Here is a 57671-nt window from a genome sequence, read left to right on the forward strand (position 1 = left end):
AACTTCAACCACTTGCGCTTCCGATCTCTCGTTAGCGGGAGGCGAATTCTACAGCGTTACACGCTGCTGTCAACACCTCTTTTTCTCCGCTTTCGACCGAGAAGATCGAACCGTTGATAGAGCCAAACAACACCGCCCTACCAACTCCTTCTGGGCTTCGATGAACTGAAGCCATTCGCTGCCTAAATCTTCGTAACCTCTTGTTTACCAAGGAGTTTTAAGTTTCGACTGCACCGGAAGTGGGGCGAATTATAGACAGATATAATTCGCCGTCAACCATTAATTCTTCTTTCCTATCAAACAGTTGCCTTTGTTCAAAAAACAACCAAGCCGCTCCAGCGCCTTCTATATAGAAGACCGCTTTCAGATTACTCCTGCCTCTCTTAAAGCAGCGACACTGGCCGGCATCAATCCCAGAACGTCTTGCAGCACCTTGACGGTATGCTCACCTAATAGAGGAGGCGCACTCCGATACTCCACTGGAGTCTTGGACAACCTGATCGGGCTGGCAACCTGAGGTACCACCCCCGCCAAGCCATGGGGTAGCGTCATCGCCAAGCCACGCGCCCTGACCTGAGGGTCGGCGAACACCTGTGCCAAATCATTGATCGGCCCACACGGCACGCCCACTTGCTCCAACTGTGACACCCACTCAGCCGTCGTCTTGAAGACCGTAGCCTGGCGAATTAACGGAATCAGCTCCGCACGGTTGGCCACTCGCGCCTTATTGGTTGCAAAGCGCGGGTCATCTGCCCACATCGGCCGGCCGGCCACTTCAGCGAACTTACGAAATTGACCGTCGTTACCCACCGTCAATATGAAGTCACCATCAGCCGTGGGGAAATCCTGATAGGGCACGATATTCGGATGCGCATTACCAAGACGCTTTGGCGGCACTCCCGTCGTCAGGTAATTCATGGCTTGGTTAGCCAGGCATGCCACCTGCACATCCAACAGAGCCATATCGATATGCTGGCCGCCACCGTCATGATCCCGATGAGCCAGCGCGGCGAGGATCGCTACGGTCGAGTAAAGCCCCGTCAGGATGTCGGTCAAAGCCACGCCAACCTTCACCGGCCCAGCCCCATCATCACCCTCGGGTCGACCGGTCAGACTCATGAGTCCGCCCAGCCCCTGAATCATAAAGTCGTAACCGGGACGCGTCGCGTAAGGCCCCGTCTGACCGAAGCCCGTTATCGAGCAATAGATCAGCTCCGGATTGAGCTCCTTGAGCGACTCATAATCCAGCCCATAGGTTGCCAGCCCACCTACCTTGAAGTTTTCGATCAGTATGTCGGACTTGGCCGCCAGGTCGCGTACCAGTTTCTGCCCCTCTGGCCGCGTGAAATCGATGGTCACCGACTCCTTGTTACGATTCGCCGACAGATAATACGCCGCCTCGCTGGTGCTCTCGCCATCAGCATCCTTGAGGAACGGCGGACCCCATGCTCGCGTATCGTCGCCCACACCTGGCCGCTCGACCTTGATGACTTCCGCCCCAAGGTCCGCGAGAATCTGCCCGGACCATGGCCCCGCCAACACTCGCGATAAATCCAGCACCCTCAGGTGCGAAAGCGCGCCCATGCCGTGCTCCTATTTAGTAGAAGGCCTGAAGACCGGTTTGTGCACGCCCCAGGATCAGGGCATGCACGTCATGAGTACCTTCGTAGGTATTCACCACCTCCAGGTTGACCAAGTGACGTGCGACGCCGAACTCATCGGAGATACCGTTCCCCCCCAGCATGTCCCGCGCCATACGCGCGATATCCAGGGACTTGCCACACGAGTTTCGCTTCATGATCGAGGTAATCTCAACCGCGGCCGTACCCTCATCCTTCATACGCCCCAGACGCAGGCAGCCTTGCAGAGCAAGAGTGATCTCGGTTTGCATGTCGGCCAGCTTCTTCTGGATCAGCTGGGTCGCCGCCAAAGGACGGCCGAACTGCTGACGATCGAGGGTGTATTGACGGGCGGTATGCCAGCAAAACTCAGCCGCACCCAGCGCCCCCCAGGAAATACCGTAACGCGCAGAGTTGAGGCAGGTGAACGGCCCTTTCAAACCTCGCACATCCGGGAAGATATTCTCTTGCGGCACAAACACGTTATCCATGACGATCTCGCCAGTGATGGAAGCACGCAACCCAACCTTGCCATGAATCGCCGGAGCGCTCAGACCTTTCCAGCCTTTCTCCAAGACAAAACCACGGATATCGCCGGCATCGTCCTTGCCCCACACCACAAACACATCGGCGATGGGACTATTGGTGATCCACATTTTGGCGCCCGTCAGGCTGTAGCCACCCTCCACCTTGCGCGCGCGGGTAATCATTGCGCCCGGGTCAGACCCATGATTGGGTTCGGTCAGACCAAAACAGCCAATCCATTCGCCAGAGGCCAATTTCGGCAGGTACTTCTGCTTCTGTGCCTCAGTACCAAATTCATTGATCGGCACCATGACCAGTGACGACTGCACACTCATCATCGAACGATAGCCGGAATCTACGCGCTCCACTTCACGCGCAATCAGCCCATAGCTGACGTAGTTCAAACCACTGCCACCGTACTGTTCGGGAATCATCGCCCCCAGCAGGCCGGTTTCCCCCATTTCGCGGAAGATCGCAGGGTCGGTTTTTTCATGGCGGAAAGCTTCGAGGACACGCGGCGCCAGCTTGTCCTGGGCAAATTGCTCAGCACTGTCACGCACCATGCGCTCTTCTTCGGTGAGCTGTTGATCCAACAACAGCGGATCGATCCAGTTGAAGCTTGCCTTGCCAGCCATGAATAAGTCCTCGCGCAAAGAATCAGAAGTCGTGGATGGAGCCTAGGCCGAGCAAACGCAGAGGGCAAACGAGGTTTCCTCATAGGGTTGTGCTAATTTCTCACTTCGAAATCGCCAAGAACCACACACACGCGCTTTAGTAAGTGAGTACACCGTACATGCGCAGAAAAATCCCCAGTACCACCGCCCTCGTCAGTTTCGAAGCGGCGGCCCGCCACGAGAGCTTTACCAAGGCGGCGCATGAGCTTTCCATTACCCAGGGCGCCATCTGTCGACAGATCGCCAGTCTTGAAGAGTTTTTAAGTGTCGAGCTGTTTCGGCGCTCGCGGCGCGGGGTAAAGCTGACGGAAGCAGGGCTGTCCTATAGCCGTCGCGTCGCCATGCAATTGGATGCCGTGGAACGCGACACCTTGTCGGTCATGGGGCAGCAGGGCACTAATGTCATCGAACTGGCCGTAGTCCCTACTTTCGGCACTCAATGGCTGATCCCACGGCTCAAGGATTTTCAACGCCAGCACCCGGAAGTCACGGTCAACCTGACCAACCGCACGCGCCCCTTTCTGTTCGCCGACACCGAGTTCGATGCCGCAATCTACTTTGGCGATGCCGACTGGTCCGGCACCGAATCCCATCGACTGATGGGTGAAAACCCGGTTCCCGTGTGCAGCCCGCGCTTACTGGGTACCCACACTCACTTCAGCCCTCAGCAGATCGCAGAACTGCCGCTGCTGCAGCAAACCACTCGACCCTATGCCTGGCGCCAATGGTTCAACGCGCAACACTTGAACATACCCCGCGACATGACAGGCCCCCGTTACGAGCTATTCTCGATGTTGTCCCAGGCAGCCATGCATGACATGGGCATCGCCCTGATTCCACCCTTTCTCATCCAACGCGAGCTGGATGAGAGGCAGTTGGTGATTGCCAACGCCAAGGCACTGAGCAGCTCGAAGGCTTACTACCTGATGATTCCCGAGCGAAAAGTCGAATCAGCGTCATTGCACGCATTCAGGGATTGGCTGATCGATCAATCACAACGCTACATCCCAAGCATTTAAAGGGGAAATCCCGGATTATTGACCGTGTAGTCAAAAAAATTTCAATCCTACAGATATACGTATATGTCGCATTTAAGCAGACTGTACTGATTGATAAAAAATGAGGCCAAAAGCCACAATCTACATGGCCTGTAGCGACTTAAAACGGCCAATACGCGACCATTCACAGCAACGATGCAAAAAAACCAAAAAAACACCTGAATACCTTTAAACACCTGTATTTAAAGAGGTTATTCCAGGGCATTGCGACAATCAGTCACAGGGTGACTTGTAGTTAATTTTTCGTCACCCGTCATAATCTCTTGAAGGCCGTAAAGTTCGCCTGCAAAATGCCGCGCCCCGCTGTCATTTCAGCGGGATCGTGCTGATCGGCCGCCCCAGATGCGCCACTCGCGGTGCACTGGCCTTTTTACAAAAAGATCAAAAGCAAAAAGATCATGCAGGAGATTTGACGTGCACATTGGTGTTCCTCTCGAAACCCAGACCGGTGAAACGCGGGTGGCTGCCACCCCGGAAACCATCAAGAAGCTGATCGGCCAGGGCCATAAGGTCACTGTGCAAAGCGGAGCGGGCGTCAAAGCCAGCATCGTCGACAGTGCCTATGAAACGGCAGGCGCAACCATTGGCAGTGCCAACGATGCATTGGGTGCCGAGCTAATTCTCAAGGTGGTTGCCCCCAGCGACAGCGAACTGGCGCTGATCAAAAGCGGTACCGTATTGGTGGGCATGCTCAATCCGTTCAGCAACGAAACCATCGCCAAGCTGGCCGAGCACGGCATCACTGCATTCGCACTCGAAGCCGCTCCACGCACGTCGCGGGCCCAGAGCCTGGATGTACTTTCCTCCCAGGCCAACATTGCCGGCTATAAAGCCGTGTTGCTCGCCGCTCACCACTACCCACGCTTCATGCCGATGCTGATGACCGCCGCAGGCACCGTTAAGGCTGCCCGTGTACTGATCCTGGGTGCCGGGGTTGCCGGTCTCCAGGCTATCGCGACAGCGAAACGTCTGGGTGCAGTGATCGAAGCTTCCGACGTGCGCCCGGCCGTCAAAGAGCAGATCGAATCCCTCGGCGCCAAGTTCGTCGACGTTCCGTACGAAACCGATGAAGAGCGCGAATGCGCCGTCGGTGTCGGTGGTTACGCACGCCCGATGCCGAGCAGCTGGATGCAGCGCCAGGCCCTGGCGGTGCACGAACGCGCCAAGCAGGCTGACATCATCATCACCACCGCGTTGATTCCAGGCCGCAAGGCACCGACTCTGCTGAGCGCGGAAACAGTTGCACAAATGAAGCCGGGGTCAGTGGTCATCGACCTCGCGGCCGCCCAAGGCGGCAACTGCCCGCTGACCGTGGCTGACCAGGTGGTGGTGGAAAACGGCGTCATCATTTGCGGCCCAACCAACCTGGCCGGTGCCGTCGCCGCGGACGCGTCTGCCTTGTATGCGCGCAACCTGCTGGACTTCCTGAAGCTGGTCTTCACCAAGGAAGGGCAGTTTGAAATCAACCTCGAAGACGACATCGTCGCCGCGTGCCTGATGTGCCGCGACGGCCAAGTCATCCGCAAAAACGCCTAAGCAGGGATTCAGACGATGGAAGAGCTTATCTCCCCCGGTATCTACAACCTGATCATCTTTGTGCTGGCCATTTATGTCGGTTATCACGTGGTCTGGAACGTTACCCCCGCACTGCACACGCCTTTGATGGCCGTGACCAACGCTATTTCCGCAATTGTCATCGTCGGCGCCATGCTGGCCGCGGCACTCACCGTGACGCCACTGGGCAAGACCATGGGCACCTTGGCTGTCGCCCTGGCGGCGGTCAACGTATTCGGCGGCTTCCTGGTCACTCGCAGGATGCTGGAGATGTTCAAGAAGAAAGCGCCCAAAGTTAAAGAAGAGGTGCAGAAGTAATGAGTATGAACCTGGTAACGACGCTCTACCTGATCGCGTCGATCTGCTTCATCCAGGCCCTCAAAGGCCTGTCGCACCCTACCACTTCGCGACGCGGCAACCTGTTCGGCATGCTCGGCATGGCGCTGGCTGTACTCACCACCGTAGGCCTCATCTATAAGCTCGGCGCGGAGCTGGCCACCGCCGGTATCGGCTACGTGATTGTCGGCCTGCTGATCGGCGGCACCGCCGGCTCGATCATGGCCAAGCGCGTAGAAATGACCAAGATGCCGGAGCTGGTAGCCTTCATGCACAGCATGATCGGCCTGGCAGCCGTGTTCATCGCGATTGCCGCCGTGGTCGAGCCGCAATCCCTGGGTATCGTCAAACACCTGGGCGACTCGATCCCTGCCGGCAACCGCCTGGAGCTGTTCCTCGGTGCCGCCATCGGTGCGATTACCTTCTCAGGCTCAGTGATCGCGTTCGGCAAACTGTCGGGCAAGTACAAGTTCCGCCTGTTCCAGGGCGCACCCGTACAGTTCGGCGGCCAGCACAAGCTGAACTTGGTGCTCGGCCTCGCAACATTGGGCCTGGGCCTGGCGTTCATGTTCACGGGCAACCTCACAGCGTTCGCGCTGATGCTGGCCCTGGCCTTCGTGCTCGGCGTGCTGATCATCATCCCGATTGGCGGCGCCGACATGCCCGTCGTCGTATCGATGCTCAACAGCTACTCCGGCTGGGCAGCGGCGGGTATCGGCTTCTCGCTGAACAACTCGATGCTGATCATCGCCGGCTCCCTGGTAGGCTCCAGCGGCGCGATCCTCTCGTACATCATGTGCAAGGCAATGAACCGCTCCTTCTTTAATGTATTGCTGGGGGGTTTCGGCAATACCTCGGACGCCGGCGCGGCGACCGGTTCCAAGGAAGCGCGCCCAGTGAAGTCGGGCTCGGCCGACGACGCGACGTTCCTGCTGACCAACGCCGACACCGTGATCATCGTGCCGGGCTATGGCCTCGCGGTGGCTCGGGCGCAACACGCGCTCAAGGAGCTGACCGAGAAGCTGACCCACCACGGCGTCACCGTGAAGTACGCGATCCACCCGGTGGCCGGTCGGATGCCAGGGCACATGAACGTGCTGCTCGCCGAGGCCGAAGTGCCTTACGACCAAGTGTTCGAGATGGAAGACATCAACTCTGAATTCGGCCAGGCCGATGTGGTGCTGGTGTTGGGCGCCAACGACGTGGTCAACCCAGCCGCCAAGAACGACCCGAACTCACCGATCGCCGGCATGCCGATCCTCGAAGCGTTCAAGGCCAAGACGATCATCGTCAACAAACGTTCGATGGCCAGCGGTTATGCCGGCCTGGATAACGAGTTGTTCTACCTGGACAAGACCATGATGGTCTTCGGCGACGCCAAGAAGGTCATCGAAGATATGGTCAAGGCCGTCGAATAACACTGCGCCAGCGCAATACCCAGAACCCTGGCCTCCGGTAGGCTGGGGTTTTTTATTGGCCTGATGAAACCCGACCAAAGGCTCTAAATCGCTGCCCGGCATTCGACCATGGTAGCGGGCCGAATTTTTTTGAAATCACTAAACTGCGCACCTTGCTTCCGTAGCCTGAGATAACCATTCATGTACCGTGATCGTATCCGCTTGCCTTCGCTGTTGAATAAGGTCATGAGCCCGGCCGACGCCGCCGCACTGATCGAGGACGGCATGACCGTCGGCATGAGCGGCTTCACCCGTGCCGGTGAAGCCAAGGCCGTTCCGCATGCACTGGCGGAACGCGCCAAGACCTCTCCACTGAAAATCACCCTGATGACCGGCGCCAGCCTGGGCAACGACCTGGACAAACAGCTGACCGAAGCCGGCGTGCTGTCCCGCCGCATGCCATTCCAGGTCGACAGCACCCTACGCAAGGCGATTAACGCCGGCGAAGTGATGTTTATCGACCAGCATTTGTCGGAAACGGTCGAGCAACTGCGCAACAACCAACTCAAGTTGCCGGACATCGCGGTGATCGAAGCCGTGGCGATTACCGAACAAGGGCACATCGTACCGACCACCTCCGTGGGCAACTCAGCCAGCTTTGCGATATTCGCCAAGCAGGTCATCGTCGAGATCAACCTGGCGCACAACCCGAACCTGGAAGGGCTGCACGACATCTATATCCCGACTTACCGGCCGACGCGCACACCGATTCCGCTGGTCAAAGTCGACGACCGCATCGGCAGCACTGCAATTCCGATCCCACCGGAGAAAATCGTCGCCATTGTGATCACCAACCAGGCCGACTCAGCCTCAACCGTGACGCCGCCCGACAGCGACACGCAGGGCATCGCCAATCACCTGATCAACTTCCTCAAGCAAGAAGTGGACGCTGGGCGCATGACCAACAAACTGGGTCCGCTGCAGGCCGGTATCGGCAATATCGCCAACGCAGTGATGTGCGGCCTGATCGAATCGCCGTTCGAAGAACTGACCATGTACTCGGAAGTGTTGCAGGATTCGACGTTCGACCTGATCGACGCCGGCAAGCTGAGTTTTGCATCCGGCAGCTCGATCACGCTGTCGGAACGGCGCAATGCCGATGTATTCGGCAACCTGGAACACTATAAAGACAAGCTGGTACTGCGCCCGCAGGAGATCTCCAACCATCCGGAAGTGGTGCGTCGCCTGGGCATTATCGGTATCAATACCGCGCTGGAATTCGACATCTACGGCAACGTCAACTCCACCCACGTCTGCGGTACGCGGATGATGAACGGCATTGGCGGCTCCGGGGACTTCGCCCGCAACGCACACCTGGCGATCTTTGTGACCAAGTCGATAGCCAAGGGCGGCGCGATTTCCAGCGTGGTACCGATGGTCAGCCATGTGGACCACACCGAACATGATGTCGACATCCTGGTAACCGAAGTCGGCCTGGCCGACCTGCGCGGCCTCGCGCCGCGGGAACGGGCCCGCGTGATCATCGACAATTGCGTGCACCCGGCCTACCGCGATGCGCTCAACCGCTACTTCGACGCGGCCTGTGCAATCGGTGGGCATACCCCGCACATCCTGCGCGAAGCACTGAGTTGGCACATCAACTTGGAAGAAACCGGGCATATGCTCAAGGCTTGATTGGTACAGATCCGGGCTGATGCAAACACAGTTTCATCAGCTCGGCAGGTCAAACCACACATCCGTAAAAAACTGTACTGCTGTACCGGTCTTTTCCTACCGAATTATCCTACTCCCTTCACCGAAAATGCCTATTTCGCACTGTTTCAGTGCAGACAGGTACAGTTGCCCCATTTCCGTACAGTACAGCACCTATAAACAGTTAACTGGCCTCTCACAATACAGGTGAACTGTATCTAGAGAGTCTTGCGCGAGAGGAGGATCATTGGCATCAGTTAAACCACTACCTAATCCCGCCACAAGCGGAAGGATGTCATCATGGAACGTACACTCAGTTCCGAACTGTTCTTCGAAGAAAAAGCTGTAAACTCCCAGGCTTCCCTGCCTTTGCGCGTTCTCGCCAACCTGATGTTGTGGCAGCGCCGCATCTCCAGCCGCCACCAACTGGCTCGCCTGGATTCGCGTCTGCTGGCTGACGCCGGTATCAGCGAAGCTCAACGCTACGAAGAGCTGAGCAAGCCGTTCTGGCGCTAATTGGCGCTCGCTGGCCCTGACCCGCCGGGTCCACCGCCAGCACCCTGATTTGTCAAAGCAAAGCCCGCCCCGGGAAACCGGAGGCGGGCTTTGCTGTTTATGGGCGCCGAATCAGCGGCCTGGTTTACGTGGACTAGTACAGTTTTATAAATCCCAAAAAACACCAGTACAATTAAATTGCAGGCTTCCGAACGGACAGATGACGGCTTAATATCCACCACCACGTGGCGAACTTTGTAGAACAGACGTCTGATGCCCAATAGCACCCATGTCCGTTTCACAGTGGCCGCTCTGCGCCGCATTATTTGTCTATCTACAGGAGTTAACCCATGTCCCGTCTCCGCCTGCTGAGTGCTGCTGCCCTGTTGGCCATCACTGCCAACGCCAACGCGAGCAGCCTCATCGTGACCACTGACTCGATCGTCGGTGCGCTCAAAGCCACTTCCGATGCCAGCTCCGATGCAACCTCCTCCTTGCGTGACCACAAGGTGGTACAAGCCGCCCGTGACGACGCCGCCAGCTTCGTCGCCAGCGAAGGCGCCATCCGTGGCGTGAAACTGGAAAGCGCCCTGGCTCACATCCGCCAACAAGCGCCACAGTTGAATACCGCGACTGATGCGCAGTTGGCCCAGGCAATCCTGGCAATCTGATCGCAGATGAAATTCCGGGAGCGCCGCCGCTCCCGGACGCATCGCCGCTGGCTCTCGCCCGGGCATTGCGCTAGCCTTGGCGCTCGCTTTCAGTTGTCGAGACCCATGGCATTTTCATACCGCCTGTTGTTTGTTCCTGTATTGATTTGCGCCTGCTGGTCACCACTGGCATCAGCCTTTGATGTGTCCACCCAGAGCACCGTCATCAGTGCCTATGCCACCAGCAAGGTGACATCAGCGCCCTTTGACAGAAAAAGAATACTGGCCGCCCGGGATGACGCTGCCGCGTATATAGCCACAGACGGCCAATGGCGGGGCGCCCGACTGGAATCCGCACTGGATTACCTGCGCCGTACCCAGCCAAAACTTAACGCCAGCGACCTTGAACTGGCGCAAGCAATTCTCGTCCAATAGTCATCTTTGTATTCTGGAGTTAGTCCATGCGTAGCCCGCTGATCGCCGCCGCTCTCGGCCTGCTGTTGTTGGCCGATGTCGCCCACGCGCAAACCCTGAAAGCCACCAGTAACATCATCGTACGTGCTTCGGCCCGCACGATTGATTTCACTTCGGACACCACCACCTCCATCCGCGATTCCAAAATCGTGCGTGAAGCCCACGATGACGCAGCCAGTTTCGTCGCCTCCAATGGCGAGATCCGCGGCGCCCAACTGGAAGCTGCTTTCGACACCCTGCGAACTCGCGTACCTGAAGCCCGCGATGCCAGTGACCAGACTCTCGCTGAAGCCATCCTCGCACTGTGAGGCGCGTCGCCGCCTGGCTACTGGCCTGGGCTGTGCTGTTGTGTGCAGGTACCGCCCAGGCCAGCCTGCAACTGAGGCTCATAACCGAGGGTTTGAGCCCGGCCGAACAGCAGGCCAGCCAGGCGTTGCTCGATGAAGCGATGCGCTCCTTGCCGCCGCGCTTTATCGAGCAGTTGGACCGGCGCATCGATGTCGGCTGGACCGACAAGATGCCGAAAAACGCCTACGGCCAGGCTTCTCTGGTGTCCGAGTTGGACCTCAACCGGAACCTGCTCGCCAGCCTGACCGATGGCAGCGCCGCCACCCAGAAAACCAATCGCCCCCACGGCACCGTGCGCCGGGAAATGCTCGCCACTGTGCTGCATGAACTGACCCATATCTACGACCGTGCACGCCTGTGGTCCAAAGACGACCGCGCTCTGATCAATCGCTGCAGCCGCCAGAACAACATCACCGGCCTGATCGGCCTGCCCGATCAATGCCGGGGTCAGAATGACCGCCGCTTTACCCTCAGCGACGACCCCCGCCTGCTCGACCTTGCCGGCTGGCCGCAATACGTCGGCCGTCGCGGTGAGCGTGAGCAACACAACCATCAAGTTGCGCGCAGCCCGGATCTCTACGAAACCACCAGCCCACTGGAGTTCGTAGCGGTCAACATGGAGTATTTTCTCCTCGACCCCAGCTACGCCTGCCGCCGCCCTGCGCTGTTCCGCTACTACAAGGAACACTTCGGCTGGGCACCACCTGAGCAGGACACCTGCGCCAAGACCTACGCGTTCCTGAACGCCGGCAACGACTTTGCCAAGACGCCGCTGGGTCAGGTCGACCCCGAGCGCGTCTACGAAATCGACTACCTGTTGGCCGAAGCCAACCAGAACCTGGTGAGCCGCTGGGGCCACAGCATGTTGCGCCTGGTGATCTGCGCACCGGGCCGCCCGCGCGGCCCGGACTGTCGCATGGACCTCGACCAGCACCTGGTGCTGTCGTACCGCGCTTTCGTGGGTGACGTGCAACTGTCGAGCTGGGATGGCCTGGTCGGCAAATACCCGTCGCGATTGTTCGTACTGCCGCTGGCCCAAGTGATTGATGAGTACACCAAGACGGAACTGCGCGGCCTGGCCTCGGTGCCACTGAAGCTCAACCGCCAGGAGATCACCGACACCGTCGAGCACGCCGCCGAAATGCACTGGAGCTACGACGGCAACTACTTCTTCATTTCCAACAACTGCGCGGTGGAAAGCCTGAAACTGTTGCGCAGCGGCAGCGCCAATCCACAACTGACCGGCCTGGATAACATCACCCCCAACGGCTTGCTGGAAGTACTCAGCGCCCGCGGCCTGGCCGACACCAGCGTACTTGACGACAAGCGCGAGGCATTGCGCCTGGGCTATCACTTCGACTCGTTCCGCGAACGCTATCAGGCGATGTTTGATGTGCTGCGCAAACGCCTGCCAATCCAGCAGACCCAGGTTGAAGATTGGCTGTCCCTGAGTGCGGCCGAGCGACGACAGTGGTTCAGCCAGGCCGACTTACGCACCAGCGCTGCCCTGCTACTGCTGGAACAAGCCAGCTATCGCAGGCAACTGATGCTGGCCCAGGACGAAGTCAAGCAACGCTACCTCAGCGCCCGCGAGCTGAAAAACGGTGGCATGGAACAAGCCAACAACACCCTGCAGCAAATCCTCGCCAACAGTGGCTTCCTCAGCCGTCCGGCTGAACTGCTGGGCAGCGGTGGCTACGGCTTGCCGCAACCGTCGGAGTCCAAACGCCTGGAATCGGAAAGCGCCGAGCGCCAAAAGCAATTGCAGTCGTTGACCGGCGATCTGGATAAAGAGGTCAGGGCGCTGCTGGACCCTTCCCGTGCCGACGAGATTGCCGCCTGCGAAGCCAACCTCAAGCAAATGGGCGAGCATCTGCGCCAACTGCACAAGGCCGCCGGCGGCCTCGAACTGCCCTGAAAAATCACTGCCAAACACCGTCCAAATGTGGGATCTACATAAATTCATAGACCGCGTATCTGCCCACCACCACCTGTTTACTCAGCGAAAGCTGGTTGAAAGGTTTCAAGTCTAGGATCGCCCCACTGTCGGCAACAGACCGACTGTTAACAACAACAATGGTGATTCCCGATGTCCGTCCGTACCCGCCTGTTCAGCCCTACTCCCCCCGTACGCCTCGTGCTTTTCGTTCTGCGCTGACCCCACCCGGTTCGCCATTCCCTAGCCGCGCTACGCCTGGAGTTTCCCTATGCTGACTTTCCTTGGCTTTGCCATGGTCATTACGTTCATGTTCCTGATCATGACCAAGCGCCTGTCCGCGCTGATCGCCTTGATCATCGTACCGATCCTGTTCGCCTTGTTTGGTGGCTTTGCACCGGAGATAGGCCCGATGATGCTCGCGGGCATTACCAAGCTTGCGCCGACCGGCGTGATGCTGATGTTCGCCATTCTCTATTTTGCCCTGATGATCGACTCCGGCCTGTTCGACCCGGCCGTGCGCAAGATCCTCAAGATGGTCAAGGGCGACCCACTGAAAGTCTCGGTCGGCACCGCCGTCCTGGCCCTGGTGGTGTCCCTCGATGGTGACGGCGCCACCACTTACATGATTTGCGTGGCCGCCATGCTGCCGTTGTACCAGCGCATCGGCATGAGCCCGCGAATCATGGCCGGCTTGATCATCCTCGCCGGTGGCGTGATGAACATGACGCCTTGGGGCGGCCCGACCGCACGCGCCGCCAGCGCACTGCATGTGGACCCCTCGGACATCTTCGTGCCGATGATCCCGGCCATGGCCGCTGGTGTGGTTGCCATCCTGGTGATTGCCTACCTGTACGGCAAGCGTGAGCGTGCCCGCTTGGGTGAGCTGCATCTGCAGGGCGACGAGATCGACCACAGCGAGATCAGCGTCTCGCAATACCCGGACGCCCGCCGTCCGAAGTTGATCTGGTTCAACGGCGCGCTGACCTTCGCCCTGATGTGCACCCTGATCGCCGGCCTGCTGCCGCTGCCGGTGCTGTTCATGGTGGCGTTCAGTATCGCCATGATCGTCAACTACCCGTGCCTGCAACAGCAAAAGGATCGCGTAGCGGCCCACGCAGGAAGTGTGCTGGCGGTCGTCGGGCTGATCTTCGCCGCCGGTATCTTCACCGGCATCCTGTCCGGCACCGGCATGGTCGACGCCATGTCCAAGAGCCTGCTGGCGGTCATCCCGGATGCGCTGGGCCCTTACCTGGCGGTGATCACCGCTTTGGTGAGCATGCCGTTCACCTTCTTCATGTCCAACGATGCGTTCTACTACGGCGTACTGCCAGTACTCGCCGAAGCCGCCAGCCACTACGGCATCACCGCCGTGGAAATGGCCCGCGCCTCCATCGTTGGCCAGCCCGTGCACTTGCTGAGTCCGTTGGTACCCTCGACCTACCTGCTGGTGGCCCTGGCCGGCATCGAGTTTGGCGATCACCAGCGCTTCACCCTCAAGTGGGCAGTGCTGGTGTGCCTGTGCATAATGTTCGCCGCGTTGCTGATGGGGATTTTTCCGCTGTTCAGCACTCTATAACCGTAACAACCCCACCGCGCGGCGCGACAGCCGCGCGGTTTAACACTCGCTCAAAGGAATACACATGGAATGGCTGACCAATCCGGAAATCTGGATTGCCTTCTTCACCCTGACGGCCCTCGAGATCGTCCTGGGTATCGATAACATCATCATGATTTCGATCTTGGTCAGCCGCATGCCCAAGCATATGCAGGCCCGCACCCGGATCTTCGGCCTGGCTCTGGCCATGGTCACGCGAATCCTGTTGCTGCTGTCGATCACCTGGGTGATGCAACTCACCGCCGATCTGTTCGTGGTGTTTGGCCAAGGCATTTCCGGGCGCGACCTGATCCTGTTCTTCGGTGGCTTGTTCCTGTTGTGGAAAAGCTCCCAGGAGATGTACCACGCGCTCGAAGGCGAAGACGAAACTCACGACGAGCCCAAAGGTGCCGGTGGCAAGTTCATCTACACCATTATCCAGATCGCGATCATCGACATCGTGTTCTCCCTGGACTCGGTGATCACCGCCGTCGGCATGGTGTCCCATGTGCCGGTCATGGTGGCCGCGATCATCGTCGCCGTACTGGTGATGATGATGGCCGCCGGCACCATCAGCGAATTCATCGACAAGCACCCGTCGCTGAAAATGCTGGCGCTGTCGTTCCTGCTGGTGGTGGGTACAGTGCTGATCGCCGAATCCTTCGACGTGCACGTGCCAAAAGGCTACGTCTACTTCGCCATGGCGTTCTCGCTGGCGGTGGAAGCGATCAACATCAAGATGCGCACCGCCATTGCGAAAAAGAAGAAACAGCAGGAGCCGGTGAAACTGCGCAAGGACATTCCGGGTCAATGACCCGAGCCAGACAAAAAAAGAGGCTTTTTAAGCCTCTTTTTTTTCATCCACGAAAAGTCGATTTCATGACAGTTTTATTTCAAACCTCACTTTAGCTATGCGATGCTGGCGCAGAGCCCATTCGCCAACTACAGCTTAACTACAAGACGTAGAACGGCACGCGGCAACTTTCCTTCGCTCTTTTTGGAGCGCACCTATACGGGGGGCCGAGCATGCTGACCTTGCTCAATCTGCTTTCCGCCGTGACCCTGCTGATCTGGGGCACGCACATCGTCCGTACCGGCATCTTGCGGGTCTACGGTTCCAACTTGCGCCAAGTCATCGGGCAGAACATGTCCAAACGCTGGTTGGCGTTTGTCGCCGGGATCCTGGTGACGGCCATGGTGCAGAGCAGTAACGCCACGGCCATGCTGGTGACTTCGTTTGTCGGCCAGGGCTTGATGGGGTTGATGCCCGCCCTGGCAACCATGCTCGGCGCCGACGTCGGTACGGCGTTGATGGCGCGGGTGCTGACGTTCGATTTGTCCTGGCTTTCGCCGCTGTTGATTTTTCTCGGGGTGATTTTCTTCCTGTCGCGCAAACAGACGCGGGCAGGGCAGATGGGCCGTGTCGGCATCGGCCTGGGCCTGATCATTCTGGCGCTGCAATTGATTGTCGAAGCTGCTGGGCCGATTACCCATGCCCAGGGCGTCAAAGTCATCTTTGCCTCGCTGACCGGCGATATCTTGCTCGATGCCCTGGTCGGCGCCCTGTTCGCGATGATTTCCTACTCCAGCCTGGCCGCTGTGCTGCTGACCGCGACCCTGGCCGGTGCCGGGGTGATCGGCCTGCACGTGGCCATCGGCCTGGTGATCGGTGCCAACATCGGCAGCGGCGTGCTGGCCTTCCTCAGTACCAACATGCAGAACGCCGCCGGACGCCAGGTGGCCCTGGGCAGCCTGTTGTACAAACTCATCGGCCTGTTGCTGATCATTCCGATACTCGACCCCCTCGTACGCTGGATGGATGGTTTGGACTTCAGCACCCAGGGCATGGTCATCACCTTCCATCTGCTCTACAACGTCAGCCGCTGCTTGATCCTGCTGCCCAGCATCGGCCCGATGGCCCGTCTCTGCGCCTGGCTGCTGCCGGAACAGCCGGAGACCAATGGCAAAGCCAAGCCGCGCCATCTGGACCCGGCCGCCCTGGATACACCCAGCCTGGCCCTGGCCAACGCCGCCCGCGAAACCCTGCGCCTGGGCGACCTGATCGACAACATGCTCACCGCCATGCAAGAGGTGCTACGCGGCAAGCAGACCGCCATCACCCAGGAAATGCGCAGCCTCAGCGATGACGTCGAGGCGCTCTACAGCGCAATCAAGCTGTACCTCGCGCAAATGCCCCGCGAAGACCTCAGTGAACACGACAGCCGCCGTTGGGCCGAGATCATCGAGTTGTCGATCAACTTGAAACTGGCCGGCGACCTGATCGAACGCATGCTGCGCAAAGTCCAGCAGCAGAAAACCTCCCAGCGCCGGCAGTTTTCCGAAGTGGGCCTGGAAGAACTCACTGGCCTGCACGGCCAGTTGATCGCCAACCTGCGCCTGGGGCTGTCGGTATTCCTCAGCGCCGACCCGGAAAGTGCCCGGCAATTGCTGCGCGAGAAGCGCCGCTTTCGTGCCCAGGAACGGCGCTTGGCTCACGCCCATGTCAGCCGCCTGCAACGCAAGATCGTACAAAGCCTGGAGACCAGTTCCCTGCACCTGGAACTGATTGCCGACATGAAGCGCCTCAACTCGCTGTTTTGCAGCAGCGCTTATGTGGTGCTGGAAACCTCTGACACCGGTGCGCTCTCCACTGAAGATATTGCCGACATCACCCATTCGCCCTGAACGTACGATGGTGCGTGAAGTCAGTTAACAGTGGACCTCACCCGCCGGGAAGTTTGTTATGCGTCGCCTGTTATTCGCCTGCCTGCTCATGGGTTCGGCATATACCTTTGCCTTTGACCGCCTGCACGTCGAGGGCTACACCTTGCCCAACGGCCTGCAAGTGCTGCTCAAGCCGGGCACCGAACGCGGGCACGTGGCCATCCGCCTGGTGGTCGGTGTCGGCCTGGATGACTTCGGTTGTGAGGACAAAGAACTGCCGCACCTGCTCGAACACGTGCTCTTCAGCGGCATCGACGGCGCAGGCGAGGGTGACCTCGAAGACCGTATGCAAGCCTTGGGCGGCGAATGGAATGCCTATACCAGCAACGCCGACACCACCTTTGTGATCGAGGCGCCGGCACAAAACCAGCGCAAGGTGCTGGACCTGCTGCTGGCCATCATTACCCGCACCGAACTCACCGACGCGCACATCAATGCGGCCAAGCAAGTGGTCGAACGCGAAGACGGAGGCCATTACTCGCACCTGCAACGCTTGCTCGACCGCCAGGACCTGGGCCACAGCGCCAGCAATCAACTGGCTGTCGAACTGGGACTCAAATGCGCCGAACGGGCTCAGGTCAACCACCTGACCCGTAATCAGTTGCAAGCGCTGCGCAAAAATTGGTATGCCCCCAACAACATGACCCTGATCGTCGTCGGCGAGCTCGACAAGGTACTGCCGGCTTATCTGGAACGCACCTATGGTCAACTTGAGCCGGTGGAGCCGAGCGAGCATCGGCCGCTGCCGGAGATCCAGCACGCCGCCGCCAGCCACCGTGACTTGATCCACGGCTGGCTCGGTAACGGAGCCAAGTTGCACTGGCTGTTCCCGGAACCGGTGCTGGACGACCAGCACGATGAAACCTACGACCTGCTCAAGGACTACCTCGACTGGGCGTTGTACCGCCAACTGCGCCTCAAGCACGGTTTGTCCTATGGCCCCTGGAGTGAGCGCGAAGTGCTCGGCGGCGTAGGTTTCCTGAGCCTGAATGCCGACCTTGAACGGGGCGACCTCGGCGAAGCGGAACAGGTACTGCAAGACCTCAAGACGCAATTGCTCAAGGACGGCCTCGACCCGGCCACTTTCAGCCGCCTGCAACAAGCCGCCATCGCGCGCCAAGCCTGGGCCGTGCAGGGCAACAGCGAGTTGGCCGACTATTACTGGCGCGCATCGGGCGACTACGCCGACGGACACTTCAGCGACCCGGTCAAACGCATCAAGGCGGTTAACCTTGAGCAAACCAACCAGGCCATGCGCCAAGTATTCAACCAGCCGGGCTATTGGCGCATCGAAAAGCCGCTATTGAGCTATGACGCCCTGACGTGGATCGGTGCCGGCGTGCTGGGACTGATCGCCATGCTATTGATTGGCCTCAGGCTTTATCGCAAACGGATCACGCAATGAAGCACCGCACACCAGGCTAAGACGTTATTCTGTCCGGCGATTTTTCCTACTCCGACTGTGAACCGCCCATGCCAAACCTGCCGCCCCTTATCCAGCGAATCCTGGAGCTGATCAAGCGCTACCCCGGGGTGATCGCACTCGGCGGTTTTATCTCGGGCGTGTGCAGCTTCATTCTGGTGGATCGCCAGCAAGGCATGGCCAGTTGGATCGCGGTGATCATGCTAGTGAGCTGGCTGTGGCTGATGCTGGAGAACAGCTTTACCCAACTGTTTGCCAAAGTCTTCAACCGGGAAATCCCCGAGCCCCTGTTGCGCTACGCCACCCAGATGATCCATCAGGAGAGTCTGTTTTTTGTGTTGCCGTTTTTCTTTGTCACCACCACATGGAACAGCGGCCAATCGATCTTCACCGGTTTACTCGGCGCAGCGGCACTGGTGTCGATCACCGACCCGCTGTACTACAAGTGGCTGGCGCCCAAGCGCTCGCTGTTCCTCGCACTGCACACCTTGACCCTGTTCGCCGCGCTGCTCACTGCGCTGCCGATCATCCTGCACCTGACCACCGCCGAAAGTTACAAATTGGCCCTGGGCGTGGCCATGGCACTGTCGATCCCAAGCCTGGCCGCAAGCCTGCCGCTGCGCAGCGTCAAAGGCTGGGCGATGCTGCTGGGGGTGACGGCGGCCATTGGTTGCGCCGGCTGGTTCCTGCGCACCTGGGTGCCGCCGGCCACGTTGTGGATGACCGAGGTGGCTATCAGCACCCAACTGCAAGATCGCACGCCCGGCGATGACCTCAAGGAGGTCAACGCCGCCCAACTGCGCAGCGACGGGCTGTACGCCTATACCGCGATCAACGCGCCGCGCGGCCTGGATGAGCGGATCTATCATGTGTGGAAATTCAATGGCAAAGAGGTTGATCGCATTGCCCTGGATATCCACGGCGGGCGCAAGGAAGGCTATCGCGCCTGGACCCATAAGCAGAACTTCCCAGCGGATTCGGTGGGCCGCTGGCAAGTGCGCGTGCTGACCGAAGACGGGCAAGTCATCGGCGTGTTGCGCTTCAAAGTCACTGACACCGCACAAACGGACAACCCGAAGTAGGGCGGATCGTGCTATTACGTAGCAATTGTGGATAACCAGACAAGCTCGGAGCTTATGACCACCAGTACGACGGCCGGCGCAGCCCACCTCGATACGTCCACCACTCCGCCGTTACTCAGGATTACGGGGGACTGGACGCTTGCCCACTACGCCCACCTGAAAAAGCTGTCGAACACGCTCGACGGCCAATACGACGCCGGTGCCCACATCGACCTCAATGGCCTCGGCACTTTGGATACCGCCGGCGCATCGCTGCTGGTGGAACTGCTGGGCCCGGACCGTATCGAGCACTCCGCCGAGCGAGCCGATTGCAGCCTGTCCGCCGCCGACCGCGCCTTGCTCAAGACCGTCTACCACTCGTTGAATGATTTCTGCGTGCCGCTCAAGGAACCCGAAGAAGCCACCGGCATTCAACTGCTGGCCCGCATCGGCCGAGCGGTAGACACGGTGTGGCAGGACGCGATGAAACTGCTGGGTTTTATCGGCCTGATCCTCGAAACCTTCGCCCGTGGCATTTTGCGCCCCAAACGCTGGCGCCTGACGCCCATGGTGGCGCATATCGAACAAACCGGCCTTGACGCCGCGCCCATCGTGGCCCTGCTGACGTTTCTGGTGGGCGCCGTGGTGGCGTTCCTTGGGGCCACGGTGCTCAAAAGTTTCGGCGCGACGATATTTACCGTGGACCTGGTGGCCTTCTCATTTCTGCGCGAATTCGGCGTATTGCTCACCGCGATCCTGATCGCCGGCCGCACCGCCAGCGCCTTCACCGCGCAAATCGGCTCGATGAAGGCCAACGAAGAAATCGACGCCATCCGCACCCTGGGCCTGGACCCGATGGAACTGCTGGTCCTGCCTCGTGTGTTGGCGCTCTTGGTGGCGCTGCCGATGCTGACCTTCCTGGCGATGCTCTCGGGGATCATCGGTGGCGGCGTCGTGTGTGCGGTGGCGCTGGATATCTCGCCGGCGATGTTTCTCTCGCTGCTGCAATCGGACATCGGTGTGCAGCACTTTCTGGTGGGCATGGTGAAGGCACCGATCTTCGCCTTCCTGATCGCCGCCATCGGTTGCCTGGAAGGCTTCAAGGTCAGTGGCAGCGCCGAGTCGGTCGGCGCCCACACCACCTCCAGCGTGGTGCAATCGATTTTTGTCGTGATCGTGCTGGATGCGGTCGCGGCGATGTTTTTCATGGAGATGGGCTGGTGAGTCGTCTACACCGTGCGCCCACTGAGGCGGTCATTGAAGTACGCGGGCTGTGCAACCGCTTCGGCAGCCAGAGCGTGCACGAGAACCTCGACCTGGATCTGTATAAAGGCGAGATCCTTGCGGTGGTCGGTGGCTCCGGCAGCGGCAAGTCGGTGCTGTTGCGCAGCATCGTCGGCCTGCGCCGGCCCAACGAAGGCGAGGTGCGCGTGTTCGGCAAGAACCTGCCGAACCTGTCGGAACATGAACGCTCGCTGGTGGAACGGCGCTTTGGCGTGCTGTTCCAGAAGGGCGCGCTGTTTTCTTCGCTGACCGTCACCGAAAATGTCGCCCTGCCATTGATCGAACACGCCGGCCTCAGCCGCGCCGACGCCGAGCATCTGGCGGCGGTCAAACTGGCGCTGGCCGGGCTGCCGCTGTCGGCGGCCGACAAGTACCCGGCGTCACTGTCCGGCGGCATGATCAAACGCGCAGCCCTGGCCCGAGCGCTGGCGCTGGATCCGGACATCCTGTTTCTCGATGAACCCACCGCCGGCCTCGATCCGATCGGCGCGGCGCAATTCGACCAGTTGATCCTGACCCTGCGCGATGCCCTGGGCTTGAGCGTGTTCCTGGTCACCCACGACCTCGACACGCTATACACCATCACCGACCGCGTCGCGGTGCTGGCTCAGAAAAAAGTGCTGGTGGCGGACGCCATCGATATCGTCTCGGAAACGGACGACGCCTGGATTCACGAATATTTCCACGGCCCCCGTGGCCGCGCGGCGTTGGATGCCGCTCAATCGCTCAACGAGGTATGACATGGAAACCCGAGCCCATCATGTGATGATCGGTCTGTTCAGCGTAATCGTGGTGGTCGGCGCGATGCTATTTGGCCTGTGGCTGGCCAAGTCCAGCGTCGACAGCGCCTTCCAGGATTACGAGGTCGTGTTCAACGAGGCGGTCAGCGGCCTGTCACAAGGCAGCTCGGTGCAGTACAGCGGGATCAAGGTAGGGGATGTCACCAGCCTGCGCCTGGACCCCAAAGACCCCCGCCGCGTCCTCGCCCGCATCCGCCTGGCCGGGCAGACGCCGATCAAGGAAGACACCCAGGCCAAACTGGCCCTGACCGGTATCACCGGCACCTCGATCATCCAGCTCAGCGGCGGTACACCGCAAAGCCCAGTACTCAAGGGCAAGGACGGTAACCTGCCGGAAATCATCGCCTCACCGTCGCCCATCGCACGCCTGTTGAACAACAGCAACGACCTGATGACCAGCGTCAACCTGTTGCTGCACAACGCTAATCGCGTCTTCTCCGGCGAGAACGTCGAGCGCTTGAGCAAAACCCTGGACAACTTGCAGCAAACCACCGGTGCCATCGCCGACCAGCGCGGCGATATCAAAGTGGTGATGCAGCAGTTGCTGCAGGTGAGCAAGCAGGCCGGCGCCGCGCTGGAGCAAACCACCACGCTGATGCGTAGCGCCAACGGGCTGCTCAATGAGCAAGGCAAGCAAGCTTTCGGCAGCGCTGAGCAGGCGATGAAATCCCTCGAACAAAGCACCGCGACCCTCAACACCTTGCTGACCGACAACAAGGACTCGGTGAACAGCGGCATGCAGGGCCTCAACGAACTGGCACCGGCGGTGCGTGAACTGCGCGAAACCCTGGGTTCGCTGCGCGCCATCTCCCGTCGCCTGGAAGCCAACCCCAGTGGCTACTTGCTGGGCAGCGACAAGAACAAGGAGTTCACGCCATGAAGCGTGCTTACCAAATGATCGCCCCTCTTGCACTAGTGCTGGTCGGCGCGTGCTCGATCCTGCCCAAGGCCGACCCTTCGGACGTGTACCGTCTGGCCTCGACCCAGACAGCGACCCAAGGTGCAGCGGTCAGTTGGTCGCTGCGTATCGCCAAGCCGCAAACCAGCGAATTTCTCGACAGCCCACGCATTGCCGTGGTGCCTGATGGCAACCTGATCAGCAGCTATGCCAATTCACGCTGGAGCGACCCATCGCCCGTCTTGCTGCGCAATCGGTTCATGGACGGCTTCCAACGTGATGGACGGGTGACGCTGCTGAGTACCGATGAGACCAACTTGCAAGCCGACTATGAGCTGGGCGGGCAGTTGCAGGCGTTTCAGAGCGAATACCGGGGCGGGGCGGTGGAAGTGGTGATCCGTCTGGATGCGCGGCTGGTGCGCGGCAGTGATCAGCGGATCATCGCCAGCCGGCGATTTGAGGTGCACCAGCCGGTAAGTGATACCAAGGTGCCTGCGGTGGTTGCTGCATTCGGGCTGGCGGGAGACCAGTTGAACAGGCAGGTGGTGGATTGGGTGGTGGCGCAGGGCAATGCTACTGCGAAACGCTGAGGGCCTCATCGGGAGCAAGCCCCCTCCCACAGCTTGAATGTATTCACAGATCAAAATGTGGGAGGGGGCTTGCTCCCGATAGCGGTCTAAGGGTTAGCCAAAGAACCAGTAGCACACCGCAATAGCCGCCACCACACCGGCAAACTCCGCCAGCAACGCACACCCCACCGCATGCCTGGCTCGCTGGATGCCCACCGAGCCGAAGTACACCGCCAACACATAAAAGGTGGTTTCCGTACTGCCCTGGATCGTCGCCGCCACCAGCGCAGGAAAGCTGTCCACGCCCTTGGTCTGCATGGTCTCGATCAACAGCGCCCGCGCCGCGCTGCCGGAAAACGGCTTGACCATTGCGGTCGGCAGCGCGTCGACAAAGCGCGTGTCCATGCCCGTCCAGGCCACCACATGACGAATGCCTTCCAGGCCGAAGTCCAACGCTCCGGAGGCGCGCAGCACACCCACGGCGCAAAGCATCGCCACCAGGTACGGCAGCAGGTTCTTGGCCACGTCGAAGCCTTCCTTGGCGCCCTCGACAAACGCTTCGTACACCTTGACCTTGCGCAACGCACCGATTACCAGGAACAGCATGATCAGGCCAAACAGCGTCAGGTTGCCGAGGATCGAAGACAAGCTTGCCAACGCCGTGGCAGACAAGGTCGCCAGCAACGCCATGAAACCACCCAACACCAAGGCGCCGGGAATCAGGTAGGCCAGCACCACCGGGTCCCACAGGCGCAAGCGCTGCATGATCGCCACCGACAGCAGGCCGACGAGGGTCGAGGCGCTGGTGGCCAGCAGGATCGGCAGGAACACCAGCGTCGGGTCGGCGGCGCCTTGCTGGGCGCGGTACATGAAGATGGTCACCGGCAGCAGCGTCAGCGACGAAGCGTTGAGCACCAGGAACAGGATCTGTGCGTTACTTGCGGTGTTGGGGAGGGGGTTGAGTTCCTGCAGTGCCTTCATCGCCTTGAGGCCAATCGGCGTGGCGGCGTTGTCCAGGCCCAGGCCGTTGGCGGCGAAGTTCAGGGTGATCAAGCCAATGGCCGGATGGCCGGCGGGCACCTCGGGCATCAGGCGCCGAAACAGCGGGCCGAGGGCCTTGGCCAGCCAGTCGACGATGCCGGCTTTTTCAGCGATGCGCAAAAAACCCAACCACAGCGTCAAGGTGCCGAACAGCAGCACCATCACTTCCACCGACAGTTTGGCCATGGCGAAAATGCTTTCCACCATCGCCGCGAAAATCCCGGCGTTACCGCCGACCAGCCATTGCGCCAGTGCCGACACCATTGCCACGACAAAGAAGCCAAGCCACAGGCCATTGAGCATCAGATGAATCCCCCGAAAGATGGGGCGAATGATAGCGGGGCTGACAGAAACGACAAACCCCGGATTTCCCGGGGTTGGTTCAGATCACATTGCTATCAGCTACGGCTGGTCTCGCCGATCACCGAGGCTGTCTTGCTGCGCCAGTGCGGCAGGGAGTTCCAGTAGCGCTCACCCTTGGCGTCGTCGTACATGCCTTCCCAACGGGAGATGACCAATACGGCCAAGGCGTTGCCAATGACGTTGAGTGCGGTACGCGCCATGTCCATGATGCGGTCGACACCGGCGATGAACGCCAGGCCTTCCAGCGGAATACCCACACTGCCCAGGGTGGCCAACAGCACGACGAAGGACACACCCGGCACGCCGGCGATACCTTTGGAGGTGACCATCAGGGTCAGCACCAGCATCAGCTGCTGGCCGACCGACAGGTCGATGCCGTACAGCTGGGCGATAAAGATCGCCGCGATGCTCTGGTACAGCGTCGAACCGTCGAGGTTGAACGAGTAGCCGGTCGGCACCACAAAGCTGCAGATCGCTTTCGGCGCGCCGTAGGCTTCCATCTTTTCGATCACGCGTGGCAGCACGGTCTCGGAACTGGCAGTGGAGTAGGCCAGTACCAGCTCATCCTTGAAGATGCGGATCAGCTTGAGGATCGAGAAGCCAAACAGACGAGCGATCAGGCCCAGCACCGCAAAGGCGAAGAACAGGATGGCGACGTAGACCAGGATCACCAGCTTGGCCAGCGGCAGCAAGGAAGCAAAGCCGAAGTTCGCGACCGTCACCGCGATCAGTGCAAAGACGCCGATCGGGGCGTACTTCATGATCATGTGGGTGACTTTGAACATGCTCTCGGAGACGCCCTGGAACATTGTCACCAGCGGCTCGCGCAGCTCAGGCTTGAGGCTCGACAAACCCAGGCCGAACAGCACCGAGAAGAAAATGATCGGCAGCATTTCGCCACGGGCTACGGCGGCAAAGATGTTCGATGGAATCAGGTTGAGAATAGTCTCGATGAACGCATGCTCATGCTGCACTTCAGCTGCCGTGGCGGTGTACTTGGAGATATCGACAGTGCCCAGGGTGCTCATGTCGATACCCGCGCCCGGGTGGAACAGGTTGGCCAACAGCAGGCCGACCACGATGGCAATGGTGGTGACGATTTCGAAGTAAAGGATGGTTTTGACACCAATCCGGCCGAGCTTTTTCGCGTCACCGACCCCGGCAATGCCGACGATCAGCGAGGAAATCACAATCGGGATCACGATCATCTTGATCAGGCGGATAAAGATATCGCCCGCCGGCTGCAACACATTGCTGATCCACCAGGCTTTTTCAGCACTGAAATGGTTGAGCACTGCACCGATTGCGATCCCCAGCACCAAACCGATGAGGATCTGCCAGGCGAGGCTTAGCTTTGCCTTCTTCATGTCATTACCCTTACTTCAAGTGGACTTAAGGCGAATGCGCCAGCTGGAACGCTCGAAAGCGAAAAAGTGTGAGCATCGGCCTCCATGGAAGGTCACCGCAGCGTGGCCGAAATGGCTTACTGGCAGGCGAAAAAAGGCGCAACTATTCCGATGCAAGGGAGCGACGTCTAATGCCGTAAACGCCTACCCTATGCCGAATCGGCATGAGTTTTTTTGATAATAACTGTCCGAATGGTCAGTTCAAATGCGACATATTGTCTGGCAAATATGCCGTGAACCTGCCAAACCCGGCTCGCTCAGAGATGCTGGACGACTTTCAGGCGGTGGCGCAATTGCCCGGAAAATCCATGACCTAGCGCCAGAAGTGTCCTATGGCGCGGCAAAAAATTTCTCGATAGATGGTCACGCCGACATACCCAGTAATGGTTAGTCAGCAGCGAAAGAGAAAATAGTTGCTATGCGCGGTATGCGAAGAGCGGCATGCGAGGCGGATGATGAGAGTCATAAGCTCGCCGCAAGTTCAGCAAGCAAAAAAACACTTGTGAACTTGCGTCGCAGCTTTTCGCCTGACCCGGCCCTCGCGCAGGCACTCCCTGTGCCCGTAGGTCACGCCGATCTCGATCGATCAGAGCAACCCGGCCCCCTGGTCATGCATCGCCCTTGGCGAGCGATGCAGACAGAAAGAAGCGCAGTGGCTTCTTTCTATGGATGCAGGTTTCGTAGACGCGGCAAGCGTCAGACGCAACCTAGTACCAATTCGGATCTTTCTTGAGCTGCTCCATCAGCAGCTTTTGCATGCCTTCATCCGGCTTGCCAAGGAAACGGTAGTCCGCGTGGCGTGTCGGCGACTTGTCCGCCGGCAACCCGGCCGGTACCTGTACCAACATGGCGTAGGCGTGCTTCTTGTCATAACTGAACGCGACGATCAGACGTTTGCTGCGACAGGTATCGGCGGTCTCGCAAAGCGGCCCCACCAAGTACTTGTCGCCATCCTCTTCGACGGCATTCATCTGCTCAGCCGCGCCCGACAAGTTCATGACCCATTCCGGCAGGCGCTCTTCTTTCTTCACCACGCCTTGCCAGGTCTCACGAAACTGCGAGTCGGAACTCAGCAACTCGTTGGCCCGGGATTGGCCGTCATTGGCGGCCATTGCCCAGCTACTGCCGCCCAGAAGCAGGACGGCAGCCAAGGTTTTAAAGGACGAAGTGGTCATAGTCAGCCTCGGCCGCGACGACCAAAGAAGAACGAAGCGATGAACATCACCAGGAAAACCACGAACAGGATCTTGGCGATACCCGTAGCGGTGCCCGCGATACCACCGAAGCCCAAGACGGCAGCCACAATGGCGATGATCAGAAATGTGATAGCCCAACTCAACATGGTGATTCTCCTTACGCTTCTATAGGGGTAACAGGGGTATTACCGTGCAGCCGCTCAACAAGAACGACCTTTTCTTGCCTAGAACACCCAACGTTCTTGGACGGGCAGTTCGCCCAGGGTGGAATCCTGATCGACCACTCTCAATTGCGGAGCCGTCAAGTTGCCAAGAGAACGGCTCTCAAGAGAAGAGAAATGGGTCTGGGTCATGATCGGACGTTCAAACTGAGGGACTTGCTGCTGATGACTCTGCTGCCAAGCCTGCATTTGCTGCCCGACAATCAACGTGACCATCAGCGCCAGGCTGGCAAAAAGACCTTGCTGCAAACGCAGGGACGAAATACGCAGTTGGCTGAGGTGTTGACGAGTCATGCTGTATTTCTCCCGCATTCTGATTATTCGTTCATGACACTGTTGGGAGAGTTATTGCAGAGTGCATGCCAGTTTTTTTAAACAAAAAAACTCAATAAAATCAGAATGTTAGGACTTTGCTTTGAAGGCGCCGCCCAGCATCCTGCACGATGCCCTGCCCAGGGCCGTGCGAATTGCACGATAGCCAATGGTCGGGTAAAGGGATCGAAAGCCTTCATCGAGTTGCCGAAGTGGCACGAAGGCATGAATACGCCACCAATCAGCGGGTTTGTAGGAAGGCGCGCAGATAGCTGCACGAAGATGCTTTTTATGAATCAGAATGAACCATGCAACTTGCCCGATTATTCCGGGACTAACCACCATCATTCATAGTTAAGGAGCGCGGGACAGATGGAATCAGCCAAGGAACTTCAAGGCCGCATTCTTTTAGTGGATGACGAATCCGCAATCCTGCGCACGTTCAGATACTGCCTGGAAGACGAGGGCTACACCGTAGCCACAGCCAACAGCGCCGCCCAAGCCGATGCCTTGATGCAACGCCAAGTGTTCGACCTGTGTTTCCTCGACCTGCGTCTGGGCGAGGACAACGGCCTGGATGTACTGGCCCAGATGCGCATCCAGGCACCGTGGATGCGTGTGGTGATCGTCACCGCGCATTCGGCCGTGGATACCGCCGTGGACGCCATCCAGGCCGGTGCCGCCGATTATCTGGTCAAGCCATGCAGTCCTGACCAATTGCGCTTGGCCACGGCCAAGCAGTTGGAAGTGCGCCAATTGTCGGCACGCCTGGAGGCGCTGGAAGGCGAAGTGCGCCAACCCAAGGACGGCCTCGACTCTCACAGCCCCTCCATGATGGTGGTGCTGGAAACCGCACGCCAAGTGGCGGGTACCGACGCCAATATCCTGATCCTGGGCGAGTCCGGTACCGGTAAAGGTGAATTGGCCCGCGCCATTCATGGTTGGAGCAAGCGCGCGAAAAAATCCTGCGTCACCATCAATTGCCCGTCTTTGACAGCGGAGTTGATGGAGAGCGAGCTGTTCGGCCACAGCCGCGGTGCGTTTACCGGCGCCAGCGAGAGCACATTGGGCCGGGTCAACCAGGCCGATGGCGGTACGCTTTTTCTCGACGAGATCGGCGACTTTCCACTCACGTTGCAACCCAAGTTACTGCGCTTTATCCAGGACAAAGAGTACGAGCGTGTCGGCGACCCGGTGACCCGACGGGCCGATGTGCGCATCCTCGCAGCCACCAACTTGAACCTGGAAGACATGGTGCGCGACGGCCGCTTCCGGGAAGACTTGCTCTACCGCCTCAACGTCATCACCCTGCACCTGCCGCCGCTGCGCGAACGCAGTGAAGACATCCTGACCCTGGCCGACCGTTTCCTGGCGCGGTTCGTGAAGGAGTACGCACGGCCCGCCCGAGGGTTCAGTGATCAGGCACGCGAAGCGCTGCTCAACTATCGCTGGCCGGGCAATATCCGTGAGCTGCGCAACGTGGTGGAGCGGGCCAGCATCATATGCCCTCAGGAGAAGGTCGAGATCAGCCATCTCGGCATGGCTGAACAGCCGACCAACAATGCGCCACGCATCGGCGCGGCGCTGAGCCTGGACGAGCTAGAGAAAGCGCATATCGGCGCTGTGCTCGCCACCAGCGACACCCTGGACCAGGCGGCACGCACGCTGGGCATCGACGCGTCGACCCTGTACCGCAAACGCAAACAGTACAACCTGTGAAACACACCCTATGAAGCTTGCGATGAAACTGCGTACTCGGTTGTTCCTGAGTATCTCAGCGCTGATCAGCGTCGCCCTGCTGGGGTTGATCCTGGGCCTGGTCAGCGTCATGCAAATGGCCAAGACCCAGGAGTCATTGATCCGCAGCAGCTTCATCAACCTGGAACTGGGGCTCAAGCTGCGCCAGAGCCTGGGCGACCAGTTGATCATGATGCTGGAAAAGCCGCCTGACACGCAGGCGTTGCAAGCCTCCAAGCAACACTATTTCGAACTGCTGGACCAGGGCATCGCCCATGAACAGCAAAACGGTCGCGGCAATGGCTTCAGCCAGGCGCGCATCGACTACCAGAACCTGCTGGAAGCGTTTGACAAATCCCAGCAGCCATCGCCGCCGCCCGGCAGCAGAGAACAACTCACCGAAGCCTTCAACGTGTTGCGCAACGGCCTGATTGTCGATCATAAGCAGGCTCTGGAAAACATCAGCAACAGTGAACACGAGTCCCGGGAACGCGCGCTGGTGATCTCCGGCCTGCTCGGGCTGGTCGGGCTTGCGGTGCTGATCATCGGTTTCATCACGGCACATGGCATCGCTCGACGCTTCGGCGGGCCTATCGAAGCGCTGGCTAAAGCCGCCGACAGGATCGGGCAGGGCGACTTTGAAGTCACCCTGCCCATCTCCTCAGCAGCAGAGATGAACCAGCTGACGCGCCGCTTCGGCATCATGGCCGAAGCATTGCGCCAGCATCAGGCGACCAATGTCGACGAGCTGCTGGCCGGTCAGCAACGCCTGCAAGCGGTGCTCGACAGTATTGATGACGGCCTGCTGATGATTGACCGCCAAGGCTGCCTGGAACACCTCAACCCCGTGGCACAGCGCCAGTTGGGGTGGGACGAGGAACGCCTCGGCCAAGGCCTGGGCGAGGCTCTCGCACGCCCGGAAATGGATGAACAACTGCAACTGGTGCTGCGCGGCGGCAATCTGGAGCGAGCACCGGAGGATCTAGAGGTGGAAGTCGAAGGCGAGTTGCGCCTGCTGACCTACAGCCTGACCCCGGTGAGCCATACTCAGGGGCATATTCTCGGAGCGGTGATGGTGCTGCACGACGTTACGGAGCAGCGCGCCTTTGAGCGAGTGCGCAGCGAGTTTGTCCTGCGCGCCTCCCATGAGTTACGCACGCCGGTGACCGGCATGCACATGGCCTTCGGCTTGTTTCGCGAGCGCGCAAAGTTTCCTGAAGAGTCCCGGGAAGCGGACTTGCTGGATACGGTCAACGAAGAAATGCAGCGCCTGATGCAGTTGATCAACGACTTGCTGAATTTTTCGCGTTACCAGAATGGCCTGCAGAAACTCACTCTGGCGCCGTGCGATATCACGGACTTGCTGGAGCACGCCCAAGCGCGGTTTGCGGAACCGGCGAATGCACAACACATCGAGTTGCTGGTTGAAGCCCAAGCCGATTTGCCGCGACTGCACGCTGACCAGGCCCAACTGGAGCGCGTGCTCGACAATCTGCTGGCCAATGCCCTGCGCCATACCGCCGAAGGCGGGCAGATTCGCCTGCAGGCCCGTCGCCATGGCGAACGAGTGATTATCAGCGTGGAGGATAACGGCGAAGGTATCGCGTACGGCCAACAGGGACGCATCTTCGAACCTTTCGTACAAGTGGGCCGCAAGAAAGGCGGCGCCGGCCTTGGGCTGGCGCTGTGCAAGGAGATCGTGCAATTGCACGGGGGCCGAATGGGTGTGTACTCACGGCCAGGGCAGGGCACGCAGTTCTACATGGCACTGCCCTTGTAAGCGAGCATTTACCCGCCTGGCGATCAGCGATGGTTCAACGCACTCAGGATCGCAGCACTTTCGGCATCCGGCGTGCCGTCAAACAGCGATGGCCTGAAATGCATCTGGAAAGCCGCTATTACATGGCGCGTGGCGACATCCAGCTCGCCGGTTTGAGGCGTCTGGTAGCCCAGGCGCGCCAGCTCTTCCTGGAACCAGGCCACGCTCGGCAACTGCGCTACATACTGCGCCTGGAAACGAGCCACTGCCTGCGCGTCCGGCCAGACTCCCAACCCTTCAGCCGCCAACCGCTTCCACGGAAACAGTGGGCCTGGATCAAGCTTGCGCAGCGGCGCGATATCGCTGTGACCGATGATGTGCTTAGGGTCAATTCCGTTGCGCTTGCTGATGTCTTTCAACAGCACGATGAGTGACTGTACCTGCGCCTCGGAGTACGGGTACCAGACGCGGCCCGTCGGGGTGTCGCGATACCCCGGGTTGACGATTTCGATACCGATGGAACTGGAGTTGAGCCAGGTGCGCCCCAACCACTCGCTCTCGCCTGCATGCCAGGCCCGCTGGCTCTCATCCACCAACTTGTAGATAGTGCCCGAGGCATCGTTACCAATCAGGTAATGGCTGCTGACCTGGCCGTGGGTCAACAGGGCCAAGGAACGCTCAAGGTTGGCGGAGGTGTAATGGACGATGACGAACTGTATGCGGTTGTCGTGGTTCGCCGAAGGGTGGCTGGTATCGAGACGGGGGCCGCTTGCACAGCCGGCGAGTAGTAGAAACACAAAAGCGATGTACAGGGATTTCATGGCAGATCACGTTACACTGAAGACGATAATGCAACAGTGTAACGTATGAAGGGTAGCGCGGCGGTCAAATCACAAAATGGAACATCTTTTAAGCCGCCAGCACCTTGTTACGTCCCGCCGCCTTGGCCCGGTACAACGCCTCGTCAGCACGCTTGAGCGCTAGATCACTACGCTCACCCGGCAGAAACTGCGCCACGCCCATGGACACCGTGATCGTCACCGGCTCGCCTTTGAAGTGGAACGGACACGCTTCAATCGCCGCACGCAGCACCTCACCCACGGCCAAGGCATCGGCCAGCAATGAGTCAGGCATCAGCAACACAAACTCCTCGCCACCAAAACGCGCAATAAAATCGCTTGGCCGCAGGCGCTTGCTCAGCACGTTGGCGATGATCTTCAAGACTTTGTCACCGGCCAGGTGCCCATAACCGTCGTTGATGCGCTTGAAATGGTCCAGGTCCAGTATCGCCAGCGACAAGCTGTTGCCGCGCTGGTGCCAGGCATTGACCTCCTGATCCAGGCGCTCACTCCAGGCGGCGCGGTTAGGCAGGCCGGTGAGCGGGTCAATCAAGGCTTTCTGACGCTGCACCTCCAGGTGTTCGCGATAGCCTTGAGCTTCCTGCTCCATGCTCGCAACCCGCTCAGCCAAGCCCTTCAAACGCGCCGCCACTTCCTGTTCACGCTGGTCGCGCTGCTGCTGATGCTCATCCATGGTGCCGAGCAAACCTTCAAGATGGCTTTCCAGCACCTGCTTGAGGCTGTTCAGGTCGGACGCTTCCTGTACGCTGCTTTGCAAGCCATCGACCTGTTCACGAATCTGCGTATCCAATTCGCGCGCGGCCGAACGGCTATCGGCGTGGCCGTCACTGGCAACCTGCAAATGGCCTTGAAACGCTTCGAGACGCTCGTTGAGCTGCTTGAGATAAGCCTCGAACTCATGCTGGCCGCTGTCGGTGATCGCCAGCATCAACACCGCCAGGTCATCCAGGATCGGCAGCAGCTCGTACCAGTTCAAACCATTGGCCAGACGCTCGCGCATGGCCTCGGCCTGGGGCCGGTGGCGTTCGGGCAGGTCAAGGTCTTCCAGCAAGCCGAGCAAAGTGCTTTCGATATGTTTGGCGACCGAGCTGTAGGACGGCTCGGGCGAGTCGGGCAGGGCGTAGACGCCGTCCGCTTGCAACGCATCAGGGTCGGGTTCGGCGCTGTCCAGCACAGGCGGGAGCGACAGGCTGCCGATGGTCGTTGCCTCCACTCTGTCGACCTGCACCTCGGGCGCTTCGATAAAAGCGGCGAGCGCACTCTCGGATGCCGGCGCCTCCAGAGTTGGCTCCGGCTCCTCAACGTCAGGGGCTTCGACAGGTGGGGCAGCGGCCACCGACTGCGCAGGGGCTTCGAAGACAAACGTTTCGCTGGCGACCTGGGCCTGCGCAACGGGCACAACGGGTTCAGGCGGCGACGCCGTCGGCGCTGATGGCGCTGGCTCGAATGCCCGCAACGCTTCGGCCAGCACCTCGGACTGCGCCGGCTCCTGAGGCTCGGGCGCAGACTTTGGCGCCACCGGCTGCGGCGTAGCTGTAGGAACCGGTTCGCCGGCTTCGGTTGCAGCATCTTTACTGCCGAACAGGCGCTGCAGCAGACCCGGCCCTGAACGGGGGTTTTCGCTGTCCGGCTCCAGGTTGTCCAGTGCCTGCCCTTGTAGACTACTGAGCTCACTCAGGAGCAACGGTATCTCCCGCGCCTGCCCGACACGACCATCGAGTTGCTTGGCGAAGGCTTTCAGCGGGCGGGCCACTTCACGGGGCAGCGGTAACTTCTGCAACTGCGCGACCAGTGCCGTGAGCGCAGTGCTGATCTGGTCAACCCGGGTTTCGCGGCGCTGCTCTGAATCCAGCACGGCTTTTTCCAGACGCGGCAGCAAGGCGGCGAGGGCGGCATCCATGTCGTCGCTGCGCACGATGTCGCGCATTTCCTTCATGCATTGATCGACTGCGCGGTCCGTTCCTTCAGCGGCCAGCGTGCTGCGTACCAGCCCACGGCGCAGCAGGTCGAGGCGGGCAGCCCAGCGGCGTTCGAGCTTGTCTTGTTGCTCGATGCTCTTGAGGTATTTCTCTTTCCAGCGCTGGGCGTCGTCGCTCATGCAAGGGGTCCGCTGGTGCCTGGGCTCAACGCGGGCAATGCATCTGCCGTGAGCGAACCCGGCAGACGAATCTCGACCGCGACCGGCAGGTGGTCGGAAATGGGCTGCGCCAAAACCTGCACACTTTCGAGCGTGAGGGTAGGGCTCAGCAGGATATGATCCAGACAGCGTTGCGGGCGCCAACTGGGGAACGTGGCTTCGACTTGCGGCGCCAGTAACCCAAGGTCACGCAACGGGGAATTCTGCAACAGGTCATTGGCATGGGTGTTCATGTCACCCATCAGCACCTGATGCTTGTAGTTGCCAATCAGCTCACGCACGTAGGCAAGCTGGAGGTTGCGCGTACGCCCTCCGAGCGCCAGGTGCATCATCACCACCACCAGGGCTTCGGGGCCTTCGCCGAAGCGCACCAGAATCGCCCCACGCCCTTTGGGGCCTGGCAATGGATGGTCTTCGATGGCAGTTGGCTTCAGGCGGCTGAGCACACCATTACTGTGCTGTGCCAGGCGCCCGAGGTTGCGATTGAGTTGCTGATACCAGTAGGGGAAGGCCCCCAACTGAGCCAGGTGCTCCACCTGATTGATGTAGCCGGAGCGAATGCTGCCGCCATCGACTTCCTGCAAGGCGACCAGATCGAAGTCGTTGAGCAGGTTGCCGATTTTTTGCAGGTTGCCGGCCCGCCCGTTATGCGGCAGCAGATGCTGCCAGCCACGGGTAAGGTAGTGGCGGTACTTCTCGGTACTGATGCCCACCTGAATATTGAAACTGAGCAGGCGCAAGCGACTGTCAGCCGGCAAGCCCGTGGACTCCAGATGATGCTCGTTGACCCGCGGCTCATGCAGGCCTACGACACGTTCGGTACCCCGGCGGCGCATGGTGAGCCCCCTTACTTGGCGGCGCGCTCTTTGGCGATCAATTGGTCTGCAACGTTGAGGACAGCTTCCGGACCACCAGCAGTGCCGAGGTCGAAACGGTATTTACCGTTGACGATCATGGTCGGTACGCCTTGCACGCCATACTTCTGCGCGAGTTCCTTGGCCTGCTTGATCTGGCCCTGGATAGCGAAAGAGTTGAAGGTGGCGAGGAACTTGTCCTTGTCGACACCCTGGGTGGCGACGAAGTCGGCCATTTCTTCCGGCTTGGTCAGGCGCTTGCCTTGTTTCTGGATCGCGTCGAATACGGCGTTATGGACCTTGTGCTCAACACCCATGGCTTCCAGGGTCAGGAACAATTGGCCGTGGGCATCCCATGGGCCGCCGAACATGGCCGGGATGCGCTTGAAGTTCACGTCGGACGGGAGTTTTTCAACCCAAGGATTGATGGTTGGCTCAAAAGCGTAGCAATGCGGGCAGCCGTACCAGAACAGCTCCACGACTTCGATCTTGCCAGGCACCGAAACCGGTACAGGGTTAGTCAATTCGACATAGGTTTTACCGGCTTCAAGCGGCACATCGGCAGCTTGTGCCGTCATGCCGAAGAGGCTGGCGGTAACGAGAGCGGCGCTGAGGATCAGATTACGCATGCTTTACTCCTGGACAAATAAAGTCGCCTCACGCGACCTTTGTTATGACAGGTCTACGCGGACATGATTTCGTTAGTGTAACGGCAGCGGCCACAAAAAAGGGCGGCCTAAGCCACCCTTTTTATGCTTGCATCGATGGATTAATCGAGCGTTAACGTCGCCGGCCCTGTCAGTGCAGCCCTTGGATGTAGCTGGACACTGCGTCGATATCTTTATCCGAAAGCTTGGCAGCAATGTCGCCCATCATTTTGTTACCCGCATCGCCATCGATATAACGAACTTTCTCGCGGAAGTCCTTCAATTGCTTGGCGGTGTATTGGGCGTGCTGGCCACTCAGATGAGGGAAGCCTGCAGCGGCGAGACCACCGCCGTCCGGGATGTGGCACGCCTTGCAAGCGGGCATGCCGCCAATAGGCTGGTCTTCAGCGAGCTTGCCACCTTGGAACAATGCCTGGCCTTTTTCGACCAGTTTCGGATCGGCAGCTCCCACACTGCCTTTCTGGCTGGCAAAATACGCCGCGATATCTGCCAGGTCCTGATCACTGAGGTTGGTCAGCAAGCCGGTCATTTCCAGCACCGTGCGCTTGCCATCCTTGATGTCGTGCATCTGCTTGGTCAGGTAACGCTCACCCTGGCCGGCCAGTTTGGGGAAGTTCGGCGCCGGGCTGTTGCCATCCGGTCCATGGCAAGCACCACACACGGCGGCTTTCGCCTGGCCCGCTGTAGCGTCGCCTGCAGCATGGGCAACACCGGTGATGCCCAAGGTCAACAGCAGACTCACGATCAGTTTGTTCATCAGCTAATCCAACTACGGCTAAGGGTTTAAGAGTTATCTACCGGGTTTACTCGCCATCAATTCAATGACGGCCTGGTAATCCTCAGTACTGCAGTCCATGCACAAACCACGCGGCGGCATTGCCTTGAAACCCTGGGTTACGTGTTGCACCAGCGTATCCATGCCCTGCGCCAGTCTGGGCGCCCACGCTACCTGATCACCCCGCTTAGGGGCGTTGGGCAGTTGGCCGGCATGGCAAGCCACGCAAACTCGGTTGTACACCGCTTCCGGTTCCTGTGTAGCCTGAGCGCCATAAAGCGGAATCAGGACACCAAAAGCGAGCAACCTGCGGGTCATACATCGACCTTTTCAGGGTTTGAGAGCGTTTTGCGTTCTAATGCGCAATGAAGGTCTTTCGCTCCCGTGAACTTCATCCTTCGCTGGGACAAAGCACACACAAAATCTGCGGCATTATATACTGGCGCTACTGAAACGGAAACGACACCGCTTGCCGCACCCATTCTCGGCACCGCCCACATCGGAAATCTCATGCAACTCAAGAATCCCATCCTCGGTCTGTGCCAACAGTCCACGTTCATGCTCAGCGCCGCCAAAGTTGACCAATGCCCCGATGACGAAGGTTTTGAAGTCGCCTTTGCCGGTCGCTCCAACGCCGGCAAATCCAGCGCACTGAACACCCTGACCCATGCCAGCCTGGCGCGCACCTCGAAAACCCCGGGCCGCACGCAGCTGCTCAATTTCTTCAAGCTAGACGATGATCGGCGTCTGGTCGACCTGCCGGGCTACGGTTACGCAAAAGTACCTATCCCGCTGAAGCTGCACTGGCAGCGTCACCTGGAGGCTTACCTGGGTGGCCGCGAGAGTTTGAAGGGCTTGATCCTGATGATGGACATCCGTCATCCAATGACCGACTTCGACTTGTTGATGCTCGACTGGGCCGTAGCCAGCGGCATGCCGATGCATATCCTGCTGACCAAGGCCGACAAGTTGACCTACGGCGCAGCCAAGAACACGCTGCTCAAGGTCCAATCGGAAATCCGCAAAGGTTGGGGTGATGCGATCACCATCCAACTGTTCTCGGCACCCAAGCGCATGGGCCTGGAAGAGGCTTACACCGTGCTGGCCGGCTGGATGGAATTGACGGACAAGGGCGCTGAAATCGCGGAATAACTTTTCTGCGGGCAAAAAAAACCCCGGACTTCGTATGGGGAGGGGAAGTTCGGGGTTCAAGTTCCGGACCGCTAGGGCGGGGTCCAGATATCTGCCAACACTTAACACAACATAGGAGCATTGAAGGGCTTCACCACCCATTCAGTAACTCTGAGTGGCAGTTCACGGGTTAAGTTCCGGCAGATCAAAAAAACTATTGGAAATAACCAGTATCGATTTCTGATCTAAAGCGCCCTGCCATCACGGTTGGTGATGGCAGAGCCGCCAAATCAGTGCGCCTCGTCCCAGTTATTGCCCACTCCCACATCCACCACCAACGGCACATCCAATTGCGCCGCCGCACTCATGTGTTCGCGGATCTTTTCGCTGACTTGCGCCACCAGGTCTTCACGCACCTCAAGCACCAGTTCGTCGTGCACCTGGAGGATAACCTTGGCATCCAGACCCGATTCCGTCAGCCAGTCATCCACCCGCACCATGGCTTTCTTGATGATGTCCGCCGCAGTGCCTTGCATCGGCGCGTTGATCGCCGTGCGCTCGGCGGCTGCGCGGTCCTGGGGTTTATTGGAGTTGATGTCGGGCAAATACAGCCGACGCCCGAAGAAGGTTTCTACATAGCCCTGGTCGGCAGCCTGGGCGCGGGTGCGCTCCATATATTCGCGAACGCCCGGGTAACGTGCGAAGTACACATCGATGTAGGCCTTGGCGGTCTTGGTATCGACTCCAATATCCTTGCCGAGCTTCTGCGCCCCCATCCCGTAGATCAGGCCAAAGTTGATCGCCTTGGCACTGCGACGCTGGTCGGACGTGACCTCGGCCAACTCGACCTTGAACACCTCGGCGGCCGTCGCCGTATGCACGTCCAGGTTGTTGCGGAAGGCATTCATCAGGCCCTCGTCCTTGGACAAGTGCGCCATGATCCGCAATTCGATCTGGGAATAATCCGCCGCCAGCAGTTTGTAGCCCTTGGGCGCGACGAATGCCTGGCGAATCCGCCGCCCTTCGGCGGTGCGCACCGGTATGTTCTGCAGGTTCGGATCGCTGGAAGACAAACGCCCGGTTGCCGCCACCGCCTGGTGATAAGACGTGTGAATGCGCCCGGTGCGTGGGTTGATCTGCTCCGGCAGCCGGTCGGTATAGGTGCTTTTGAGCTTGCTCATGCTGCGGTACTGCATCAGCACCTTGGGCAACAGGAAGTCATCTTCGGCCAGCTTGGCCAGAACTTCTTCAGCAGTCGACGCCTGGCCTTTGCCGGTCTTCTTCAATACCGGCAGGCCCAGTTTCTCGTAGAGAATCGCCCCTAGCTGCTTGGGCGAACCCAGGTTGAAAGCCTCACCGGCGATCTCGAACGCCTGACGCTCCAGCTCGACCATCTTGTTGCCCAGCTCGATGCTCTGAACGCCCAGCAGATCCTTATCCACCAAGGCCCCCTGACGCTCGATCCGCGCCAACACCGGCACCAGTGGAATCTCGATGTCGGTCAATACGCCGGCCAGGCTTGGAATGGCCGCCAGTTGCGCATGCAGCGCCTGATGCAGACGCAATGTCACATCGGCATCTTCCGCCGCGTAGGGACCGGCTTGTTCAAGCGGGATCTGGTCGAATGTCAGCTGCTTGGCGCCCTTGCCGGCGATGTCCTGGAAACTGACGGTGTCGTAGTCCAGGTACTTCTTGGCCAGGCTGTCCATGTCATGCCGGGTTGCCGTGGAGTTGAGCACATAGGATTCGAGCATGGTGTCGAAGGCGATACCACGCACGGTAATGCCCTGCGCCGGGTCGCCACCGATGGCGCAGTTGGCCAGGATGTTCATGTCGAACTTGGCGTGCTGGCCGACCTTGAGCTTGGTTGGGTCCTCCAGCAATGGTTTCAACGCGAGCAACACGCTGTCGCGATCCAGCTGCGGCGGCGCGCCGATATAGGAATGCGTCAACGGAATGTACGCGGCTTCATGGGGCTGCACCGCGAATGAAACCCCGACCAACTGCGCCTGCTGGGCGTCGATGCCGGTGGTTTCGGTATCGAACGCGAACAACTTCGCATCATTGAGCTTCTTCAGCCAGACATCGAAGGTCGCCTGGTCAAGGATTGTGGTGTAACGCGCCTCGACAGGCGCAACCACCACCGCCTCCACAACGGCTTCAGCAACGGGCGCCGTGTTGAGTTCCACGCGCTTGGCATCACGCTGGATCTCGTCAAACCAGCTCTTGAACTCCAGCAGCGTGTACAGCTCCAGCAGCTTTTCACGATCGGGTTCGATCAGGTGCAGGTCTTCCAGGCCGACGTGCAGCGGCACATCACACTTGATCGTCGCCAGTTGGTAAGAAAGGAACGCCATCTCCTTATGCTCTTCCAACTTGGCCGGCAGGGCCTTGGCCCCACGGATCGGCAGGGTCGGCACGATATCCAACTGCTCATACAGCTCTTTGATCCCACCATTCACGCCCACCAGCAAGCCGGAAGCGGTCTTCGGACCAATACCCGGAACGCCCGGAATGTTGTCAGACGAATCCCCCATCAACGCCAGATAGTCGATGATCTGCTCCGGAGCGACGCCAAATTTCTCCTTTACGCCTTCGATGTCCATCGAACTACCGGTCATGGTATTGACCAAGGTAATGTGCCCATCGACCAGCTGCGCCATGTCTTTGTCACCGGTGGAAATCACCACCGGTCGGTTGGCCGCTGCGCTGCTGCGGGCCAGGGTGCCGATCACGTCATCGGCCTCGACGCCTTCGACGCACAACAGCGGGAAGCCCAGGGCAATCACGCTCTGGTGCAGCGGCTCGATCTGCAGGCGCATGTCATCAGGCATGCTCGGGCGATTGGCCTTGTATTCGGCGTACATGTCATCGCGAAAAGTCCCACCCTTGGCGTCAAACACCACGGCGAAAGGGCTGTCCGGGTACTGCTTGCGCAGGCTTTTGAGCATGTTCAACACGCCCTTGACCGCACCGGTCGGCAGGCCTTTGGAAGTGGTGAGCGGTGGCAGCGCGTGGAACGCGCGATACAGATAAGAAGAACCGTCCACCAGGACGAGGGGGGCTTGGCTCATGAGCAGGATCAACCTTTTCGGCGGGTCAGGCGCTAGAATAGCCGGACCAATGACGACAAAGGGACAAGGTTATCATGCGTACATTCAATCGCCTGCTCCTCACTGGCTTGATTGCACTCGCTCCGATGGCTGCCATGGCGGCAGACAGCGCCCCTTCGGGCGATCCGGAAGTTACCATTCGCACGGAAGGCGACAGAACCATCCAGGAGTACCGCCAAAACGGTTTCCTGTACGCAATCAAGGTCACTGTAAAGGGTGCCCCACCGTATTTCCTGGTGCGCGCGGACGGGACCGACGCGAACTTCATCCGCTCTGACCAACCGGATATGCTGATCCCGTCATGGAAGATCTTCGAATGGAAATGATTTCTTAACTTCAATTGGCGCCGCACATCGCGGCGCCCGTACTGGCAGTTTTAACCATGTCTGTGTTTACCCCCCTGGCTCGGCCCGAGCTGGAAACCTTTCTCGCCCCTTACGGGCTCGGCCGCCTGCTTGATTTCCAGGGGATTGCCGCTGGCAGCGAAAACACCAATTTCTTTATCAGCCTGGAACAGGGCGAGTTTGTCCTGACCCTGGTTGAGCGCGGCCCCGTCGCGGAGATGCCGTTCTTCATCGAGTTGCTCGACGTGCTCCACGACGCTGACCTGCCAGTGCCTTATGCCCTGCGCACCACCGACGGCGTCGCCCTGCGCACGCTGGCCGGCAAACCGGCGCTGCTGCAACCGCGCCTGGCCGGCAAGCACATCAAGGACGCCAACGCCCAACATTGCGCCCAGGTCGGTGACCTGCTGGGCCACCTGCACCTGGCCACCCAAGGCGAGAAGGTGCTGGAACGCAAGACCGATCGCGGGCTGGAGTGGATGCTCAGTGAAGGGGCACAGCTGATTTCGCACTTGAACGAAGCGCAGCAAAGCTTGCTGCAAGCGGCATTGACCGAGATCGACGCCCACAAGGCCGAGATCCTGGCCTTGCCACGCGCCAACGTGCACGCCGACCTGTTCCGCGACAATGCGATGTTTGAAGGCACGCATCTCACAGGATTGATCGACTTCTACAACGCCTGCTCCGGCCCGATGCTGTACGACGTGGCAATCGCCCTGAATGACTGGTGCTCGGATGCGCAAGGCGTGATTGATGGGCCGCGTGCCCGCGCACTGCTGGGCGCCTACGCGAGCCTGCGGCCGTTCACGGCGAAGGAGGCCGAATTGTGGCCGACGATGTTACGGGTGGCTTGTGTGCGGTTCTGGCTGTCACGGCTGATCGCCGCTGAGTCGTTTGCCGGGCAGGATGTGCTGATTCACGACCCCGCCGAGTTCGAGCACCGTTTGGCGCAGCGTCAGCAGGTCACGATCCAACTGCCGTTCGCCCTTTAAAGGACCCACTCGGTCAAAAAATGTGGGAGCAAACCCGCTCCCACATGGGTTTTGCGTTAACCGTCAGAGCGACTCCAGGCACCCAGCCAAATCGTTACCGAGCTTCTCCAGCACCTGCTCGTACCCTTGAGCCGTGGCCGGTGTGTAGCCGCCCAATGCATCCAACTCCGCCAACTTCACCGGCAGGCCGGCCACCAGCGTCTCAGCCAAACGCGGACGCAACGGCGGCTCACTGAACACACATGTCTTGCCCACTTCCTGCAGGCGCGTGCGCATCGCCGCGACGTGCTGGGCACCCGGCTGTACTTCGGCAGCCACGCTGAACACACCGGTGTGCTTGAGCCCATAGGCGTCTTCGAAGTAATCAAAAGCTTCATGGAACACGAAGTAGGGTTTGTCGCCGATGGTCGCCAGGCGGGCCTTCAACCGTGCGTCCAACGCATCCAGACGCTCATCGAAAGCCTTCACGTTACTCTGATAACGCGCGGCATTGGCCGGGTCGGCAGCGCTGAGATCAGCAGCCATGCGTGCCGCAATCACCCGCGCGTTGACCGTCGATAGCCACAGGTGCGCATCCAGGCTGCCCGGGCGATGGTCGTGGTCATGTTCGTCGGCTTCGTCAGCGTGGGAGTGGCTATCTTCGGCGAAACGACGCAGCTTCATGCCTGGAAGATCCTGTACCGCGACGGTCGGCAGGCTACGCCCCTTGAGCACACGCGGCAGGAAGCTCTCCATGTCCGGGCCGATCCAATACAGCAGGTCCACCGACTGCACGCGCCGTACGTCGGATGGGCGCAAGGCATAGTTATGCGGCGATGCGCCAGGCGGCAACAAGACCTCCGGGATCGCCACGCCATCCTGCACGGCAGCGGCAATCAGCTGCAACGGCTTGATGCTGGTCAACACCTTGACCTCAGCCTGAGCGGCTGCGGTAACGAACAAACTGGTGACAAATACGACAAAAACGGGAAAAAGTCGGAACACGATGACCACTCGATGGCGTAGGAACGGGTAACATAATAACGTCTCTATCAAATGTCTGTCGCCGCTCATGCCTAAAACACCGCTTGCCAGCCGTCCCCACGACCACTCCCACTGCGTGCATACCGCGCTGTCGGAAGCCGACACCCTGTGTACGCAGAAGGGCCTGCGCCTGACCGCATTGCGCCGTCGGGTACTGGAACTGGTGTGGCAAAGCCACAAGCCGCTGGGCGCCTACGACATTCTTGGCGTGCTCAGCGAGCAGGACGGCCGCCGCGCCGCGCCGCCGACCGTATACCGCGCGCTGGACTTCCTACTGGAGAACGGCTTGGTGCATCGCATCGCCTCCCTCAATGCCTTTGTCGGCTGCAGCCATCCGGAGCACGCGCATCAAGGCCAGTTCCTGATCTGCCGGGAGTGCCACGCCGCCATCGAGCTTGAACAGAAAAGCATCAGCGACGCCATCATCCAGAGCTCCGCCGACGTCGGCTTCAAGGTTGAAGGGCAAACGGTCGAAGTGGTCGGGCTCTGCTCGGGTTGCCAGGGGGCTTGATGAGCAACGCGTTAATCCGCCTGGAACAGGTCGCGGTCACGTTCGCCGGGCAAAACGTACTGGATAACATCGCGCTGAGCGTCGAGCCCGGGCAGATCGTTACGCTGATCGGCCCCAATGGCGCGGGCAAGACCACCCTGGTGCGTGCCGTGCTCGGTTTGCTCAAGCCCGACAGCGGCCGTGTATGGCGCAAATCCAAGCTGCGTGTCGGCTACATGCCGCAGAAGCTGCACGTCGATCCGACGCTGCCCCTGTCGGTACTGCGCTTTCTGCGCCTGGTGCCCGGTGTCGACCGTACCCGCGCGCTGGCCGCGCTCAAGGAGGTCGGCGCCGAGCAGGTCATCGACAGCCCGGTGCAAAGCATCTCCGGCGGCGAAATGCAGCGCGTATTGCTGGCCCGCGCCCTGTTGCGCGAGCCCGAACTGCTGGTACTGGACGAACCTGTACAAGGCGTCGACGTCGCAGGCCAGGCCGAGCTGTACAGCCTGATCACCCGCCTGCGCGACCGCCATGGCTGCGGCGTGCTGATGGTCTCCCACGACCTGCACCTGGTGATGAGCACCACTGACCAAGTGGTGTGCCTCAACCGCCATGTGTGCTGCTCCGGCCACCCGGAACAGGTCAGCGGTGACCCGGCCTTCGTCGAGTTGTTCGGCAAGAACGCGCAAAGCCTGGCGATCTACCACCACCATCACGATCATGCCCATGACTTGCATGGCGCCGTCGTGACTGATCCGGCCAAACCTCATACCCACGTTCATGGAGATAGCTGCAAGCATGGCTGATTTTCTGCTGTACGCCCTGCTGGCAGGCTTGGCTTTGGCATTGGTGGCGGGCCCATTGGGCTCGTTCGTGGTCTGGCGGCGCATGGCCTATTTCGGCGACACCTTGTCCCACGCCGCCCTGCTGGGCGTCGCCTTGGGCTTTTTGCTGGATGTGAGCCCGACCCTCGCCGTCACCGTGGGCTGCCTGCTGCTGGCGGTCCTGCTGGTGACGCTGCAACAACGCCAGCCGCTGGCCTCCGACACGCTATTGGGCATCCTGGCTCCAAGCACCCTGTCCCTGGGCCTGGTGGTACTGAGCTTCATGCACGAAGTACGCATCGACTTGATGGCCTACCTGTTTGGCGATCTGCTGGCGATCAGCCCTAGCGACCTTGCCTGGATACTCGGCGGCAGCGCCGTCGTACTGGTTTTGCTGGTAACCCTGTGGCGCCCGTTGCTGGCAATCACAGTGCATGAAGAACTGGCCACGGTGGAAGGTTTGCCCGTGCCAGCGCTGCGCATGGCCCTGATGCTGTTGATCGCGGTGGTGATTGCTGTTGCGATGAAGATAGTCGGCGTATTGTTGATCACGTCGCTGCTGATCATTCCCGCCGCAGCCGCCCAGCGCCATGCCCGCTCCCCCGAGCAGATGGCCATCGGCGCCAGCCTGCTGGGGATGCTGGCAGTGTGCGGGGGCCTGGCGCTGTCCTGGTTCAAGGACACGCCCGCAGGACCGTCGATTGTGGTAACGGCGGCCGCCCTGTTTCTGCTGAGTTTTGTCCTGCCCCGTCGAGGGGTGTAGACTTGCTCGCTTTTTGCGCAATTAGAGAGTCGCAGGAATGAAGCCGTTCAACGCCCGTTATCTGCTCCTTGCCGCATTTTCCCTGCTGCTGGGCGCCTGCCAAAGCACACCGCCGGCCGCTCCCGCAGCCCCGGATGCGCGTGCCGTGGCCATCGCGCAACTGGAGCAAAACCTGGCCAGCAGCGAGCTGGCCACCGCTGAAGATCAACTCGCCGCATTGCAGGCCCAGTCGCCTGACGACCCGGCCCTGGAAACTTACCAACGCCAGTTGGCCGAAGCCTACCTGCAACGCAGCCAGATCGTCTTGCAAAAGGGTGACGTCAACGCCGCCGCCACGGCGCTGAGCCGTGCACGCGCATTGATGCCCAAGGCGCCCGCGCTGACCGGCGGCGTCAACAACGCCATCAGCCACGCCCGCAAAGCCGAGCTGGATAAGGCCGAAGCGGCGTTGAAAGCCGCCGAAACCAAGCCTGTCGCCAAAGTCATCGACCCGGCAGCCGAAAGCACGACCGTGGCGCTGAACCTCACCGACATAGAAGAACTTCGCCATCAACTGGATGCGATTGCCACCGACGTGGTGAATTACCAGTGCGACGTGAGCATTCAAGTGCCGCGCACCCAGGACTACCCATGGCTGTCCACCTTGCTGAGCAAACGGGTGAAGCGAATTGATTCGGGATATGACCTGAAGATCCACCGGCAGATTCTGAAAAGGATCCCGGCGCAGGTTGTGCTGATTCCGCGCAAAACCCAGTAAAAGCATCGGGAGCAAGCCCCCTCCCACACTTGAAAACTTCATCATTCAAGTGTGGGAGGGGGCTTGCTCCCGATAGCGTTCTGCGATCACTTAAGCCGGAATAGCCTTGGCCTTCGGTTCACGCTCCCACACCCGATGCTGGGCAATCGCGGCAAAAAACGCCTTGAACGCTTTTGCATCCGCACCCACGATCAACCCCGCATCCACCTCAAGCTTGAGCAGCTCCAACAAGGGTTTGGCATCACCGGCAACGGCAATCGCCTTCAGGTGCTTGTACGCTTCCAACAGGTAGTGCAACGCCACGCCATCCCCGCTCAGCGCCTTGATCGACTCCTTACCGCCCGGAACAAACACCGCATCAAACGCAATGGACGGCATGCCCTCCATCGACGCATCTACCGCCAGGCTCTTACCATCAGCGGTCTTCACCGGTGCTGAAGTCGGCCCCAGCAACTTGGCGTGCGCACCTTCGGCTTCCAGCGCTGCCTTCAACGCCGCAATCGCCGCACCATCCACACCGTTAGCCGCCAGAATCGCGACTTTGCGCGTTTTGATATCGCCCGACAGCAGGTTCACCTGGCTCAAGGCCGGCGACACTTTCAACGACGCCTTACGTGGCGGCACCGTACCTTTGGTCGGCGCCGGCAAGCCCAGGTTCTGTGCAACGCGCTTGGCCAGTTCCAGGTCGATATTGGCCAGGATCTCATTCACCTGGCGAGCACGGATGAACTCGCGCTCCACCTTGCCCAACTCGAAGCTGTAGGCCGCGATGATGTGCTCTTTCTCGTGATGACTCATGCTGTTGAAAAACAGCGTGGCTTGCGAGAAGTGATCACCAAACGACTCGCTGCGCTCACGCACCTTGTTGGCGTCGACGCGCTCGTAATAGCTTTCGAAACCACCATTCTCGGCAGCCGGAGGCGTTTCTTTCGGCCAACCTCCGTCAATCGAATTCGGTTCGTATGCGGCACGCCCCTTGTCGATCACCGTACGGTGTTGGGCATCGCGCTGGCCGTTATGGAAAGGCACGACCGGACGATTGATCGGCAATTCGTGAAAGTTCGGGCCACCGAGTCGGCTGATCTGAGTATCCGTGTAAGAAAACAGACGGCCTTGCAGCAACGGATCATTGGTGAAGTCGATACCCGGCACGATATGGCCTGGGCAAAAGGCGACCTGCTCGACTTCGGCAAAGAAGTTGTCCGGGTTGCGGTTGAGCACCATCTTGCCCAGCGGTGTCACCGGCACCAGTTCTTCGGGGATGATCTTGGTCGGGTCGAGCAGGTCGAAGTCGAACTTGTGCTCATCCTCTTCGGCTACGATTTGCACGCCCAATTCCCACTCAGGGTAGTCGCCACTTTCAATCGCTTCCCAAAGGTCACGACGGTGGTAATCGGTATCTTTACCGGCAAGCTTTTGCGCCTCGTCCCACACCAGCGAGCAGGTGCCGACTTTCGGGTGCCAGTGGAACTTCACAAAGCTCGACTGACCTTCGGTGTTGATCATGCGGAAGGTGTGAACGCCAAACCCCTGCATGGCGCGCAGGCTTTTTGGGATGGCGCGGTCGGACATGGCCCACAGCACCATGTGCGCCGACTCCGGCTGCAGCGAAACGAAATCCCAGAACGTATCGTGAGCCGAGCCACCGGTAGGAATCTCGTTGTGTGGCTCAGGCTTCACCGCGTGTACGAAGTCAGGAAACTTGATGGCGTCCTGTATGAAAAATACCGGCATGTTGTTGCCCACCAAATCGAAGTTGCCTTCGTCGGTAAAGAACTTCACGGCGAAGCCGCGCACATCGCGCACGGTGTCGCCCGAACCCCGAGGGCCTTGCACGGTGGAGAAGCGCACAAATACCGGGGTTTTATGCTCAGGATTGCGCAAAAACCCGGCCTTGCTCAGCGCCGAGTGGTTCTCATAAGTCTGGAAATAACCATGGGCCGCGGTACCCCGGGCATGCACGATGCGCTCCGGGATGCGTTCATGGTCAAAATGCGTGATCTTTTCACGCATGATGAAGTCTTCCAGCAACGAGGGGCCACGGGTGCCAACTTTCAGGGTGTTCTGGTTGTCGGCAATCTTCACACCCTGGTTGGTGCGCAGGGCCTGGCCGGTAGCATCGGAGCGAAACTCCTCCAGCGCCTGCAGCTTGGCGTTGGTATTGCCACGGTCCAGGGTGTCGGTCCCCGCAAGTTCACTCTTTGGCGGGGTGACTGGCTTTTTAGTACTCATCGGGCAAAAACTCCTTCTTAAAGTGGCCAGAGCGATCCCCGGCTCTTCTAGAACAACCCCCAGGCACGGCACCTGGGGATTTCGAATTGCCTAAGTAGTGACTGATCCCTTTTTGCACCGTTCCTTTTTTATGACCTTTGATCGCGTTATTGCCAAATCGCTGGTTGAATGCGAAATAAATGCTAAGAAACGCTATACGGACAGGCTAAAATGCGCGCCCGGCTAACCGCTGATCCCTTTTCCATGCGCCCCACAAGGTTCGCTACGTGATCGAGTTTCATAACGTCCATAAAACCTACCGCGTCGCCGGTAAGGAAATCCCCGCCCTGCACCCCACCAGCCTGCGCGTCGAAAACGGCCAGGTATTCGGCCTGATTGGCCACTCCGGTGCGGGTAAAAGCACACTGCTGCGCCTGATCAACCGCCTGGAGCAACCCAGCGGCGGCCAAATTACTGTCGACGGTGAGGAAGTCACCGCCCTGGATGCCAACGGCCTGCGTCGTTTCCGCCAGCAAGTCGGGATGATCTTCCAGCACTTCAACCTGCTGGCCTCCAAGACCGTCGCCGACAACGTGGCGTTGCCGCTGACCCTGGCCGGCGAATTGTCACGCAAGGACATCGACCTGCGCGTGGCCGAGCTGCTCGCCCGCGTCGGCCTGTCGGACCACGCCAGGAAGTACCCGGCGCAGTTGTCCGGCGGCCAGAAGCAACGCGTTGGCATCGCCCGCGCCCTGGCGACCAAGCCGAAAATCCTGCTGTGCGACGAAGCCACCAGTGCCCTCGACCCACAGACCACCGCGTCGGTGCTGCAACTGCTGGCCGAGATCAACCGCGAGCTGAAGCTGACCATCGTGCTGATCACCCATGAAATGGACGTGATCCGCCGCGTTTGCGACCAAGTAGCCGTGATGGACGCCGGTGTGATCGTCGAGCAAGGCTCGGTCGCCGAAGTATTCCTGCACCCTCAGCACCCGACCACCAAGCGTTTCGTGCAGGAAGCCGATCAGATCGATGAAAGCGAGCAACGGGATGATTTTGCCCATGTACCGGGTCGAATCATTCGCCTGACGTTCCAGGGCGAAGCGACCTACGCGCCGCTGCTGGGCACCGTCGCTCGTGAAACCGGTGTGGACTACAGCATCCTGGCCGGTCGTATCGACCGCATCAAAGATATTCCCTACGGCCAACTGACCCTCGCCGTTACCGGCGGGGACATGGAAGCCGCTTTCGCCCGCTTTACTGCGGCAGACGTCCACATGGAGGTTCTGCGCTAATGGAAGTCCTGTTGAGTTTCTTCGCCAATATCGACTGGTCCGAAATCTGGCTCGCCACCGGCGACACCATGACCATGCTCTTCGGCTCGCTGTTCTTCACCGTACTGCTCGGCCTGCCGCTGGGCGTGCTGCTGTTCCTGTGCAGCCCGCGCCAACTGTTCGAACAGAAGGGCCTGTACGCGTTGCTGTCGCTGATCGTGAACATCCTGCGCTCGTTGCCGTTCATCATCCTGCTGATCGTGATGATCCCGTTCACGGTCCTGATCACCGGCACTTCGCTGGGTGTGGCCGGCGCGATTCCGCCACTGGTGGTAGGTGCTACGCCGTTCTTCGCACGCCTGGTGGAAACCGCCTTGCGTGAAGTGGACCGCGGCATCATCGAAGCCACCCAATCCATGGGCGCCAGCACGCGCCAGATCATCACCAACGCGTTGCTGCCCGAAGCACGCCCCGGCATTTTCGCGGCGATTACGGTGACAGCAATTACACTGGTTTCCTACACCGCCATGGCCGGTGTGGTCGGCGCCGGTGGTTTGGGTGACCTGGCGATCCGCTTCGGCTACCAGCGCTTCCAGACCGATGTGATGGTGGTCACCGTGGTGCTGCTGTTGATCCTGGTGCAAATTCTGCAAACCGTCGGCGACAAGCTGGTGGTGCACTTTTCTCGAAAATAACGGCCATTGCCGGCCCTGCCGGCACATGCCCGAACAAGGAGCTTGCTGGATGAAAAAACTACTGGTTGCTTTCGCCGCCGTTGCCGCGTTTTCCGCCCATGCTGCCGAGACCCTCACGGTCGCCGCATCGCCGGTGCCACACGCAGAGATCCTCGAATTCGTGAAGCCGGCCCTGGCCAAGGAAGGCGTGGACCTGAACGTCAAGGTCTTCACCGACTATGTACAGCCGAACGTACAAGTGGCTGAAAAGCGCCTGGATGCCAACTTCTTCCAGCACCAGCCATACCTGGACGAGTTCAACAAGGCCAAGGGCACTCACCTGGTGAGCGTCGGCGCGGTGCACCTGGAACCCCTGGGTGCCTACTCCAGCAAGTACAAAAAGCTGGAAGACCTGCCGGACGGCGCCAACGTGGTAATCCCGAACGATGCCACCAACGGCGGCCGCGCACTGTTGCTGCTGGCCAAGCACAACCTGATCACCCTGAAGGACCCGACCAACATCCTGTCGACCCTCAAGGACATCACCGCCAACTCCAAGCACCTGAAATTCCGCGAACTGGAAGCCGCCACCTTGCCGCGCGTGCTGACCCAGGTCGACCTGGCGCTGATCAACACCAACTACGCCCTGGAAGCCAAGCTGGACCCTTCCAAGGATGCGCTGGTGATCGAAGGCAACGACTCGCCTTACGTGAACATCCTGGTGACCCGTGAAGACAACAAGGATTCGGATGCGGTGAAGAAGCTGGTGGCAGCCCTGCACACGCCTGAAGTGAAAGCGTTCATTCTAGAGAAGTACAAGGGCGCGATTCTGCCGGCGTTCTGATCCAACCTAGTGATCGTTCCCACGCTCCGCGTGGGAAAGCAGCCCGGGACGCTCTGCGTCCCGCTTCATTTGCGCTGTAGCAAAACCGGCAACTGCGCCACCAGCTTCTGGTTGTTCAACGGCGCGCGAATAAACCCACGCTGCGTTCCATCCGGCCCGATCAGCGCCAGGTTGCCGCTGTGGTCGACGGTGTAGTTCGGCTTGCTGGTATCAGCCGGAATGAACGGAATGCTCACGGCATTCGAGACCTTCTGCACCTCCTCGACATTCGCGCCGGTCAGGCCTTGGAACTGCGGGTCGAAATAGCCCAGGTACTGTTTGAGCTGGGTCGGCGTATCGCGGTTCGGGTCGACACTGACCAGGATCACCTGCAGCTTGTCCAGCGCCTCCTTGGGCAGTTCGCTCTTGATCTGACGCAGCTGCGCAAGCGTCGTCGGGCAGATGTCCGGGCAGAAGGTGTAGCCGAAGAACAGCAGGCTCCACTTGCCTTTCAATTCGTTGACCAGCACGGGCTGGCCGTCCTGATTGGTCATGGTCACCGGCGGCAACTGGCGACTCTGGGGCAGCAAGATGATGCCGGCGTCGATCAGCGCGGTAGGATCACCCTGACCCTTGCCCGAAAGCACTTTATTGACGGTCAGGCCCATGATCAACGCGACGATGGCCACCAGGATAAACACGGTTTTTTGAGTTCGGGTCATAGGTTCAACAGTAAGTAGTGGTCTACGAGCAGGGCGATAAACAGCAAAAACAGGTACCCGATAGAGTACTTGAAGGTGCTGACCGCCGCGTGCGGCTTGCTGCCACGGTACAGCACCCAGGCCCATTGCAGAAAGCGTCCGCCCAATACCAGCGCACAGGCCAGGTACAGCAGGCCGCTCATGTGAATCACATACGGCATCAAGCTCACCGCCAGCAATGCGAAGGTATAGAGCAAGATATGCACCTTGGTGTAATGCTCGCCGTGGGTAACCGGCAGCATCGGAATATCGGCCTTGGCGTATTCCTCCTTGCGGTGAATGGCCAGGGCCCAGAAGTGGGGCGGGGTCCAGGCGAAGATAATCAACACCAGCAACAACGGCTCGGCGCTGACGTGCCCGGTGACGGCAACCCAGCCCAGCAGCGGCGGAGCCGCACCGGCCAGGCCGCCGATAACAATGTTTTGCGGGGTCGCACGCTTGAGAAAACCGGTGTAGATCACCGCGTAACCGAGCAACGAGGCCAACGTCAGCCACGCCGCCAGTGGGTTGGTAAACACCAGCAACAGAACCAGGCCCGCAACCGCCAGAAACAATGCAAAGGCCAACGCGGCCACTGGAGAGACCCGCCCCTCGGCTAATGGCCTTTTGTGGGTGCGCGCCATCACCGCATCGATCCGTCGATCCACCACATGATTGACCGCCGCCGCGCCACCGGCACACAGGGCAATGCCCAGGTTACCGAAGACCAGCACCGTCCATGGCACGCCCGCCCGGGTGGCGAGGAACATGCCCACCAGAGACGTGATGAGCATCAGCACCACTACCTTAGGCTTGGTCAGCTCCAGGTAGTCACGCCAGATCGCCTGATCGTGACGTGCGCCGATCAAGGCCGCCATGGCATTTCTCCCTTGAGCGTAATGATGCCCGACACCTGTTTGCGCGCAATGAAGCGCCAACCGAACGGCAACTGATTACGCACCTGAACCAGGCTGGTACGCGCGTGATAATTGACCAGCACCAGCGTCAGCAACAACGCCGCGCCCCCTGCGTTATGCGCAACGGCCACCGGCAGCGGCAGATGGAAATACACGTTGCTCAGGCCCAGGCCGATTTGCACCGCCAGGGCGATCAGCAGCAAGCCCGCCAGCCGGGTCATGCCCACGGCGCGCAACTGCCAGGCCAGGCCGAATAACACCACCGCGACGATAACCGCGCCGATACGGTGGGTCAGGTGGATGGCCGTGCGCGCATCACTATCAAGCTGCCCGCCCAGGTAGTTGGGGCCGATGTGCTGGGTCAGGTGAAAACCATTGGCAAAGTCCGCCGCCGGCCACCACTGGCCGTGGCACGTCGGCAGGTCGATACAGGCCACCGCCGCATAGTTGGAACTGACCCAGCCGCCCAGCGCAATCTGCCCTATCACCAGCACCAACCCTGCCGTTGCCCAATATTGCAGGCGCTTGGGCACGATCAACGCGGGCAACACGCCGGACAAGCGCAGGGTCAGCAGGAACAGCAGGCTCAGGGTCGCAAAGCCGCCCAGCAGATGGCCGGTGACCACCTGCGGCCACAGCTTCAATGTCACTGTCCACATACCGAATGCCGCTTGGGCGAACACCACCGTCAGCAAGAACAGCGGCAATTTTACCGGCTGGCCGGGGTCACGCCGATGGCTCCACGAACGCGCCGCCAACAGCACGATCAGCACGCCCAAGGTGCCGGCAAAGTAGCGATGAGTCATTTCGGCCCAGCCTTTGTCCGCCTCCACCGGCGAGTCGGGAAAATGCAGCTCGGCATGGGCCAACTGGGCTTCGGTCTTGGGCACGCTGATAAAGCCGTAGCAACCGGGCCAGTCCGGGCAACCCAGGCCGGCGTGGGTCAGGCGGGTGTAGGCACCCAACAGCACGACCAGCAGCGCCAGCAAGGTGGCAAACAACGCGAGGCGAAATCCAGGTTTGGCCATGACGATGCCCTTATCCGATGTTCGACAGTTTCAGCAGCAGGCGCAGGTCGTTGAGCAGGTCCTTGCCCTTGACCTTGGCGTCGTAGCGCAACACCAGGTTGCCGTGAGGATCGACGATCCACAGTTGCGCCTCACCCGGTGCGGCAGCGTCTTTGGTGAAGGTCGACAGGTCCAGCGCGTAGCGCTGCAGTTGCGGGTACTCGGCCTTGAGCCTGGCCTCGTACTCAGCGCTCACCGGCTGGGCACTGGCCAGTGCGTGGCTGGCCCGGGAAGCATCGCGGCCCAGGCTGATTTGCAGCTGGCGCGCCAGGTACACCAGTTGCCGGCAATCGTCGGCGCAGGGGGCGGGCGCGGTGACCAGCAGTTGCCAGCGCTCTTCATCCGCCTGCACGCCGATGTCGGCGCGGGTCTGGCCGTTGCCGATCATTTCACCGTGGTAGCTGCGACTGTCCGGCACCCAGAACTGCAACTTGTACATGAAGGTGGCCAGCACCATTGGCCCGATGACCATCATCAGGATCAACATCAGCTGCCAGCGGCCTTTGCGCCGGGCAGGGGCCTCAGACATGCTGGGTGGATTCATGGCCGCTCCCATGGGACTTCTCCTTCTTGTTGTGCCATCCGAGGTAGAGGTAAAGCGCCAGCAACGCCAGTGCCATGGCGAACCACTGCACGGCATATCCCAAGTGTTTTTCCGGGCCCATGGCGACCACCGCCCAGGTGGTGTCGTACGTACCAGGGCCGGGCTCGGCGCGCAGCTCGTAGGCGAACCCGCTACGGCCCAACTCGGCCCACAACGCGGCGGGGTGCAGGGCGGTGAGCAGGCGCGGCCATTGCCGGGTTGCCGGGTCGGCCTGCAACTGGAAAGTTTCGCCAGGGGCGACGTATACCCAGGCGTCCAGATTCACTGGGTGTTCAGGTGTCGTGAAGACCGGTGGCGTGCGCCGGTCCGGCCAGGGCAGCCAACCACGATTGAGCAGCAACCACAGGTCGCTGGCCTGGTCGTGAAACGGCTGCAGCAGTTCCACCCCCGCACGGCCGTCACGCATGCGGTTGTCGAGCAGCACGCTATGTTCGCCGTCGAACTGACCACGCAAGCGCACACGGTGGAAGGCGGGATCGGCCATGTCACCGAGTTGCGCGCTGCTGATCGGGTCGGCCACCCGCCGCTCGGCGTAACGGTCCACCAGAAGCTGTTTTTCATGGCCGCGAGCCAACTGCCAGAACCCCAGGCCCACCATCAACGGCAGCAGCACCAGCACCACCAACGTGGGAGCGATACCGGGGCGAAAGCGCGCGATAGCACTGGCTATACTGGTTTTCATCGCCCCTCCCTATAAACGCCCTGGAGCCAGACCATGCTCAAAGCCGCCATTGCCCTGATGCTGATTGCGACTGTCGTGAGCCTGTTCAGTGGCTTGTTCTTTCTGGTCAAGGACGAGGGCCACTCCAACCGCCTCGTCACTGCCCTGACCGTGCGTGTCGTCCTGGCCGCAATCACCGTGGGCTTGATCGCCTGGGGCTTTTTCAGCGGCCAGCTGGTTTCTCATGCGCCGTGGTAAGGCACCTCACAGCACATAAACGAAGAAAAACAGGCCGATCCACACCACATCCACGAAATGCCAATACCAACTGGCCGCCTCGAAGCCGAACTGATGCTCGGCATTGAAATGCCCACGCAAGATGCGCATCAGCATCACAAACAGAATCAGGGTTCCGATGGTCACGTGAGCGCCATGAAAGCCTGTGAGCATGAAGAAGGTTGCTCCATACACCCCCGAACCCAGGGTCAGGCCCAGCTCCTTATAGGCATGCATGTACTCCTCGGCCTGGAAGCCCAGGAACGCCCAACCCAGTAGCACGGTGAGCGCCAGCCATAATTTCAGCGCGCCACGATGACCTTTACGCAACGCGTGATGGGCAATGGTGATGGTCACGCTGGAGCTGACCAGCAAGATCGTATTCACCAGCGGCAAGCCCCACGGACTGATGGTGCCTTCCGGCGGCGGGAAGAGTTTCGGGTCCGGATTGTTGAGCAGCGGCCAGGTGAATTCGAAATTCGGCCACAGCATGTGTGCGATGCCTTTATGACCCTCACCGCCCAGCCATGGCCCGGACATGTGCCGTACATAAAACAGCGCACCGAAGAACGCGATGAAGAACATCACCTCGGAGAAGATGAACCAGGTCATACCCCAGCGAAACGAACGGTCCATCTGCGGGCTGTACAAACCGGCGCGACTTTCCTTGATCACCGCGCCGAACCAGCCGAACAGCATGTAGGCCAGCAGCAGGCCACCGACGAAAAAGATCCACGGCCCGTGGGATTCCGGGCGCGCCGCCTTCAGGTCGTTGAACCACACGCCCAGGCCGTACACGGTGATCAACATGCCAAACGTGGCAATTATGGGCCATTTGCTTTGCGCTGGTACGTAGTACGTATCATGAGACGACATGTATTCGCTCTCCTGATTGAGGGGGCAAACAGTAGCTAGCCGCCGCTGCGGACGGCCACCGGCGGCTGGCGCGCAGTGATGTCAAACAGCGTGTACGCCAGGGTCAGATGCTTTACATCCTTGGGCATCGCCCGGTCGACGATGAAGCGCACCGGCATCTCGATACGCTCACCTGGCTGGAGCACCTGCTGGGTAAAGCAAAAGCATTCGGTCTTATGGAAATACATCGCCGCTTCGGCCGGCGAAATGCTCGGCACCGCCTGGGCCGTCATAGCTTTGTCGGTGGGGTTGTAGGCCACGAACAGCATCTCGGTGACCGCTCCTGGGTTGACCACTACCTCGTCAGCCTTGGAGTGAAACTCCCAGACCATATCGATCGCGTTGGTGGACAAGAACTGCACGCGCACCTGGCGCGTCGGGTCGACCACCTGCTCACCCTCGTACTGCCCTGCGGTCTTGCCGTTGATGCCGAACGCCTTGCACATCACGTCGTAGATCGGCACCAGGGCGAAGCCGAAAGCGAACATCGCCACCACCAGGATCAGCAGTCGCGTGACCAGGCGCTTGATCGGTACTGACTCAAGCATGGCGCATACCCAATGTGGGAGGCGAGTTGCTCCCGACAGCCGTATCACTGCAAATAATAGTGTCGACTGGCACACCGCCATCGGGAGCAAGCCCCCTCCCACAGGGAGCCGGTTCGCCATACAGAAGGGGGTTCATTTGACCTCCGGCGGCGTGGTGAAGGTGTGGTACGGCGCGGGTGAGGGGATACTCCACTCCAGGCCCTCGGCCCCGTCCCACGGCTTGGCCGGCGCAGGGGGGCCGCCGCGGATGCACTTGATCACGATGAACAGGAAGAAGATCTGCGTGGCGCCAAACATGAATGCACCGATGGACGACACCATGTTGAAATCGGCGAACTGCAGGTTGTAGTCCGGCACCCGGCGCGGCATGCCGGCCAGCCCGACGAAGTGCATCGGGAAAAACGCCATGTTCATGCCCACGAAGGACAGCCAGAAGTGCAGCTTGCCCAGGGTTTCGTCATACATGTGACCGGTCCATTTCGGCAGCCAGTAATAGGCCGAAGCGAAGATGCCGAAGATCGCCCCAGGCACCAGTACGTAATGGAAGTGCGCCACCACAAAGTAAGTGTCGTGGTACTGGAAATCCGCCGGAGCGATTGCCAGCATCAGCCCGGAAAAACCGCCGATGGTGAATAGAATCACGAAGGCCACGGCGAACAGCATCGGCGTCTCGAAGGTCAGCGAGCCTTGCCACATGGTGCTGACCCAGTTGAACACCTTCACCCCTGTCGGCACCGCGATCAGCAGCGTGGCGTACATGAAGAACAACTCGCCCACCAACGGAATGCCGACCACGAACATGTGGTGCGCCCACACGATGAACGACAGGAACGCAATGCTCGCCGTGGCGTACACCATCGAGGTGTAGCCGAACAGCGGCTTGCGCGAGAAGGTCGGGATGATCGAGCTGACGGCGCCGAAGGCCGGCAGGATCATGATGTACACCTCCGGGTGGCCGAAGAACCAGAACACATGCTGGAACAGCACCGGGTCACCACCACCGGCCGCGCTGAAGAAGCTGGTGCCGAAGTGGATGTCCATCAGCATCATGGTCACACAA

Annotated in this window: 56 protein-coding genes (1 of these 56 running past the window's edge); 32 read left to right on the forward strand and 24 right to left on the reverse strand. The window is 59.9% G+C overall.

The genetic code is table 11. The annotated features are described in order from the left end of the window. Positions 1-363: 363 nt before the first annotated feature. Together JBE38_RS10060 and JBE38_RS10065 are read right to left on the reverse strand one after the other, a co-directional pair. Complete coding sequence (locus tag JBE38_RS10060) at positions 364-1584, reverse strand: CaiB/BaiF CoA transferase family protein (protein ID WP_205344235.1); 1221 nt, start codon at positions 1582-1584, stop codon at positions 364-366. Between the two features lie 13 nt (positions 1585-1597). Continuing rightward, positions 1598-2779, reverse strand: coding sequence for an acyl-CoA dehydrogenase (locus tag JBE38_RS10065; protein ID WP_090367687.1), 1182 nt, complete (start codon positions 2777-2779; stop codon positions 1598-1600). 158 nt (positions 2780-2937) lie between these two features. Here JBE38_RS10065 and JBE38_RS10070 point away from each other — a divergent pair, with 158 nt between their 5' ends. From JBE38_RS10070 to JBE38_RS10160, 19 genes are all read left to right on the forward strand, one after another. Further along, positions 2938-3837, forward strand: a complete 900-nt coding sequence (locus tag JBE38_RS10070; RefSeq protein WP_060756463.1) for a LysR family transcriptional regulator — start codon at positions 2938-2940, stop codon at positions 3835-3837. Positions 3838-4290: 453 nt separating this feature from the next. Further along, the gene (locus JBE38_RS10075; RefSeq protein WP_060756464.1) at positions 4291-5412 is read left to right on the forward strand and encodes a Re/Si-specific NAD(P)(+) transhydrogenase subunit alpha; all 1122 of its coding nucleotides are present in this window, start codon (positions 4291-4293) and stop codon (positions 5410-5412) included. A gap of 15 nt (positions 5413-5427) precedes the next feature. Beyond that, on the forward strand, positions 5428-5748 hold the full coding sequence (locus JBE38_RS10080; RefSeq protein WP_025854291.1) for an NAD(P) transhydrogenase subunit alpha: 321 nt from the start codon (positions 5428-5430) through the stop codon (positions 5746-5748). Then, positions 5748-7184, forward strand: a complete 1437-nt coding sequence (locus JBE38_RS10085) for an NAD(P)(+) transhydrogenase (Re/Si-specific) subunit beta (RefSeq protein WP_060756465.1) — start codon at positions 5748-5750, stop codon at positions 7182-7184. The genes JBE38_RS10080 and JBE38_RS10085 overlap by 1 nt, the downstream gene beginning before the upstream one ends. A 180-nt stretch (positions 7185-7364) precedes the next feature. Further along, positions 7365-8858 carry an acetyl-CoA hydrolase/transferase family protein gene (locus JBE38_RS10090; RefSeq protein ID WP_060756466.1) on the forward strand — a complete coding sequence of 498 codons (1494 nt, stop codon included), beginning with the start codon at positions 7365-7367 and terminating at the stop codon, positions 8856-8858. A 318-nt stretch (positions 8859-9176) separates the two neighbouring features. After that, positions 9177-9392, forward strand: coding sequence for a DUF1127 domain-containing protein (locus JBE38_RS10095; RefSeq protein ID WP_003170833.1), 216 nt, complete (start codon positions 9177-9179; stop codon positions 9390-9392). Between the two features lie 329 nt (positions 9393-9721). Then, positions 9722-10042 (forward strand): DUF2388 domain-containing protein, encoded by a 321-nt coding sequence (locus tag JBE38_RS10100; RefSeq protein WP_060756467.1) that lies wholly within the window; start codon positions 9722-9724, stop codon positions 10040-10042. A 105-nt stretch (positions 10043-10147) separates the two neighbouring features. Then, complete coding sequence (locus tag JBE38_RS10105) at positions 10148-10456, forward strand: DUF2388 domain-containing protein (protein WP_081087082.1); 309 nt, start codon at positions 10148-10150, stop codon at positions 10454-10456. Positions 10457-10482: 26 nt separating this feature from the next. Beyond that, the gene (locus JBE38_RS10110) at positions 10483-10803 is read left to right on the forward strand and encodes a DUF2388 domain-containing protein (protein WP_060756468.1); all 321 of its coding nucleotides are present in this window, start codon (positions 10483-10485) and stop codon (positions 10801-10803) included. Further along, the gene (locus JBE38_RS10115) at positions 10800-12761 is read left to right on the forward strand and encodes a DUF7844 domain-containing protein (protein WP_205344236.1); all 1962 of its coding nucleotides are present in this window, start codon (positions 10800-10802) and stop codon (positions 12759-12761) included. The genes JBE38_RS10110 and JBE38_RS10115 overlap by 4 nt, the downstream gene beginning before the upstream one ends. A gap of 289 nt (positions 12762-13050) precedes the next feature. Next, positions 13051-14358, forward strand: a complete 1308-nt coding sequence (locus JBE38_RS10120; RefSeq protein ID WP_060756470.1) for a CitMHS family transporter — start codon at positions 13051-13053, stop codon at positions 14356-14358. 64 nt (positions 14359-14422) lie between these two features. Continuing rightward, complete coding sequence (locus JBE38_RS10125) at positions 14423-15190, forward strand: TerC family protein (RefSeq protein WP_060756471.1); 768 nt, start codon at positions 14423-14425, stop codon at positions 15188-15190. Between the two features lie 212 nt (positions 15191-15402). Continuing rightward, complete coding sequence (locus JBE38_RS10130; protein ID WP_060756472.1) at positions 15403-17061, forward strand: Na/Pi cotransporter family protein; 1659 nt, start codon at positions 15403-15405, stop codon at positions 17059-17061. 58 nt (positions 17062-17119) lie between these two features. Further along, positions 17120-18505, forward strand: coding sequence for a M16 family metallopeptidase (locus tag JBE38_RS10135; protein ID WP_205344237.1), 1386 nt, complete (start codon positions 17120-17122; stop codon positions 18503-18505). A 68-nt stretch (positions 18506-18573) separates the two neighbouring features. Beyond that, entirely contained in the window at positions 18574-19605 is a 1032-nt protein-coding gene (locus JBE38_RS10140; protein WP_060756474.1) for a DUF5924 family protein, read from the forward strand. Positions 19606-19659: 54 nt separating this feature from the next. Then, the gene (locus tag JBE38_RS10145) at positions 19660-20808 is read left to right on the forward strand and encodes an MlaE family ABC transporter permease (protein ID WP_060756475.1); all 1149 of its coding nucleotides are present in this window, start codon (positions 19660-19662) and stop codon (positions 20806-20808) included. Beyond that, positions 20805-21608, forward strand: a complete 804-nt coding sequence (locus JBE38_RS10150; RefSeq protein ID WP_060756476.1) for an ABC transporter ATP-binding protein — start codon at positions 20805-20807, stop codon at positions 21606-21608. The genes JBE38_RS10145 and JBE38_RS10150 overlap by 4 nt, the downstream gene beginning before the upstream one ends. Position 21609: 1 nt before the next feature. Further along, positions 21610-22548, forward strand: a complete 939-nt coding sequence (locus JBE38_RS10155; RefSeq protein WP_060756477.1) for an MlaD family protein — start codon at positions 21610-21612, stop codon at positions 22546-22548. Beyond that, positions 22545-23156: an ABC-type transport auxiliary lipoprotein family protein gene (locus JBE38_RS10160; RefSeq protein WP_205344238.1), complete on the forward strand. Its 612-nt coding sequence runs from the start codon at positions 22545-22547 to the stop codon at positions 23154-23156. The genes JBE38_RS10155 and JBE38_RS10160 overlap by 4 nt, the downstream gene beginning before the upstream one ends. Positions 23157-23249: 93 nt before the next feature. On the opposite strand, the gene JBE38_RS10165 is transcribed toward JBE38_RS10160, so the two are convergent. The 5 genes from JBE38_RS10165 to JBE38_RS10185 all read right to left on the reverse strand — a co-directional run bounded on the left by JBE38_RS10165 (position 23250) and on the right by JBE38_RS10185 (position 27656). Next, a complete protein-coding gene (locus tag JBE38_RS10165) occupies positions 23250-24479 on the reverse strand; it encodes a nucleoside recognition domain-containing protein (RefSeq protein ID WP_060756479.1) in 1230 nt (409 codons plus the stop codon). A gap of 95 nt (positions 24480-24574) precedes the next feature. Beyond that, positions 24575-25906: a glutamate/aspartate:proton symporter GltP gene (gene gltP, locus JBE38_RS10170; protein WP_060756480.1), complete on the reverse strand. Its 1332-nt coding sequence runs from the start codon at positions 25904-25906 to the stop codon at positions 24575-24577. Between the two features lie 746 nt (positions 25907-26652). Continuing rightward, positions 26653-27120 carry an inhibitor of vertebrate lysozyme family protein gene (locus tag JBE38_RS10175; RefSeq protein ID WP_060756481.1) on the reverse strand — a complete coding sequence of 156 codons (468 nt, stop codon included), beginning with the start codon at positions 27118-27120 and terminating at the stop codon, positions 26653-26655. 2 nt (positions 27121-27122) lie between these two features. Beyond that, on the reverse strand, positions 27123-27287 hold the full coding sequence (locus tag JBE38_RS10180; RefSeq protein WP_003170804.1) for a DUF1328 domain-containing protein: 165 nt from the start codon (positions 27285-27287) through the stop codon (positions 27123-27125). Between the two features lie 78 nt (positions 27288-27365). Then, the gene (locus JBE38_RS10185) at positions 27366-27656 is read right to left on the reverse strand and encodes a hypothetical protein (RefSeq protein ID WP_205344239.1); all 291 of its coding nucleotides are present in this window, start codon (positions 27654-27656) and stop codon (positions 27366-27368) included. A gap of 390 nt (positions 27657-28046) precedes the next feature. Between JBE38_RS10185 and algB the strand changes: the two genes are divergently transcribed. Next, complete coding sequence (gene algB, locus JBE38_RS10190; RefSeq protein ID WP_060756483.1) at positions 28047-29393, forward strand: sigma-54-dependent response regulator transcription factor AlgB; 1347 nt, start codon at positions 28047-28049, stop codon at positions 29391-29393. Positions 29394-29403: 10 nt separating this feature from the next. Further along, positions 29404-31191, forward strand: coding sequence for an ATP-binding protein (locus JBE38_RS10195; RefSeq protein ID WP_090367699.1), 1788 nt, complete (start codon positions 29404-29406; stop codon positions 31189-31191). A gap of 23 nt (positions 31192-31214) precedes the next feature. Here the strand turns inward: JBE38_RS10195 and JBE38_RS10200 are convergent, their stop codons facing one another. From JBE38_RS10200 to JBE38_RS10225, 6 genes are all read right to left on the reverse strand, one after another. Then, positions 31215-31991: an N-acetylmuramoyl-L-alanine amidase gene (locus tag JBE38_RS10200; protein ID WP_205344240.1), complete on the reverse strand. Its 777-nt coding sequence runs from the start codon at positions 31989-31991 to the stop codon at positions 31215-31217. An 88-nt stretch (positions 31992-32079) separates the two neighbouring features. Continuing rightward, the gene (locus JBE38_RS10205) at positions 32080-34128 is read right to left on the reverse strand and encodes a GGDEF domain-containing protein (protein WP_205344241.1); all 2049 of its coding nucleotides are present in this window, start codon (positions 34126-34128) and stop codon (positions 32080-32082) included. Further along, a complete protein-coding gene (locus tag JBE38_RS10210) occupies positions 34125-35003 on the reverse strand; it encodes an endonuclease/exonuclease/phosphatase family protein (protein WP_090367703.1) in 879 nt (292 codons plus the stop codon). The genes JBE38_RS10205 and JBE38_RS10210 overlap by 4 nt, the downstream gene beginning before the upstream one ends. Positions 35004-35014: 11 nt before the next feature. Next, positions 35015-35650, reverse strand: coding sequence for a thiol:disulfide interchange protein DsbA (dsbA, locus tag JBE38_RS10215; RefSeq protein ID WP_198761129.1), 636 nt, complete (start codon positions 35648-35650; stop codon positions 35015-35017). Between the two features lie 169 nt (positions 35651-35819). After that, complete coding sequence (locus JBE38_RS10220) at positions 35820-36446, reverse strand: c-type cytochrome (RefSeq protein WP_090367705.1); 627 nt, start codon at positions 36444-36446, stop codon at positions 35820-35822. 33 nt (positions 36447-36479) lie between these two features. Next, a complete protein-coding gene (locus JBE38_RS10225) occupies positions 36480-36782 on the reverse strand; it encodes a c-type cytochrome (RefSeq protein ID WP_205344242.1) in 303 nt (100 codons plus the stop codon). Positions 36783-36974: 192 nt separating this feature from the next. Here JBE38_RS10225 and yihA point away from each other — a divergent pair, with 192 nt between their 5' ends. After that, a complete protein-coding gene (gene yihA / locus JBE38_RS10230; RefSeq protein WP_205344243.1) occupies positions 36975-37616 on the forward strand; it encodes a ribosome biogenesis GTP-binding protein YihA/YsxC in 642 nt (213 codons plus the stop codon). A gap of 269 nt (positions 37617-37885) precedes the next feature. Here the strand turns inward: yihA and polA are convergent, their stop codons facing one another. Next, the gene (gene polA / locus JBE38_RS10235) at positions 37886-40669 is read right to left on the reverse strand and encodes a DNA polymerase I (RefSeq protein ID WP_205344244.1); all 2784 of its coding nucleotides are present in this window, start codon (positions 40667-40669) and stop codon (positions 37886-37888) included. Positions 40670-40743: 74 nt separating this feature from the next. On the opposite strand from polA, the gene JBE38_RS10240 reads away from it, so the two are divergent. Both JBE38_RS10240 and JBE38_RS10245 read left to right on the forward strand, forming a co-directional pair. Then, entirely contained in the window at positions 40744-41034 is a 291-nt protein-coding gene (locus JBE38_RS10240; RefSeq protein WP_060756492.1) for a DUF2782 domain-containing protein, read from the forward strand. Positions 41035-41090: 56 nt separating this feature from the next. Then, on the forward strand, positions 41091-42044 hold the full coding sequence (locus JBE38_RS10245; protein WP_090367711.1) for a homoserine kinase: 954 nt from the start codon (positions 41091-41093) through the stop codon (positions 42042-42044). Between the two features lie 63 nt (positions 42045-42107). On the opposite strand, the gene JBE38_RS10250 is transcribed toward JBE38_RS10245, so the two are convergent. Beyond that, positions 42108-43037, reverse strand: a complete 930-nt coding sequence (locus JBE38_RS10250; RefSeq protein ID WP_090367713.1) for a zinc ABC transporter substrate-binding protein ZnuA — start codon at positions 43035-43037, stop codon at positions 42108-42110. Positions 43038-43095: 58 nt separating this feature from the next. On the opposite strand from JBE38_RS10250, the gene JBE38_RS10255 reads away from it, so the two are divergent. Genes JBE38_RS10255 through JBE38_RS10270 form a run of 4 tightly spaced genes read left to right on the forward strand, consistent with a single transcriptional unit; the run spans position 43096 to position 45901 of the window. Further along, positions 43096-43578 carry a Fur family transcriptional regulator gene (locus JBE38_RS10255; protein WP_060756495.1) on the forward strand — a complete coding sequence of 161 codons (483 nt, stop codon included), beginning with the start codon at positions 43096-43098 and terminating at the stop codon, positions 43576-43578. Next, entirely contained in the window at positions 43578-44363 is a 786-nt protein-coding gene (gene znuC, locus JBE38_RS10260; RefSeq protein ID WP_205344245.1) for a zinc ABC transporter ATP-binding protein ZnuC, read from the forward strand. The genes JBE38_RS10255 and znuC overlap by 1 nt, the downstream gene beginning before the upstream one ends. Further along, a complete protein-coding gene (znuB, locus tag JBE38_RS10265; RefSeq protein WP_205344246.1) occupies positions 44356-45144 on the forward strand; it encodes a zinc ABC transporter permease subunit ZnuB in 789 nt (262 codons plus the stop codon). Before znuC ends, znuB begins: the two co-directional genes overlap by 8 nt. A gap of 37 nt (positions 45145-45181) precedes the next feature. Then, positions 45182-45901, forward strand: coding sequence for a PA5502 family lipoprotein (locus tag JBE38_RS10270; RefSeq protein WP_161548499.1), 720 nt, complete (start codon positions 45182-45184; stop codon positions 45899-45901). Positions 45902-45991: 90 nt separating this feature from the next. On the opposite strand, the gene katE is transcribed toward JBE38_RS10270, so the two are convergent. Further along, positions 45992-48133 (reverse strand): catalase HPII, encoded by a 2142-nt coding sequence (gene katE, locus JBE38_RS10275; protein WP_205344247.1) that lies wholly within the window; start codon positions 48131-48133, stop codon positions 45992-45994. Between the two features lie 266 nt (positions 48134-48399). Between katE and JBE38_RS10280 the strand changes: the two genes are divergently transcribed. From JBE38_RS10280 to JBE38_RS10290, 3 genes are read left to right on the forward strand one after another with little or no spacing between them, the layout of a single operon-like run. Then, positions 48400-49407: a methionine ABC transporter ATP-binding protein gene (locus tag JBE38_RS10280; RefSeq protein ID WP_161548500.1), complete on the forward strand. Its 1008-nt coding sequence runs from the start codon at positions 48400-48402 to the stop codon at positions 49405-49407. Continuing rightward, entirely contained in the window at positions 49407-50081 is a 675-nt protein-coding gene (locus JBE38_RS10285; RefSeq protein ID WP_060756501.1) for a methionine ABC transporter permease, read from the forward strand. The genes JBE38_RS10280 and JBE38_RS10285 overlap by 1 nt, the downstream gene beginning before the upstream one ends. Positions 50082-50130: 49 nt before the next feature. Next, positions 50131-50904, forward strand: a complete 774-nt coding sequence (locus tag JBE38_RS10290) for a MetQ/NlpA family ABC transporter substrate-binding protein (protein WP_205344248.1) — start codon at positions 50131-50133, stop codon at positions 50902-50904. 65 nt (positions 50905-50969) lie between these two features. Here JBE38_RS10290 and JBE38_RS10295 read toward each other — a convergent pair whose 3' ends face one another. Genes JBE38_RS10295 through JBE38_RS10315 form a run of 5 tightly spaced genes read right to left on the reverse strand, consistent with a single transcriptional unit; the run spans position 50970 to position 54893 of the window. Further along, entirely contained in the window at positions 50970-51605 is a 636-nt protein-coding gene (locus JBE38_RS10295; RefSeq protein ID WP_090367723.1) for an SCO family protein, read from the reverse strand. Next, on the reverse strand, positions 51602-52501 hold the full coding sequence (cyoE, locus tag JBE38_RS10300) for a heme o synthase (RefSeq protein WP_205344249.1): 900 nt from the start codon (positions 52499-52501) through the stop codon (positions 51602-51604). The genes JBE38_RS10295 and cyoE overlap by 4 nt, the downstream gene beginning before the upstream one ends. Then, a complete protein-coding gene (locus tag JBE38_RS10305; RefSeq protein ID WP_205344250.1) occupies positions 52489-53568 on the reverse strand; it encodes a COX15/CtaA family protein in 1080 nt (359 codons plus the stop codon). The genes cyoE and JBE38_RS10305 overlap by 13 nt, the downstream gene beginning before the upstream one ends. 10 nt (positions 53569-53578) lie before the next feature. After that, entirely contained in the window at positions 53579-54163 is a 585-nt protein-coding gene (locus tag JBE38_RS10310) for a hypothetical protein (protein WP_060756506.1), read from the reverse strand. Next, entirely contained in the window at positions 54129-54893 is a 765-nt protein-coding gene (locus JBE38_RS10315) for an SURF1 family protein (protein WP_205344251.1), read from the reverse strand. The genes JBE38_RS10310 and JBE38_RS10315 overlap by 35 nt, the downstream gene beginning before the upstream one ends. A gap of 33 nt (positions 54894-54926) precedes the next feature. On the opposite strand from JBE38_RS10315, the gene JBE38_RS10320 reads away from it, so the two are divergent. Beyond that, positions 54927-55130, forward strand: coding sequence for a twin transmembrane helix small protein (locus JBE38_RS10320; protein WP_060756508.1), 204 nt, complete (start codon positions 54927-54929; stop codon positions 55128-55130). A 6-nt stretch (positions 55131-55136) separates the two neighbouring features. Here JBE38_RS10320 and JBE38_RS10325 read toward each other — a convergent pair whose 3' ends face one another. The 3 genes from JBE38_RS10325 to ctaD form a co-directional block, all read right to left on the reverse strand. Next, entirely contained in the window at positions 55137-56024 is an 888-nt protein-coding gene (locus JBE38_RS10325) for a cytochrome c oxidase subunit 3 (RefSeq protein ID WP_205344252.1), read from the reverse strand. A gap of 35 nt (positions 56025-56059) precedes the next feature. Then, positions 56060-56611: a cytochrome c oxidase assembly protein gene (locus tag JBE38_RS10330; protein ID WP_060756510.1), complete on the reverse strand. Its 552-nt coding sequence runs from the start codon at positions 56609-56611 to the stop codon at positions 56060-56062. Positions 56612-56743: 132 nt separating this feature from the next. Next, on the reverse strand, positions 56744-57671 hold the 3' portion of the coding sequence (gene ctaD, locus JBE38_RS10335) for a cytochrome c oxidase subunit I (RefSeq protein ID WP_090367733.1). It continues 656 nt past the right edge of the window; 928 of the gene's 1584 nt are visible here — the last part of the coding sequence; the start codon falls outside the window, past its right edge; it ends in the stop codon at positions 56744-56746.

This window comes from Pseudomonas sp. ICBG1301 (assembly GCF_016918385.1).
GTDB lineage: Bacteria > Pseudomonadota > Gammaproteobacteria > Pseudomonadales > Pseudomonadaceae > Aquipseudomonas > Aquipseudomonas palleroniana.

Coding starts and splice junctions, on each gene's coding strand:
- JBE38_RS10060 (WP_205344235.1), bottom strand. CDS start 1,584: ATGGGCGCGCTTTCGCACCTGAGGGTGCTGGATTTATCGCGAGTGTTG.
- JBE38_RS10065 (WP_090367687.1), bottom strand. CDS start 2,779: ATGGCTGGCAAGGCAAGCTTCAACTGGATCGATCCGCTGTTGTTGGAT.
- JBE38_RS10070 (WP_060756463.1), top strand. CDS start 2,938: ATGCGCAGAAAAATCCCCAGTACCACCGCCCTCGTCAGTTTCGAAGCG.
- JBE38_RS10080 (WP_025854291.1), top strand. CDS start 5,428: ATGGAAGAGCTTATCTCCCCCGGTATCTACAACCTGATCATCTTTGTG.
- JBE38_RS10085 (WP_060756465.1), top strand. CDS start 5,748: ATGAGTATGAACCTGGTAACGACGCTCTACCTGATCGCGTCGATCTGC.
- JBE38_RS10090 (WP_060756466.1), top strand. CDS start 7,365: ATGTACCGTGATCGTATCCGCTTGCCTTCGCTGTTGAATAAGGTCATG.
- JBE38_RS10095 (WP_003170833.1), top strand. CDS start 9,177: ATGGAACGTACACTCAGTTCCGAACTGTTCTTCGAAGAAAAAGCTGTA.
- JBE38_RS10100 (WP_060756467.1), top strand. CDS start 9,722: ATGTCCCGTCTCCGCCTGCTGAGTGCTGCTGCCCTGTTGGCCATCACT.
- JBE38_RS10105 (WP_081087082.1), top strand. CDS start 10,148: ATGGCATTTTCATACCGCCTGTTGTTTGTTCCTGTATTGATTTGCGCC.
- JBE38_RS10110 (WP_060756468.1), top strand. CDS start 10,483: ATGCGTAGCCCGCTGATCGCCGCCGCTCTCGGCCTGCTGTTGTTGGCC.
- JBE38_RS10120 (WP_060756470.1), top strand. CDS start 13,051: ATGCTGACTTTCCTTGGCTTTGCCATGGTCATTACGTTCATGTTCCTG.
- JBE38_RS10125 (WP_060756471.1), top strand. CDS start 14,423: ATGGAATGGCTGACCAATCCGGAAATCTGGATTGCCTTCTTCACCCTG.
- JBE38_RS10130 (WP_060756472.1), top strand. CDS start 15,403: ATGCTGACCTTGCTCAATCTGCTTTCCGCCGTGACCCTGCTGATCTGG.
- JBE38_RS10135 (WP_205344237.1), top strand. CDS start 17,120: ATGCGTCGCCTGTTATTCGCCTGCCTGCTCATGGGTTCGGCATATACC.
- JBE38_RS10140 (WP_060756474.1), top strand. CDS start 18,574: ATGCCAAACCTGCCGCCCCTTATCCAGCGAATCCTGGAGCTGATCAAG.
- JBE38_RS10145 (WP_060756475.1), top strand. CDS start 19,660: ATGACCACCAGTACGACGGCCGGCGCAGCCCACCTCGATACGTCCACC.
- JBE38_RS10155 (WP_060756477.1), top strand. CDS start 21,610: ATGGAAACCCGAGCCCATCATGTGATGATCGGTCTGTTCAGCGTAATC.
- JBE38_RS10160 (WP_205344238.1), top strand. CDS start 22,545: ATGAAGCGTGCTTACCAAATGATCGCCCCTCTTGCACTAGTGCTGGTC.
- JBE38_RS10165 (WP_060756479.1), bottom strand. CDS start 24,479: ATGCTCAATGGCCTGTGGCTTGGCTTCTTTGTCGTGGCAATGGTGTCG.
- gltP (WP_060756480.1), bottom strand. CDS start 25,906: ATGAAGAAGGCAAAGCTAAGCCTCGCCTGGCAGATCCTCATCGGTTTG.
- JBE38_RS10175 (WP_060756481.1), bottom strand. CDS start 27,120: ATGACCACTTCGTCCTTTAAAACCTTGGCTGCCGTCCTGCTTCTGGGC.
- JBE38_RS10180 (WP_003170804.1), bottom strand. CDS start 27,287: ATGTTGAGTTGGGCTATCACATTTCTGATCATCGCCATTGTGGCTGCC.
- JBE38_RS10185 (WP_205344239.1), bottom strand. CDS start 27,656: ATGACTCGTCAACACCTCAGCCAACTGCGTATTTCGTCCCTGCGTTTG.
- algB (WP_060756483.1), top strand. CDS start 28,047: ATGGAATCAGCCAAGGAACTTCAAGGCCGCATTCTTTTAGTGGATGAC.
- JBE38_RS10195 (WP_090367699.1), top strand. CDS start 29,404: ATGAAGCTTGCGATGAAACTGCGTACTCGGTTGTTCCTGAGTATCTCA.
- JBE38_RS10200 (WP_205344240.1), bottom strand. CDS start 31,991: ATGAAATCCCTGTACATCGCTTTTGTGTTTCTACTACTCGCCGGCTGT.
- JBE38_RS10205 (WP_205344241.1), bottom strand. CDS start 34,128: ATGAGCGACGACGCCCAGCGCTGGAAAGAGAAATACCTCAAGAGCATC.
- JBE38_RS10210 (WP_090367703.1), bottom strand. CDS start 35,003: ATGCGCCGCCGGGGTACCGAACGTGTCGTAGGCCTGCATGAGCCGCGG.
- dsbA (WP_198761129.1), bottom strand. CDS start 35,650: ATGCGTAATCTGATCCTCAGCGCCGCTCTCGTTACCGCCAGCCTCTTC.
- JBE38_RS10220 (WP_090367705.1), bottom strand. CDS start 36,446: ATGAACAAACTGATCGTGAGTCTGCTGTTGACCTTGGGCATCACCGGT.
- JBE38_RS10225 (WP_205344242.1), bottom strand. CDS start 36,782: ATGACCCGCAGGTTGCTCGCTTTTGGTGTCCTGATTCCGCTTTATGGC.
- yihA (WP_205344243.1), top strand. CDS start 36,975: ATGCAACTCAAGAATCCCATCCTCGGTCTGTGCCAACAGTCCACGTTC.
- polA (WP_205344244.1), bottom strand. CDS start 40,669: ATGAGCCAAGCCCCCCTCGTCCTGGTGGACGGTTCTTCTTATCTGTAT.
- JBE38_RS10240 (WP_060756492.1), top strand. CDS start 40,744: ATGCGTACATTCAATCGCCTGCTCCTCACTGGCTTGATTGCACTCGCT.
- JBE38_RS10245 (WP_090367711.1), top strand. CDS start 41,091: ATGTCTGTGTTTACCCCCCTGGCTCGGCCCGAGCTGGAAACCTTTCTC.
- JBE38_RS10255 (WP_060756495.1), top strand. CDS start 43,096: ATGCCTAAAACACCGCTTGCCAGCCGTCCCCACGACCACTCCCACTGC.
- znuC (WP_205344245.1), top strand. CDS start 43,578: ATGAGCAACGCGTTAATCCGCCTGGAACAGGTCGCGGTCACGTTCGCC.
- znuB (WP_205344246.1), top strand. CDS start 44,356: ATGGCTGATTTTCTGCTGTACGCCCTGCTGGCAGGCTTGGCTTTGGCA.
- JBE38_RS10270 (WP_161548499.1), top strand. CDS start 45,182: ATGAAGCCGTTCAACGCCCGTTATCTGCTCCTTGCCGCATTTTCCCTG.
- katE (WP_205344247.1), bottom strand. CDS start 48,133: ATGAGTACTAAAAAGCCAGTCACCCCGCCAAAGAGTGAACTTGCGGGG.
- JBE38_RS10285 (WP_060756501.1), top strand. CDS start 49,407: ATGGAAGTCCTGTTGAGTTTCTTCGCCAATATCGACTGGTCCGAAATC.
- JBE38_RS10290 (WP_205344248.1), top strand. CDS start 50,131: ATGAAAAAACTACTGGTTGCTTTCGCCGCCGTTGCCGCGTTTTCCGCC.
- JBE38_RS10295 (WP_090367723.1), bottom strand. CDS start 51,605: ATGACCCGAACTCAAAAAACCGTGTTTATCCTGGTGGCCATCGTCGCG.
- cyoE (WP_205344249.1), bottom strand. CDS start 52,501: ATGGCGGCCTTGATCGGCGCACGTCACGATCAGGCGATCTGGCGTGAC.
- JBE38_RS10305 (WP_205344250.1), bottom strand. CDS start 53,568: ATGGCCAAACCTGGATTTCGCCTCGCGTTGTTTGCCACCTTGCTGGCG.
- JBE38_RS10310 (WP_060756506.1), bottom strand. CDS start 54,163: ATGGGAGCGGCCATGAATCCACCCAGCATGTCTGAGGCCCCTGCCCGG.
- JBE38_RS10315 (WP_205344251.1), bottom strand. CDS start 54,893: ATGAAAACCAGTATAGCCAGTGCTATCGCGCGCTTTCGCCCCGGTATC.
- JBE38_RS10320 (WP_060756508.1), top strand. CDS start 54,927: ATGCTCAAAGCCGCCATTGCCCTGATGCTGATTGCGACTGTCGTGAGC.
- JBE38_RS10325 (WP_205344252.1), bottom strand. CDS start 56,024: ATGTCGTCTCATGATACGTACTACGTACCAGCGCAAAGCAAATGGCCC.
- JBE38_RS10330 (WP_060756510.1), bottom strand. CDS start 56,611: ATGCTTGAGTCAGTACCGATCAAGCGCCTGGTCACGCGACTGCTGATC.